We start from the raw sequence: 54958 nt of genomic DNA, 5'->3' as shown, positions 1-54958 counted from the left end.
GAAGCTGATCACTCTCAGACCATAGATCGCCATATCCTGTCTCCTCTCGAGGAGACAGCTAGGGCATCCGGTATGGTTGGAAAGGTGGTTTTGAATCGTGCGGCCAGGCCCGATACCCGCAACCCTGTGAGCGCCTGGTGGGTTGCGGAAGTCATGTCGCGGCTGTGCACCAGCGCGTTGAAGAGGAACAGCTTGCGTTCAAGGACTCGTGAGAGCCGGGTCGCGGAGCCCCAGGATTCTGAAAGGCCAGTGCGCGATGCGTCAGGAATTTTGGGAGCGCAATGTCCGCAAGGTAATCGAATATCGGTGCTCGGCAAGCGGCGGGATGCTGTGCTCCCATTCCGTGCGCGAGGGACCGGTCATGAGATAGGCCGACCGTGGCTCGACGAGGATGGTCTGTCGATCCCACCTGGTTCCGTTCTTTCGCCGGAGGCGGAAACTGCAAGGCGCCAGCAGCGAAACGCCCGCCACATCTTCGAAATGAGGCTTGTCGCGGTGCCAACCGATGCCAGCACCAGGCTGGTACTCGTTGATCAACACCTGCGCGAAAGCTTCGGCTGGCCGGCTAGCCAAGATCGCGACCTTCTTGCGCAGAGACAACAGAAAATCAGGTATCGGGGGCGCCTCCACGACTTCACGCCGGTCGTAATCGTAGCGCAAGCCAAAACCGACGACGCGTCGGTTTGCCAGATGGCCATGAAAATCAAACGCTTGAAAAGGCAGACCTTCTAGGTGCCGGGCGAGTTCGGTTTCTTCTTCCGGCGTGATGAAGTCTGGCCGATAGAAAAAACCCTCCGGCAGATCGTCGATGGCACCGAAGAGATCGGCTTGGCGCGCGGAAGCGGCAGTCTTGGATTTGAGCGACGGCATGGTCCTTAGATGGTGAAGCGAACCCCTCCGACAACCTCCAGACTTGAGCGAATTCTGATCGTCTGAAACCGGGCCACCTTGTGCGGTCGTAAGAACCGCCATGTCGCCTATCGCGACCTGATGAAGTTCGCCGCCCTCTCCGCGTTCCAGTTTTTGGTCGTGAATGGTCGCAGTCGTAGCTTGCGATCTTTTTGACGCCTTGGCCATCGCTGTATCCTTGAAGTTCCGGGATGCAGTCTCGCCGTGACAATGCCCGGCATCCTCGCGATTCCCGGCGGCAATCGAAAAGCTGCGTGTGCTTCAGCGGGAGCGTCGGCGCGCGGCATTCCGAGCGCCGTCACCTGCGTTATCCAACGGAACGGAGCGGCCGCAAGACGGTTGAGGTTTGTCCGCGGGACCAGAGATCAATGAACATCTTTCCACTGCCGCTCGACATCCGTCCAATGGAGGCGAAGATTGCCAACGCGATCCCCGAAGAAAATGGGCCCTGGCAGTACGAACCCAAATGGGATGGATTTCGCTGCCTGGTGTTCAAGAATGGCAATGCCGTGGACTTGCGCGCCAAGTCCGGGAAGCCGCTCGGCCGCTATTTTCCTGAGATCATTGCGGCGGTACGCGACCTCAAGAGTGGGCCTTTCGTCATCGACGGCGAGATCGTCATCGAGGTCGAAGGCACGCTCTCCTTCGAAGCGTTACAGATGCGTCTTCACCCTGCGCAGAGCAGAATCCGCAGGCTGAGCTCGGAAACGCCCGCCAAGCTGATCCTCTTCGACATGCTTGCCAAACCCGGCGGTCGGATCATCACGGACAGACCGCTTGCCGAGAGGAGGCGGGCGATCGAGGATTTCGTGACCTCCTCGGACAATCCGGATCTTCGGCTGTCGAAATGCACGCACGACGAAGCCACCGCAGCACGATGGCTAAGGGGAGCCGGACATGGGTCGACCGACGGCATCGTCGCCAAATTGCTCGAGGGTCATTATCTGCCCGGCCAACGTGCAATGGTAAAGGTAAAGCGGCTGCGCAACGCCGATTGCGTCGTCGGTGGTTTCCGCTACCTCGCTGGCAGTCGTGACGTCGGCTCGCTGCTCCTCGGTCTCTACAATGATGACGGCAAGCTCGACCATGTCGGCTTCACCTCGACCCATCGGCAACAATGACAGGGCAGCGCTCACGAGAAGGCTGGAGGGGCTGCGGGCTGAGCCTGGGTTCACCGGCAAGGCGCCCGGTGGGCCGAGCCGTTGGAGTACCGAGCGCAGCGGAGAGTGGGAACCGCTGAGACCCGAACTGGTGGTTGAGGTTCGCTTCGACCACGTTACCAGCGACCGGTTCCGCCATGGCACCAAGCTGCTGCGCTGGCGGCCGGACAAGGCACCACGGCAATGTACGTTCGAGCAGATCAAATAGCCTCTCCCGCGTTCGCTCTCCAAAAGGCGATTTCTTGTGTCGAAGGAACCAACTTTGGGTTCGCTGGTTCGAAGACCATCTGTCGGAGGATTCCCTGACATGCCAAATGCAGAGCTTCCCATCGATGCGGTGATCGCCAGCGCCCAAGGATTCGCGGTATCATCACCAGCCTCTCAGAGGAATCCAGCAGCGATCAGGCCTCCAAATGCCGCGACTTGAGACCGGCGCCTGCTTCTGCGGAGGGATTGCCGCCGTCATGGACGGTGAGCCTTTCTGGATATGCTACGATCACGATGACGATTGCCGTCGGGCCATTGGAAGTCCGCTTACGGTCTGGGTTGGCTACCGGCCCGAGCAATTCCGGCTGCTCAAGGGAACGCCGAAAACCTATTCCAGGACACGCGGCGTCGTCAGGACATTCTGCCCGGACTGCGGGACCTCGATAGGCTACCGCGATGACGGCCTGCCAAATGAGCTTTATCTGGCAATCGGCTTCTTCGACAATCCCGAACGTCTCCGGCCTCAGGCCCATGCCTATTGGGGCCTGAGGCTGCCTTGGATCGATATTGACGACGACCTGCCACGCGTTGATCGATACTCGAGGAAGCGCGATGCGGAATTCGGCAATCCACGCGACAGGTAGCAGTAAGCATTTCTCGCCGTGGAACCGGACAATCCTCAGCGGGTTCTGTCCGAGTGACACATCGGGTGCCGACATGCCATCGACTGTGATCCGCGACACGAACTACGACCCCGCGACCAGGATCCTTTCCGTCTGGTTCGTGCCGAGCGGTATTCGCTATGACTATGAGGACGTGGCCCCGGCAACCTACGCCGCTTTCAGAAAGGCTTCATCCAAAGGCCGTTTCTTCAATGAATTCATTCGTGATTGTCACAAACATCACCGCTTTGGGGAACGGCAGGCCGTCGGGAAATGAAGTGCTCGATCGCGGGCCGTGCGGGGTCACTGTCCTGACAGCTTCTGCTTGATTTTCTTTATCATGCCGTCGTGAGATTGACCGATGAAACGGTTCTCGATCCCGGCCCATTCAGACATGCGCACGATGTCCTCGAAGCCCGCGAGGTCGACGCTTGCTTCCGGCACCAGCGGCTTGCCTTGCCGCAAATCGTCGAGCGCCTGCTGCAGGGCATGGACAGCGCGGAACAAAAGCGTCGTCGGATAAAGGATCATGTCGTAGCCCATTTCATGCAACTCGGCAGGCGATTGCCAGGGCGTCTTGCCGCCGCGCTCCAGGATGCTCGTGGCCAGTGGAACGTTTCTGAACGCCTCGCCGACCTGGGTCAGCTCCTCCACGCTGGTCGGCCCCTCGATGTAGACACCATCGGCGCCGGCGTCGAGATAGCGCTTGCCGCGCTCGATCGCATCGCGCAGCCCGTGCGGCTGCCGCGCATCGGTGCGGGCAAGCAGGAAGAAATCCGGGTCGGCGCGTGCCGCGACGGCGGCGCGAATCTTTTGCTCCATGAATTCCGGCGCGACGACCTCCTTGCCAGCCATGTGGCCGCAGCGTTTGGGTGGCTTCTGGTCCTCGATGAACAGAGCCGAGGCACCGATCGCCTCGTAGCTCCTGACGGTGCGCGTCACATTCTTGACGTCGCCATAGCCATCGTCGCCGTCGATCAGCACCGGCAGGTCGGAAGCTTCGACGATCTCACGTGCCCTGGCATGCTTTTCGCCAAACTGTTCGAGATCGATGTCGGGAACCGCGTGCATGGCCGCGACCATGGCGAACCCGCCGATCTGATAGGCCGGGAATCCGGCGCGCTCGATCAACCGGGCCGTCAGCGCGTCGCCTGCCGACGGCAACACCAGCGGCGCGTTATGATCGATCATCGATTTCCAGGATAGACGCCGGACCATTTTCGAACCTCCCGTCGGAAACGCGATCGATAGATCGAGGTTCCAGGCGCTTTCGGGAGAGTGTTCGGCCTGACATTGTGGCAACGCTGAAGCTGACACGGTCAAAGCGCCCGATTTCATGGGGCTCGCACGTGCCGTGGGAGGTAAAGGGCGGCACTTCACCTCAGAGATCTTGCGGATTTTCCGGAAGCGCTCGCGGGTACCGATCCGGCCGGCGGTTTGCATCTGTTTGAGATCACGATCAATGGTGAGGTAGAACTGGCGGTGTTCGGCGAAATCGCCAAGCCCCTTCGCTGAGCCTTGCGAGGGTTCCGGGCGACTTCCGTATGACATTGACCCGAGCATCCGCACCATGGGCGTCGAGATGCGGCTGGCACTTGCAACGATATCCCGGTTGCAAGCCGCGCCGGTTCAGCGCAATTCGTCCGAGCCGTCAGCGACTCCCACGCGATGCCGATAGACCATTTCCCATCCCTTCCAGCCTGTAAACAGCAGGATGAGAACCACTATCAATGACAGGATCAGGCCGGTGGGAACCACAGCCGCCTCCCCATATTCGTATCGGGAGTACCAGTTGTAAAGTTCGATCAGGACGACGAGTACATTTCCCCCTGCATGAAGCCATGCCGTTGTGAGATTGCGGATCTGAACGTCACCCAGAATGTCGGTCAGGCCGGCAAGAGCGGCCAGGGCCGCCATTATCAGGCCCGCTCCGAGAAGCCACAATGAACCGGTGACCCATCCCGGATTGCCTGTTCGCCAGAAGATCAGGTCGCAAACGAAGGTAGCAACAAAAAAAGCGATAGGGAACGGAATCAGCATGGGATGAATTGGATGGCCGGCGACGCTGGCTGTGCTGCGCGGGTTATGAGTCATCGTGATGCCTCCAACAAATGTGGCGCGTGTCGCGTCCACGTCGGATTTCGGTGAACTATCTAAAAAAGCACGCAGCGACGAGGCAAATAACCTCAAAACCTTGGTAAAACGCTGGTTCCGATGGAATGTTCCATAACCTTGCTCGGACTATGCCGTGAACGGAGCCGCAGCGCGGATCACCCAAGACCGGGGATCGCCCTCGTCTTGCCGCTCATATGTGCGCCCAGTGTCAGTGCTCGCGGAAAACTCCGGACAGCCGCGCCTATCAATGCCGCGCCTCCGGGACGCGCGGCCATTCCGGCGAGGGCCGCAGCCGCGTAGACACGCGTCGAAAACAGTCCTCTCCAGGCCGCCTGGTAGCGTCTGCCGATACCTTCGCGCCCTGCCCGGCCGCTTGGCGCATCAGCGAGTTCCGTGGCTAGCAGCCAGCTTGACTGAAGTGCCATCGAGATGCCTTCGGCGATGATTGGATGAGACTCCCCGGCGGCATTGCCGACACGGAAGATATCGTTTTCATAACAGGCGCGGATGCCAGGCCGGATCGGGCCGGCCGCAAGCCACGGACCGTCGAGGCTAGCCCCATCAAGGGCATCGCTCACACCTCGACAAGAGGCCATGAGATGGCGAAAGACCGCGTCGGCGGCCGACGGATGGCCATCCTGCCTAGGGTCATCAGGTTCGGAGCCACGGGTCCTGCGCAGCCGCGCGAGCATGTCACGCCTTAGGCAGCAGGAGATCGATAGCCGGCCATGATCGGCCAGGACCATGCCGCCATAGCCGCCGGGAAATATCAGCAGAGGCATCAGATCAGGCGCGAGTGATGCCCCGATGAAGTGCGCCTTGAAGCCGAGCAGGTCCGACGGGTGGCTGGCCTTTTCGAGCTGGCTTGGCAGCTGCCCCGGTTCCCAGGAGCCATGCGCGGCGACGACCACCGGAGCCCGCAAGAATGTCGTTCCGGCCCCGGAATTCTCGTCTTTTGCCTGAATTCGCACCGCTTGCATGCCGCCGTCCTGATCAATGGCGACAGCGCGGCAAGGCTGGAAGATTTCGGCGCCCGCCGATCGCGCCGCCTGCAGCAGTAGAAAATCCAGCATGTCCCGGCCCAGCGCCCGGCCGAAGGCGTCTTTTACAGGAGGCCCGTATCTTGCACCCGGCATCGGCGCCTCGATGCAAGTCGCGCCGGAAAAGAAGCCGACGCGGCGGATTTCGGGGCCGGCATTGGCGCGCCAGGCCGCGCCGATCTCCAGCCGGTCGAGAAGCGCTAGATTGCTTGCCGAGATGAATTCGCCGCACACCTTGCGGCGCGGGAACATTTTCTTTTCCACGATCGCCACGGCCCATCCGCGCCGGGCCAGCAGCAGCGCCAGCGAGGTGCCCGCGGGGCCGGCCCCGATGACAATCGCATCGTGGGTGGATGGTCGCCTCATGGTCATCCCCAGCCGGCATGGGCGCTGGCGCCGACGAAGACGTGCGAAAAGGGACCGGCACGCCGCTCCTCGAGTGGCCTGCCGCCGGCCGCAAGCCAGAGGTCGGAAAGCTCTCTGCCACGAAAGCCGGCGCGCACGCTCTGAGCTGCGTCATGTCGCGTGACGTCGTTGGCGCCGATCGCCGGGAGAAGACGGGTCGCGGCCAGCGCGAACCTTGCCCTCAGCGGCTCCGTCGCCAGGAGCAGCGGGGCTTTCCACGCCAGCAGTGAAAACAGACGCACGAGTTCGACATCGTCGAAATGATGCAGGAACAGATTGACGGTGATCGCGTCGAACCGCTCGCCCCGGGTCCCTTCGGCCCAGTCGAAGACGTCAGCGGTGATGACTTCGGTGCTCCATCCCAGTCTGGTGAATTCGGCGAGGATTCCGGTGCTGGCGAGGCCGACGCGGTCGAGCAAGGTCAGCTCTACCTCGGGCCAGTGCCGTGCCAATCGCCTTCCGAGCTTGAGCACGAAGGTGCCGTCGCCGGCGCCGATCTCCAATATGCGGCGCGGCGGTCTCGGCAGGAATTTCCTGAGCAAAGACGCCATGATCGGCGCCTGAAACATCAACGCATTGATCCAACGGAGGTCGCGCCGCGAGGCCAGCGCCCGTGGGTCCTCGGCCGCAAGTCCGTCGAGGATTTCCGGGACGACGCTGCGGTGACTGAGCGCGTTCATGACACGGTTCGAAAAAGCATGGTTTCGGCCGTCAATCCGGGTCCAAACGACATACCGCAGCCGAGCAGTCCGGATGGGGCCTTCAGCATTTCTTCCATCACGAACATCACCGTCGCCGACGACATGTTACCATATCGGCGCAGCACCTCGCGCGATGGCGTTAGCGCGGCGGGATCGAGTTTCAGCGCCCTCTCGACGGCATCGAGAACCGAACGTCCGCCCGGGTGCACGGCCCAGAGGTCGATCGCGTCCGGTGGCCGGTCGCCGAGAAAGGCATCCTGGTTGCTTCGCAACACGTCTTGGATCGCCGTCGGCACCTGGCCGGAGAGAACCATGTCGAAGCCGTGGTCGCGAATATCCCATCTCATCAGGTCGCGCCGCTCATCCGCGACCATGCAATGAAAGCTGTCGAGTTCAATGCCGGGCGGCTCGGCGGTGACAAGAGTTGCCGCGCAGCCATCCCCCCAGAGGCAGAAGGACAGCAGCTTTTCCAGTTCGGGGCTTTCCCTGAGATGCAAAGTGCAGAGCTCGATATTGACCAGCAGGACCCTGGCCCGCGGATCCGACCTGACGATGTGGCGGGCAAGCTTGAGGCCGTTGATCGCCGCGTAGCAGCCCATGAACCCGATCATCGTGCGTTCGATGCCGTCCGGCAGGCCGCAGCGTTTAACCAGATCCAAGTCGATGCCGGGCGCGGAAAATCCGGTGCAGGTGGTGACGATGAGATGGGTGATACGCGACGCCCCGTCGCCAAGGTGCAGCCCGTCGACGGCTTTTTGCGCCAGCACAGGGGCGGCCTCGCCAAACATCGCCATTCTCGCGGCCGTTCCTGGAAACGCGCCGCGAATGAAGGTTCCGCCAAGGTCGGCGGATGGCCCTTCCGGGTCGAGAGCAGGTGCAAAGCAGGAATAGCGGCTCTCGATGCCGGCGAGGCCGGCCATGCGTTCGAATACCCTGCGGTGATTGGCGGCGAGCATGGAGGCCGCGAACCGCAGATAGAACCGATGAACCTCATGTTCAGGAACCGCTGTCGCAATCCGGTTGATATAGGCGCTAGCGGGCATTTCCGTCTCCCAGGGCTCCGCGCGCTGCATGGCGCGGATGCCCGAGTGGTCTTGCTCAATGGCACCAGTGTTAACGCGACTGGTTTGAGCGTTGCCTATTCCATGAACGCTTCATAGAGCCGATTTCATCCCGGGCGGCCGCACCGCCAACGGACACCATACTGGTCCCGCAATCGGGGACCGTGCGCTTCCATGTCGGTGTCGCGGCTGGCGAACGCTACCGCGGCCGCGTGTCGCCAGCGTCGGCCATCTCGTCCTTGAAGTTAACTTTCGTGCCCTTCCGCACCATGGCAGCGAGGTCTTCGGCATCCCAGTTGGTCAGCCGGATGCAGCCATGCGAGAAGGTCGTGCCGATCCTGCCGGGTTCGGGCGTGCCGTGAATGCCGTAGCTTTCGACCGAGAGGTCGATCCAGACCGATCCCACGGGATTGTTGGGCCCCGCGGCGATGGTGAACGGCCGCTTGGTCCTCACTCCCTTGAAGGCGAAGTCAGGATCGTAGTGATAGGTGGGGTTATGCACCACGCGTTCGACTTCCGCCGTACCGCTCGGCGCCGGCTTTTCGTCGCTGCCTATCGAGGCGGGGTAGACTGCGAGCCATTTGCCGGAAGCATCGAGCACGCGCACCAGGCGGGCGCCCTTGTCGACCTCGATGCCTGCAACGGTGGGGGGACGATCACCCCGGCCGACATCGGGTACCACCAACATCGTGCCGGCCTTCCTGAAGCCGATGCCCGGATTGAGCTCTCTGAGCAATTGTTCGCTGATATGGAAGCGCTCCGCCAGCTTCTCCACCGCGTTGTGATAGCCGAGCCGCCGCAAGTGGGCCATCTTCTCCATGCGAGCTGGAATGCGCCTGGTGAAAGGTCCGTGTATATCCTTGGACGTTACCTCATAGCTTACCAGGACCGGACCGGCGGAATTTGCCACGAGCTTGTCCCAGGTCTCCTGAGTGAGCTTGCCGTCGGCCCGGAATCCGTTCGCGGTCTGAAAGGCGCTAACCGCCTTGGCGAAATTCTCTGACAGACGGCCGTCGATCAGGCCCGGCGAGAAACGGGCGCGATCCAGGAGAATCTGCGCCTTCAGGACTGTCGGATCGATGCCCTTCGGCTCGCCGGCAGCGAATTGGGCCTGATTGACAGTGGTTGGGTCCAGCTTGGCCGCCTTCGTCCCGCCGCATGCGAGGACGAGCGCCGCGGCGGCGACAAGAAGGAGCCTGATCATCGATGTCACTCCCTGGACTGCGACAGAACTCTGCCTCTATGACGCGGCACGCCCTATCTGGTTCCCTTTGCTGACAGACGCACGACGGCGGGCTTGCTTGCCAAGGACCTCGTGCGAAAGCACGGCAAGGCTGGTTCCCAAGGTGAGCAGAAGCCAGCTTGCTCGCCTTAAGTTGCGGACCCGGCCTGCATTACCGCGCGGCTATGGCGCGCGATGACGCTTTCCTCGTCAGTCGCAATCACACGCACTTCCACCTTGCTGTCCGGACGGCTGACGATCTCGGCGTGGGCGTCATTGGCCGGCTCGTCGAGCGCCACGCCGAGCCACGTCAATTTTTCGGATATCTTCTTGCGGATGGATGATGACCTTTCGCCGATACCGGCGGTGAACACGAGGCATTCGAGACCACCCATCGTGTTTGCGAGCGCGGATGCTTCCCGCGCGGCGCGGAAGGCGAAAAGCTCGATCGCCTCGCGGGCGCGACGGTTGCTGCTCGCCTCCAGCGTGCGCATGTCGCCCGAAATGCCGGACACGCCGAGCAGTCCGGATTTCTCGTAGAGCATTGTCTGCAACTCGTCCGCTGCCATGCCCCTCTCCAGCAGGAAATACAACAGCACGCCGGGATCGATGGTGCCGCAACGCGTACCCATGACAAGACCATCCAGTGCCGAAAAGCCCATCGTCGTATCGACGCTTTTGCCCTCGCGCAGAGCGCAAAGGCTTGCCCCATTGCCGAGATGAGCGACGATTGTCCGTTTCGCCGCGAGCACGGGCGATATCTCGCTCAGCCGCCCAGCAATATATTCGTAGGAGAGGCCATGAAATCCGTAGCGCCGCAGTCCTTCCCGTTCATATTTTTGCGGCAGGGCAAAGCGCCGCACGAGCGGATCGATCGTCTGGTGGAACGCGGTATCGAAACATCCGACCTGTGGCAGATCCGGTTGCAATGCAGCTATCGCGCGAACTGGCGCGAGACTGCGAGGCTGATGCAAAGGCGCGAGTGCGGTCAGCCTGTCCAAGGCCCCAATGTTAGCGGGCGTCAGACGGACAGGTTTGCTGAACTCGTTTGCGCCATGCACGATACGGTGGCCGACACAGATCAGTTTTCTTCCACCAAGTTCGCCCTGCACCAAACTCAGTATTTCGCCAATCCCCGCGCCATGCGGATCGTCCGCTGTGAACTGCCTATCGCACTGCACTGTTCCATCGGCCGCTTTCGCGATCAGTCTGAGCGCGTCGCCCAGATCCAGAGTGCCGCGCGAGACGAGTTGCTGGCCATCCGACGAGCCTAGATCGTATAGCGCGAACTTGACGCTGGACGAGCCGGCATTCAGCGCCAGGATCGACTGCCTCATCGACCAGCCTTTGCCCCGTTCGGAGCCGGCCAAGTCCATTTCTGGATCTCGGGCATGTCTTCGCCGTGCTCGCGGACATAGGCCTTGTGCTTGGCCAGTCTGCCGCGCAGTTCGCCGGCGAGGCTTTCCGCTCTTTCGGCCAAGCCCGGCACGCGTGCGATCGCGGCAAGTGCGAGGTGGTAGCGATCGAGTTCGTTGAGCACCACCATGTCGAATGGCGTCGTCGTGGTGCCCTCCTCGCGAAAGCCGTGCACATGCATGTTGTCATGATTGGCACGACGGTAGGTAAGGCGGTGGATGAGATAGGGATAGCCGTGGTAGGCAAAAATCACCGGCCTTGTTTTCGTGAACAGCGCGTCGAAAGCCTGGTCGGTGAGGCCGTGCGGATGCTCGGTATTCGACTGCAACGTCATCAGGTCGACAACGTTGACGACGCGGATTTTCAGGTCGGGGATTGCAGAGCGAAGAATGTCCGTCGCGGCCAGCGTCTCCAGCGCCGGCACATCGCCGGCACAGGCGAGGACCACATCCGGCTCCTCGCCTTGTGAAACCGTGCCGGCCCATTCCCAGATGCCCGCACCGGCCTTGCAGTGCGCTTCAGCGTCTTCGATGGACAGCCACTGCGGCGTCGGCTGCTTGCCGGCGGTGATGACGTTGATGCGGTTGTAGGTCCTCAGGCAATGGTCGGTGATCCACAGCAGCGTGTTGGCATCCGGCGGGAAATAGAGCCTGACCGTGTCGGCCTTCTTGTTGGCGACAAAGTCGGCGAAGCCCGGGTCCTGATGACTGAAGCCATTGTGATCCTGGCGCCAGACATGAGAGGTCAGCAGGTAATTGAGTGAAGCGATCGGCTTGCGCCAGGCGAGCTCGCCAGAGGTCTTCAACCATTTCGCGTGCTGGTTGACCATAGAGTCGACGATGTGAATGAACGCCTCGTAACATGAGAACAGACCGTGGCGGCCGGTCAGCAGATAGCCTTCCAGCCAACCCTGGCAAAGATGCTCGCTGAGCACTTCCATGACACGGCCGTCGCGGGAAAGATGGACGTCGTACGGTTCGATGCGTTCCATCCAGATCCGTTCCGTGACCTCGAACACATCGTCAAGGCGATTGGAAGACGTCTCGTCCGGTCCCATCAGCCGGAAATTCCGCGCTTTGGCGTTAAGGCGAAAGACCTCGCGAAGATAGCCACCACAAATCCGTGTCGCCTCGGCAATGACGCCTCCGGGCCGAGGCACTTCGAGCGCCAGGCTTTTCCAGTCCGGCAGCGCCAGGTCGCGCTTCAACAACCCGCCATTCGCATACGGAGTTGCGCCCATGCGCTTTGTTCCAGTTGGGGCAAGGGCCGCGAGTTCGGGCAGCAGATGTCCATCCTTATCGAACAGTTTTTCCGGTTCGTAGCTTCGCATCCAGGTCTCGAGGATCTTGCGGTGCTCTTCATTGCCGCGGGCATTCGATACCGGCACTTGGTGCGAGCGCCAGAAACCCTCGACTTTTTCGCCATCGACCTCCTTCGGCCCAGTCCAGCCCTTGGGGCTGCGCAGGACGATCATCGGCCACTGCGGACGTTCGCCACGCCATCCCGGACCTCGCGCCTGTTCCTGGATGGAACGGATCCGATCGAGCACACTGTCGAGCGTCTTGGCCATCGCCTGGTGCATGGCGACCGGCTCATGGCCTTCGACAAAGAACGGTTCGTAGCCGTAGCCGGTGAAGAGGTTGCGCAGCTCCTGGTCATCCATGCGGCCGAGGATCGTCGGGTTGGCGATCTTGTAGCCATTGAGATGAAGGATTGGCAGCACCGCGCCGTCCGAGGCTGGGTTCAGGAACTTGTTGGAATGCCAAGCTGCCGCGAGCGGACCGGTTTCGGCCTCGCCGTCGCCAACCACGCAGGCAACCACCAGATCCGGATTGTCGAACGCCGCGCCGAAAGCATGGACCAGGGCATATCCGAGTTCGCCGCCCTCATGAATGGAGCCGGGCGTTTCGGGCGCCACATGACTTGGCACCCCGCCTGGAAAGGAAAATTGGCGGAACAGTTTTCTCAGTCCGTCTTCGCCTTGGCCGATATCGGGGTAGATCTCCCCATAGGTGCCCTCTAGCCATGTATTGGCGACCATTGCCGGACCGCCATGTCCTGGACCGCAGATAAACAGCACATCGAGATCACGCTCACGGATAATTCGATTCAGATGCAAATAGAGGAAATTGAGGCCCGGCGTCGTACCCCAATGGCCGAGCAGCCGAGGCTTGACGTGTTCGGCTTTCAAGGGTTGGCGCAGCAGCGGATTGTCGAGCAGATAAATCTGGCCAACCGAGATGTAATTCGCGGCGCTCCAGTAGCGGTTCATGAGATCGATCCGTTCGAGGCTGATCGCCTGCGTCGTCGCGGCAGCCTTGTCGTTCATCGCCCAGTCTCCAGCATCGGTTTTCCAGCATCGGTTCGCTGGAGATAACTGGAGCGACTTCGCGCCTGAGCAAGCCCAAATTGGCGATGGCGCTCGAAGCAATGCCGAGGCGACGCTTGGGCAAGCAAGAACCAGTCGGCGTCTCCAGCGGGTCAGGTGGACTTGTCCTGCAAATACGGAAGGAACTTTGAGGCCCTCCAGCGGTTAGAGGCATGAGCCGGGAGAGCCGCTGAAGGCAGAGGACGTGGCTCACCGGCTAAAGACGAAGGATATCCTTGAACAATCGCGGACAAGCGGCCGCCAAGGGAGCTGAAAATGCTCGATCTTCCCAGTGCTCGCGACCGGATGGTCAATGTTCATCTCGCCCGGCGTGGCATCCGCAGTCGCGAGATCCTGCAGGCCATGCGGGAAGTTCCGCGCGAGGCTTTCGTCGATCCCGGCTTCGAAGAATTCGCTTATGAGGACGGACCACTGCCCATCGCTGATGGACAGACGATATCGCAACCCTACATCGTCGCGCTCATGATCGAGCTGGCGGACGTCAAGGCTGGTGACCACGTACTGGAGATTGGCACCGGCTCCGGCTATGCGGCGGCCGTGATGAGCCGGATCGTCGAACAGGTCTACACGATCGAGCGTCATCCCGGATTGGCCGAAACCGCGAAGCGTCGGTTTGAGAGACTTGGCTACGAGAACATCGCGGTCAGGACCGGCGACGGCACCAAGGGCTGGCCGGAGGCAGCGCCCTACGACGCCATCGTGGTGACGGCCAGCGGACCCGGCGCGCCGCTCGCCCTGCAGGAACAACTGGATGTCGGCGGCAGGCTCGTCATTCCGGTCGGTGACGATCTGAATTCGCAACGCCTGCTCAAGGTCACCCGAACGGGCGCTGCAGCCTACAGCGAGGAGGATTTCGGCGGCGTGCGGTTCGTCCCTCTCATCGGCGAGCAAGGCTGGCCCGAGAGTGGCGAAATCGTCGAGGTCGGTCGTCCGCTCCGGCATCCGCATCCCGCCAGTCTGCCCGATATGATCGCAATGGCGGCCGAGCCGCTTCCGGATTTCGACGACCCCGCCTTCGGCGAATTGTTCGATCGGTTCGCCGACCGGCGCGTCGTTCTGCTTGGCGAAGCAAGCCATGGCACGTCGGAGTTCTACAAGGCGCGCGCGGCGATCACCCGCCGGCTCGTCGACAAGCACGGTTTCACAATTGTTGCGGTCGAAGCCGATTGGCCCGATGCCGCGGCCATCGACCGCTATGTTCGTCATCGCGAGCCACGAGCCGGTGTCAGCGCGCCATTCCAGCGGTTCCCGACCTGGATGTGGCGCAACACCGACGTTGCGGCCTTCACCGGCTGGATGCGCGACCACAACGAAAAGCTCGAGCCATCCAGGCAAGCAGGATTCTACGGTCTCGACATCTACAATATGAGCGGGTCCATAGCCGCGGTTCTCGAATATCTTGACCGGGTTGATCCGCAGGCAGCGAAGATCGCGCGCGAGCGCTATGGCTGCCTGACCCCGTGGCAAAACGAACCGTCCACCTACGGCCGTGCGGCGCTGACCTCTGGCTACCGGGAATGCGAGCAGGCGGTTCTCGAACAATGTCGAGACCTGCTCGCCAGGCAACTGGACTATGCCCGACGGGACGGCAGCGACTTTCTCGATGCCGCTCAGAACGCCCGGCTGATAGCCTCCGCCGAACGTTATTACCGGATCATGTACTATGGTGGCGCGCAATCCTGGAACCTGCGTGACACGCATATGTTCGAAACGCTGGAACATCTGCTGGACGCCAACGGACCGAATTCCAAGGCGGTTGTTTGGGCGCACAATTCCCATATCGGAGATGCCCGTTATACCGAAATGGGCGTCGTCCGGGACGAACTGAATATCGGCCAGCTTTGCCGGCAACGGTTCGGCGACAGGGCAGCCCTGATCGGTCTGGGGACGCATTCCGGCACCGTGGCCGCCGCCTCCGACTGGGACGGCGAGATGAGGGTGAAGCAGGTGCGGCCTTCACACGCCGACAGCTACGAGCGGCTTTGCCATGACTGCCGCGTTCCGCGTTTTCTGCTCGACCTGAAGCGCGACGAGGCGCTGCGCGAGCGGCTCCTGGAACGCAGGCTGGAACGCTTCATCGGGGTGATCTATCGGCCGGAAACCGAATTGCGCAGCCATTATGCCGACGTTTCCCTACCCCAGCAATTCGACGCCTTCGTGTGGTTCGACAAAACCACCGCGGTAACTCCGCTTGGCCCGGAGCATGCAAGAGCTGGCGTTCCCGACACCTATCCGTTCGGACTTTAGCCGTCGGCGAACAGCGAATGGCTCGGAACATTTCGGCCGGCCTTGGGTTTTGAAACCGGAACCCTCGAAGGAGTTGTCTCATGAGCACAAGCAAACATCCAAAGTGGAAAAAGCCGAGCGATGCCGACCTGGTGAACAATCCGGGCATCGGAACCTCCAAGGGCACGATCAAGGAAGGCGATGAGCTCTACCTTGAAGGCGAAAACACTATCGAGGGCGACGTCGAGAACGACACGACGGCCGCCGGCGGAATCAATCCAAGGCAGAAAATACGGACGAACAAGTAGCGCCCGAACCGCACGAGAAAGGAGGCTATCGATGGCCGGAAACAAAACCCACGAGCAAAGCCTTCGCGTAATCGAAAAGCGCGAGAATACGAAGAATGCCGGCAAGGACTTCGACGCGAAGACGGAGCTGGGAAAGAGCGACGCTGAGCGCGCAGCCTCGCGGCAGGACAACCTCAGGCCCAAGCTGAGGGATATTGCCGACCCCGATGATCGGAACATCATCCGCGGAGAGAACCAGGAAAGCTCTCACAACAAGCATCGGGGAGGTCGTTGAGGTCGGCCCCATGCGCCGATATCCGCGTAGCAATTGTCTTCCGAAGGAGCAACTCATGCCACTCACGCTCAGCAGTTCCGCCTTTGCCGAAGGCGCAAAAATCCCCGAAAGATATACGCGGGATGGCAAAAACGTATCTCCGCCGCTGAAGTGGTCGGGGGTCCCGAATGATACGAGAAGCCTTGTTCTCATCGTCCAGGATCCGGATGCACCGAGCGGAACGTTCGGCCATTGGGCGGTGTTCAACATGTCCCCCGACACCCAGGAACTTCCCGAAGCGGCAAGCGGCAAGCCGGGTCCGCAGGCCCTCAGGCAGGCGACGAACGATTTCGGCAATGCCTATTATGACGGCCCTGAACCGCCGGTCGGACACGGCGTCCATCACTATCATTTCAAGCTGGCCGCGCTCGACACGCCAAACCTTGCTATCCCGGCAAGCGCCGGCATCCAGCGTATCTGGCAGGAAGCGCAAAAACATCTGATCGAGCAAGCAGAACTCGTCGGAACATACGAACGGATTTGATGGGTTGCATGAAGCCAGTGGAAGGAACCCGGATCGCGTGGTCGATGTCGGCGTGAACGGAACAGTTCTTCTCCTTCCCGTTTGTTCGGGAAAGGAGATGTGTCATGTTTGATTGTCGTGGCCGGCGGGCCACTGTTGCTGATCCTGCTGATGGCCTATGTCGTGCTGACACGCCGCCGCCCCGGCCCCGCCGAAAGCAGGGAACGTGACCGCGCAACCGACCGGCTGTATCGCCAGGACAGGCGCTGATCCGGAAATGGGGCGGTCGGGAATCGCGCGGCTGCGGGCACGCGACGATTCCCAACTCTCGCTCAGTGCATGATCCTTTGCTTCAACCACGCGAGAAACCTGTTTCCGCCGATCATTGCGCGGACCCGGGCGGCGGCCCACCCTGCTTTCATGGTAGCGCCTACGTGACAGTCGCAGACGATGTCGTGCAGTTGCCAGTCATTCAGTTCGAAGAAGCGCTTGGCCTCGCCATAGGTGTCATCCCTTAGGCCTGATGCGCGCAGCACCGTGTCTTCGAAGGCAACGGCAACTGCCGACCCCTCGCCATGCACCGTGGCGCGTGCTTCCGGGTGCAGATGTTCGGTGCCGGAAAACGCCGCGAGGAGTCGCTCGGGATTCCGCTCGAGAAGTTCAGCCCAGCGCGCGATGCGCTGGTTGCGTGTCATTGCCGAATATGCAGCCGAGGGTTCGATGACGGCGACGGCATGCAGTTGGTCGAGTGTCTGGTGTTTCATGGTCGGCTCCTGTTTCAAAGGGAGAAGCGCCCACCCCTTCAGGGGAATTATCGCGCGGCGATGCTCCGACAAGAGCGGAAGCCTGACAGAATTCGTCATTGCCAAATTCACTGGCTGGATCGTAAACCCGCCGGCCGCGTTCATGGAAAACAGGGGTTATTACCAGCCACGGATCCAGAATCAGGTTCTGCCCATGTTCGTCCAGCCGATCGACTATTTTCTTGTTGCCTGGTTCACTCTTGCCGCTGCCTCGACGCTCTATGTCGGCATTGATCAGTACCGCAACAATCCCGAACCGGTGGTGATGAAATGGGGATTCATCCTGGTGACCCTCTACATGGGTCCAATCGGCCTGCTGCTGTATGTGCTGGCCGACAAGGAGCCGCGACAGGGCGAGCACGAGGACTTCACCAGGCCGCTGTGGAAGCAAGGCGTCGGCTCGACCATTCACTGCGTTGCCGGAGATGCTACAGGCATCATCCTCGCCGCCGTCGTCACGGCGACGCTCGGACTTCCTATGTGGCTCGACCTCATTGTCGAATATGTTTCCGGCTTCGCCTTCGGTCTGTTCATCTTTCAGTCGCTGTTCATGAAGTCGATGATGGGCGGCACCTATTGGGAGAACGTGCGCAAAAGCTTCCTGCCGGAGTTCATCTCGATGAACTTCATGATGGCGGGTATGGCGCCTGTGATGAGCTTCCTGATGATGGGGCGCGACATGCGGGCGATGGAGCCAACGGAACTTCTATTCTGGGGCGTGATGTCGATCGGCGTCATTGCCGGCTTCACACTCGCCTACCCCGCCAATGTCTGGCTGGTGGCGCGCGGACTGAAGCATGGATTGATGACGCAGCGCCCGCGGACCACCGGAACGAGCAGCCGAGAGCAATCCGCGCACCAACGGCACGGAACAAGCCACAACGACACCTCCCACAGGGGCAAAAGCAGTGGCCACCAGATGAAGACGGACGCCACGACGCCACAGGTCTCGGCACTCGGCATCGTATCCGTGACTGCGCTGGCGATCGGCATGGCCGCACCGGCGAACTGGCTGAACCTGACGCTGTCGGCCCGTGATGTCGGCGGGGTAATCATGCCGCAAGGCATGATCATGGACCGTGATACCCCGGCCGAGGCAATGCGTGACATGGCGGCAGCCGATCCGCGTCGGGTGACGGCGTCCTACGATCTCGCCGCCAGAGGCGACCGGGAATTGCCGTTTCGCCTGGAGAACGGCATCAAGGTGTTCGAACTCAGGCCGTCGGTGATCCGTTGGCGGATACTGCCCAACGTCGCGGTCGATGCCTATGCCTACAACGGACAGATTCCCGGGCCGCGCATCCACATCCGCCAAGGCGACAGGGTCCGCATCAATGTCACCAACGATCTGCCGGACGAAACGACGGTGCATTGGCACGGCATGATCCTGCCGAACCAGATGGACGGACCCGCCGACATTACCCAAGCGCCGATCGAGCCCGGACAATCCTACTCCTATGAGTTCACCGCCACCCAGCACGGGACCTATTTCTATCATCCGCACGCCAAGCCCGACCGCACCCAGGCGCTCGGCCTCTACGGCGCGCTGATCATCGACCCCGCCAATCCCGCCGACGAGGTCCAGGCCGACCACGACTATGTGATCGAGCTCCAGGAATGGCTGGTGCGCGAGGGCCTGACCTATCCGGCGATGCCGATGGACGGCGGCATGCCGAACTTCTTCACCATCAACGGCAAAGCGTATCCTTCAACCGATACGATTCATATGAAGCTCGGCGAGACGCTGAAAGTGCGTTTCATCGGCACCAACAATGGCTTTATCCACCCGATGCATATCCATGGCGGACCCTTCGAGGTCGTCGCCCGCGACGGCGAGATCCTTGCCCCGTCGGCGCGCTTCCTGGCCGATACGATCAATGTTGGGCCTGGGCAGCGTTATGACGTCGTCTGGAAGGCACAGCGGCCCGGCAAGTGGCTGATTCACTGCCACATTCCGCATCACACGACGAACAATAACGTCGAGCAAAAGGGCGGCGGCGGGCTGATGGTCATCATCGATGTCAGCTAGCCGACACCGAGGCCATGGCCGAACAGGTGCGCTCGGCCGACACCGACGCAGCAACCCCGCAGCTGTTCGGAGATTGCATTTATCGCGTCCTACTTCTTGATAATGTTCCCGTCGCGCAGGTCGAATGCTTCGGTGCCGCGAGCCTGGCGGTAGAAATCGTCCTGCAATTCGCCCCATTCGCCGAGGAAGGCACCGCAATTGCTGCAATGGATTGGCGTCGACTCCTTGGCGTCGTCGGGAATGTCCATCTGGATCGTTCCGCAAGCCTTGCAATCGAGTTTGTCGTCCAACCGGCGTCCCATCTTGCGATGATTGCGCATTTTCACACCGTAGCCAATTGTCGATTTCGTACGGAGTGGTGCCGGCCGACAGTGAAAATCCATTGTCGATCGGCTGGAGATCGTCAATTTCCGGATCCGTATCTCGCAAAAAGGCATGGGGCGCTGTCCCTCCGGTCGCGGAAACCTGCTTGAGAGCATCGGGCCTGCCTTCAGCATCTCCTGGACCTCGATAGCTTCGTAGTTATCGATGGTAAGAGCGGCTACGGCGGCAAAGGGAAACGATTGAAATTGCCCGGCGGTCATCGTGCTTACGGAACCATCGCTCGGCACAAGGGTTGTCTTCGACGTTTCGAAAGAAATGCAAGGAACGACCATGCGAATGTTGACGATAGTCGCCGCGCTTGCCGGTGCGGTCATCACACAGCCTCTCTACGGGCAAACCATCGACCCGCAGGGTCCACAGCTGACACCCCTGCCGGACCAGATACCGCCCGAGCAAGGGGCGCCTAACGAGAATTTCACCGATGTTGCCATCGTCGCCGTCGAGGATCTACCCGCGGAAATCAAGGCACAGGCGGAAGCCGTGATCACCCAGACCAGTGCGGAAGATCTGCTGCGTCTGCAGAACTCCATCGATGCATCGCCTCAGGCAACATTGGCGCTGAGGGCGAACGGGCTCAACTCTTCACAGGTCGTGGCCGCCAACATCGATGGTGATGGCACGTTGACGCTGATCATCCAGACGACGACTTGATCGGCCATCCGAACATACGGCCGTGAAGCAACGAAACGCAGATGTCGCGGAGAGCCCATGGCCGAAGCCGCTGTTCGCAACTTCACCATCAATTTCGGACCGCAGCATCCGTCGGCCCACGGGGTCCTGCGTTTGGTGCTGGAGCTGGATGGTGAGATCGTCGACCGAGCCGATCCGCACATCGGCCTGCTCCATCGCGGCACGGAAAAGCTCATAGAGTACAAGAACTATCTGCAGGCCCTGCCCTATTTCGACCGGCTAGACTACGTCGCACCGATGAATCAGGAGCATGCCTTCTGCCTCGCCGCCGAGAAATTGCTCGAAATATCGGTGCCAAGGCGTGGGCAACTTATCCGTGTCCTCTTTTGCGAAATCGGCCGGCTTTTGTCGCATCTCCTCAACGTCACGACCCAGGCCATGGACATCGGCGCACTGACCCCGCCGCTTTGGGGTTTCGCGGAGCGTGAGAAGTTGATGGTCTTCTACGAGCGCGCCTCGGGCGCCCGCATGCATGCGAATTATTTCAGGATCGGCGGCGTGCACCAGGACCTGCCTTCCGAGCTTCTCGATGATATCTGGAATTTCTGCGACCCGTTCCTGAAGGTCTGCGACAATCTCGACGACCTGCTCACCAACAGCCGCATTTTCAAGCAACGCAACGTCGATGTCGGCGCGATTGGGCTTGATGACGCCTGGGCATGGGGCTTCTCCGGCGTGATGGTGCGCGGATCGGGAGCGCCGTGGGACCTGCGCAAGGCACAGCCATACGAATGCTATCCCGAGATGGATTTCGACATACCGGTCGGGAAGAATGGAGACTGTTACGATCGGTACCTGGTTCGCATGGAGGAGATGCGCCAGTCAGTCCGGATCATGAAGCAATGCCTGGAAAAGTTGCGCTCGCCGGAAGGCCAGGGGCCGGTAGCGATCCCCAACCACAAGATCACGCCGCCGCCACGTGCCAAGATGAAACGTTCGATGGAAGCGACAATCCAGCATTTCAAACTCTACACGGAAGGGCATCGTGTGCCCGCCGGCGAGGTTTATGCGGCAGTCGAGGCTCCGAAGGGCGAGTTCGGCGTCTATCTGGTTTCGAACGGAAGCAACGTTCCCTATCGATGCAAGATACGCGCGCCTTCCTTCGCCCATCTGCAGGCGATGGATTTCCTGTCGCGAGGGCACATGATCGCCGATGTCGCCGCAATCATCGGATCCCTTGATATCGTGTTCGGCGAGATCGACCGCTGACCGGTGCGCGGATCACATGCCGCAGATCACATGCCATTGTCGAAATCGGTGGCCTCGTCGGCGTGACGCATCATGCGGCGGAAGCTCATCGAGATATGGGCGCGCCTTATATGGCCGATCGATTCCCAGTCTCCGATCTCCGCGGCGGCAAGGACTTCCTCCATCTCCCGGCGGAAGGCAGTGAATTCTTCGACAAGGCCCAATTGCGGCATCATCTTCAGGACGACCCGCGCGACCTGAAAATACAGGCGCTCGCTGATCTCGCGCAGCGGCTGGTTGCCGGTCATCGCGGTGAGTTCGTAGAAAAAATCCATGTTAAGGCGCAAGAAAGCGCGCTGGTCGGGGTTGAGGATATCGGAGTCACAGCGTGCGATAAGCGCTCTTATCCGATCGAGGTCTTCCGGCTTGCGCGGGATCGGCGACAGCTTGCCGACCAGAAGCGCCAGCTCCAGCCTCAGATGATAGACCTGTTGGAGTTCCTCGATATCGACGTCCGTGACGATCGTGCCGACGCCATGGACAGATTGAACAAGACCTTCGGATTCGAGCCGCGCCAGCACGCGCCGAACCGGCGTCCGGCTGATCTCGAATTCCTGTGCGAGTTCTTCCTCGGAGAGACGGCTTCCCGGAGCATAGTCCAGCAGGCAGATGCGGTCGCGCAAGATCCGGTAGATACGCTCGAACCGCTCCCGGGCCGAGAGCGGGCGCGGGGTCACGGCTGTGGGCGCGGCATCCGTTTCAAGCGTCATCCAGCCTCCAGGACAGCGTGCAGAAACTGCCGTGTCCGCTCATTTTTGGGCGCCCCGAATAGCTCGTTTGGCGGCCCCTGTTCACAGATCTTGCCTTGGTAGAAGAAGCAAACGCGATCGGAAAACTCCTTGGCGAAGCCCATCTGATGGGTAACCATCAGCATGGTCAGATCGTGCTCGCGCCCGATCTGCCTTATCACCTGCAGCACTTCGCCGACAAGCTCCGGGTCGAGCGCCGACGTCACCTCGTCGAACAGCATGATCTTGGGCCGCATGGCCAGCGCCCTGGCGATGGCAACGCGTTGCTGCTGGCCACCGGACAGCTGTGACGGGTAATGGTCCTTCTTCTGAGCCAGTCCCACCAGTTCCAGCAATTCGGCCGCCCGCGCCTCCGCATCCGCGCGTTTCATGCCAAGCACCGTCATCGGCGCCTCGATGCAATTGGCCATCGCCGTCATGTGCGGGAATAGGTTGAAGGATTGGAACACCATGCCGATCTTCGCCCTGATGCGGCGAATATGGGCAAGGTCGGCGGGAACGAGCATGCCGTTCTTCTTCATATGGGTCAGCGGCTCGCCTTCGACCCAGATGACGCCGTCGTTGATTGTTTCCAGCGTCATCAGCATGCGCAGCACCGTCGTCTTGCCGGAGCCGGAAGGGCCAATGATGGAGACCTTTTCACCGCGCGCGATTTCAAGATTGAGCCCGTCGAGGACGGTCAGTGTGCCATAGCGTTTCGACACATTGTCAAAACGGACCATCGGTTGTTCCGTCATCGCGTGGCCCTCTGGTTGAGCAAGCGTTCGAGAGTCCGGATCAGCGCGGCTGAAACCAGGCTCATGGCAAGGAAGAACAGGCCGACCAACGTGATCGGCTCGGTGTAGCGGAAGGTTTCCGAGCCGATGATCTTGGCCGTCTGCATCAGCTCCATCACGGCGATCGCGGAAAGCAAGGGCGTCTCCTTGAACAAGGCGACGAGATAGTTGCCGAGTGCCGGAACGATCGGTGGAACCGCCTGCGGGATGATGATGTCGCGAAACGTCGTCCAGGCCGACAGATTGAGCGCGATCGAGGCTTCCCACTGACCGCGGTGGATGTTGTCGAAACCGGCGCGATAGACCTCGGAACAATAGGCGGCGTAGTGGATGCCGATGGCAAGCACGCCGGCGGTGAAGGCGTCGAGCACGAGGCCGAATTTCGGGAAGACGAAGTAGATAAAAAATATCTGGATGAGCAGTGGAGTCGAGCGGATCAGCTCAACCAGAACCGAGATCGTCCAGCCGGTCCGCGGTACGGCGATGCGCACGACCGCCAGCACCAGGCCAAGGGTGGCGGCAAGCACGAAGCCGATCAGCGTCGCCTCGATCGAGACGACTGCCGCGTGCGCCAGCACCGGCAGGATTTCGAGGGTGAAGTTCCAGTCCCAGATCATGCTGCCTTCCCCCGCGCCAGACCAGCCGACGCCCGCCTTTCGAGCAGCCGCATGCCGATGGTGAGGACCAGCGACATGACGAGATACATCAGCAGGACGAGGGTGAAGATCGGAATGGTCTTGAACGTATTCTGGTTCATCTGCTGCGCCTTGAAGGCGAGATCCGAGAGCGTGATCAGAGAGACCAGCGACGTCGATTTGAGAAGCTCGATGAACAGATTGCCCCAGGGCGGGATCATGGCGACAAAAGCTTGCGGCAGGATCACTCGCCGCAGCATCTGGGCGCGGCTCATATTCAGCGCCGTGCATCCCTCCCACTGGCCGCGAGCGACAGACAGGATCGCGCCGCGTACGACCTCCGATCCATAAGCGCCGACGTTCAGCCCAAGCGCCAGCACGGCGACCGGGAATGGGGCGAGCGTGACGCCGAATTGCGGCAGCACGAAAAACAGCCAGAACAGTTGCACCAACGCCGAGGTGCCGCGGAAGATCTCGACATAGACCGTTGCCAGCCATCGGAGTGGTGCCGGACCGTAGAGCCGGGCGAGCGCGGCAAGCACACCCATGATAATCGCGAGCAGGCTGCCGAGGATGGCGATCTCGATCGTCAAGACCGCGCCCTGCAGCAAGCCGGGTAGAAACAGGCTGTAGGCCTGCTGTGTCGCCAGGACGCCGATGACCGTGAGTGCAATCGCCAGCATCGCTACAAGCGTGCCAATTCCCATCTGCCTCTCCGAAAAAGAGGCGGCGCCTTCGCGCCGCCCAGCAGTTGGGACCCTATTTCCCGGCGCAGAGCTCGGCGGTGGTCTTGTTCGGCAGGTAGTCCTTGCCGAAGCCGAGCGGCTCGACGAGTGCGATATGCTCCGGCGAGCCAAGGAATTTCTTCAGCTCGGCGTTAAATGCCTCTTGCAGATCGGTGTCTTCCTTGCGGAAGCCGAAGCCACCGTGGCCCTTCACCGACTTGCCGGCAACTTCGCCGAATGGTTTCGTCGATTCCACGCCGTCGGCCTTCTTGGCCATGTCGGCGATAGACAGGGCGGTTAGCGCAGCGGCGTCGGCACGGCCCGACTGGACGGCGGCGACGAGGCTGGACTGGTCAGGCAGGGAAACAATCTGCCCTGCCGCGACACCGGCATCCTTGGCAAAGCCGCCCTCGACCGCTCCGGCCATCACGGCGAGCTTGAGATCGGGATTGTCCTTGAAGCTCGAAAAGTCCTTCACGGCCTTCGGATTGCCCTTTGCCACCAGCAAGGCCTCGCCGATGCCGTAAGAAGGCTCGGAGTAGTTGATCTCGGCGCAGCGCTTGGGAGTGATGAACATGCCGGCGGCGATGATGTCGAAGCGCCCGGCCTTGAGACCAGGAATGAGCGAGCCGAACTCGGTCAGCACGCCGTCGACCTGCTTGATGCCCATCTTGGCGAGCACCGCCTTGGCGACTTCGGGCGCCTCGCCAGTCAGCTTGCCATCTGGCGTGGCATAGCCGAACGGCGCCTCATTAGCGAAGCCGACGCGAATATAGCCGTCCTTCTTGGCCCGCTCCAGGGTGGTTTCCGCGTGAGCGGGCAGCGACGTCAGTGACGTGGCGGCGAGAGCAAGACAGGCCGCCGCCTTCACGACGATACGGCGCGAGATCGATGAATTGAACATGCTTTTCTCCCATTGAACAACTGATGATGGTTCCCAGCGTCGCGGCCTTCTTCGAGGTTGAAACGCGCTTGACCAGACGTATACAACTGCCCTAGACATTGTGCAAGCCAAGACACGGACACCTTTGAAAATTCGACATTCATACAACAAGCTCCTATCAAGTTGTGCACAATTTAGGCAATTTTGCCCATCGCAAGGCATATCCAGGAGGCAGGGCATTCAGGTGGCGAGCACGAACCATTTCGGGGCATTCACGCAGGCGGAATATGCGCAGCGCCTGGCTGGCGTGAAGGCACGCATGGAACAGGCCGGCTTCGACCTCATCGTCTGTCAGGATCCCGCCAACATGTGCTGGCTGACCGGCTATGACGGATGGTCGTTTTATGTTCCGCAGTGCGTGCTCATCCATCTGGAGGAGGACCGGCCGATCTGGTTCGGCAGGGCTCAAGATGCCCGCAGCGCGCGCCTGACCACTGGCCTACCGGAGAAAAACATCGTGCCGTTCTCGGAACGGCTGGTGCAGCAGCCCGTCGAACATCCCTATGACGAGCTCGCCCATCTGATCCGCTCGCGCGGCTGGGGAACCGCTCGCATCGGTGTCGAGATGGACGCGCATTACTACACCGCGCGCTGCCACGCCCATCTCACCCAAGGATTGCCCGACGCGCACTTCGCCAACAACCACGATCTCGTCAATTGGGCGCGGCTGGTCAAATCCGAAGCCGAACTGGCGCTGATCCGCGAGGCCGGTGCGATCTGCACCCATGCCATGAACCGCGCCATCGACAAGATGCGGCCCGGCGTCCCCCAGAACCACGTCATCGCCGAGATCTATCACGCGCAGATCATGGGCGTGCCCGGAGCCGGCGGCGACTATGCCGCGATCTGTCCGCTGATGCCCGTTGGCGAGGGCACCAGCACGCCGCATCTGACCTGGTCCGACGCGCCGCTGCCGGACAGTGGACTTGCGATCCTGGAGATTGCCGGCGTGCGCCGCCGCTATCACGCGGCGCTGACGCGCACCGTGCATTTCGGCAAGCCGCCAGCGGCCATGCTCGATATGGCCAGGGCAATCGTCGAGGGCGTCGACGCCGGTCTCGAAAAGGCCCGGCCCGGCAACAGCGCCGAAGAAGTGGAAGCGGCGTGGCAGGCTGTCTTGCGCAAGAACGGGCTGAAGAAAGAAAGCCGCGTCGGCTATCCGGTCGGGCTGGCATACCCGCCCGATTGGGGCGAACGCACCGCAAGCCTTCGTCCTGGCGACACCACCGAAATGCAATCCGGCATGTGCTTCCACTTCATGGCCGGCGTTTGGCTCGACGATTTCGGCATCGCCATCTCGGAATCCTTCGTCGTCACGGATCGCGGCGGGGAACGCCTCTGCGACGTGGCGCGCGAACTCATCGTCATCGACTGACCATGGCGCGCGGGAAGCCGGACCTGTTGAGAGACCCCGCCCGCAACGAAGCCGGCAGCAGCAAGCACGAGGACGCCTGATGGACCGCAATCCCTTTTCCGAAGCCGAAATCGCCGGCCGTCTTGCAAGGATCCGTGCGGCACTGGCCGAGCGCGAACTCGACGCGGCGGTCTTCGCTTCGCCGGAGAACGTCTTCTACCTCACCGGGCTCGATCACTGGGGATATTTTGCCCCTCACCTGCTGATCGTCCCGCTCGAAGGCAAGCCCGTTCTGGTTACCCGTTCGATGGAAAGGGTGACGATCGAGAAGCAGGTGACGGCGGCGGAGTTCCGCGGCCATTCCGACAGTGAGACGGCGGCGGATCTTGCCGCGCGGGTGCTGGCGGAACTCGGCTTGTCCGGTAAGCGGATCGGTCTCGAATACTGGACGGCGGGGCTCAGCCACGGGCTTGCCGTGGCGCTGCAGACGCAGGTGGATGCCAGATGGAGCGACGTCTCCGGTCTGGTCGACAGGATGCGGCGGGTGAAGAGCGCCGAGGAACAGGCCCTGATGCGGCAAGCCGCAAAGGTAACCGACGCCGCCGCCGGGGCCGCGATCGCGGCGATCTCGGACGGTGCCACCGAGCAGGAGGTCGCCGCCCAATGTGTTTCGGCGATGATCCGCGCCGGTGGCCATGCGCCGGGCTTCGGCCCGTTTATCCGCCCGGCCGCGCGGCTTGGCGAGGAGCATACGACCTGGGGCGACGGAATCTATCGCACGGGCGAGCCGGTCTTCGTCGAACTGTCCGGCTGCATCTCGCGCTACCACGCGCCGCTCGGCCGGCTCGTTCGCATCGGCCACATCAGCGACGAAGACGCCGCAATGGCTGAAGTGACCGCCAAGGCGTTCGACGCGGTCGTCAAGGCGCTGCGGCCCGGGGCCAAGGCGCGCGATGTCTACGCCGCCTGGCAGGCCGTCGCCGACGAGGCCGGCCTTGCCCACTATCGCCGCCATCACTGCGGCTATCTTGTCGGCGCCGGCCAGCCGCCATCATGGACCGGCGGCAATTCGGTGACCGGGCTGCGGCACGATTCCGATCTCGAGATCGAGACCGGGATGAGCTTCCACATCCTGTCCTGGCTGATGGGCACCGGCCGTGGCGATGACTTCATCTCCAACACCGTGCTGTTGACCGATGCGGGCGCCGAAGTGCTGACCCGCACGCCGACCGGCCCGATCGTTCGATAGGCCTCCCTACGCATGGCACGCTACTCGGCATTCTCGATTTTCCGCAATGCGCTGTCCGGCCAGAAGAACTGGCAGCGCGCCTGGCGGGCGGCGGAGCCCAAACCGTCCTACGATGTGATCGTCATCGGCGGCGGCGGCCACGGCCTCGCCACCGCTTTCTACCTCGCCGAAAACCATGGCATCCGCAATGTCGCCGTGCTCGAAAAAGGCTACATCGGTGGCGGCAATGTCGGCCGCAACACCACCGTCATCCGCTCCAACTACCTGCTCGACGGCAACACCCAGTTCTACGAATTCTCAATGAAGCTCTGGGAGGGCATGTCGCGCGCGCTGAACTTCAACGTCATGTTTTCGCAGCGCGGCCAGCTCGTCACCGCGCATTCGGCCGATCAGCTCGACGGCTTCGGCCACCGCGCCAACATCATGCGGCTGAACGGTATCGACGCCGACATCCTCGATCGTGACGACGTGCGCCGGCTGGTGCCTTATCTCGATTTTTCCGACACGGCCCGCTTTCCGATCCATGGCGCCATCTTCCAGGGCCGTGCAGGCACGGCGCGGCACGACGCCGTCGCCTGGGGCTATGCGCGCGCCGCCGATCGCCATGGCATCGACATCATCCAGAACTGCGAGGTGACCGGCTTCATTCGCGATGGCGAACGGATCGTCGGCGTCGAGACGACGAAAGGCCGGATCAGCGCCGGCAAGGTCGGCCTCGCCGTTGCCGGCCATACATCCGTGCTCGGTGCCAAGGCCGGCCTTGAACTGCCGATCGAAAGCCATGTCCTGCAGGCCTTCGTCACCGAACCGCTGAAGCCGCTGGTCGACCATGTCGTCGCCTACGGCGCCGATCATTTCTATGTCAGCCAGTCGGACAAGGGCGGACTGGTCTTCGGCGGCAATCTCGACGGCTACAATTCCTACGCCCAGCGCGGCAATCTCGGCGTCGTGCGCGAGGTGGCCGAGGCGGCGATCGCCTTGATGCCGTGCATTTCGCGCATCCGTCTGCTGCGTCATTGGGGCGGCGTGATGGACATGACCCCGGATGCCAGCCCGATCATCTGCCCGACGCCGATCGACGGCCTCTATCTCAACGGTGGCTGGTGCTATGGCGGCTTCAAGGCGACGCCGGCTTCCGGCTGGTGCTTCGCCCACACGATCGCCACCGGCAAGCCGCATCCGTTGATCGCGGGCTACGGGCTCGACCGTTTCCGGACCGGCCATACGCTGGACGAAGCCGGCGTCGGTCCCTCCGCCTGGCTGCAATAGGAGGCGGGAAAAAAATGCTGCGCATCGAATGCCCTTGCTGCGGTCCGCGCGACCATGACGAGTTCCGCTATGGCGGCGATGCTTCCGTCCGGCGTCCGGCCCATGACGATCCCGATCCGGAGGCCTGGTATGCCTATGTCTATGTCCGGGAAAATCCGGCAGGCCTCCACCGCGAATTCTGGCAGCACGTGATCGGCTGCCGCCAGTGGCTGGTGGTCGAGCGCGACACGCGCAACCACGTCGTTTCTTCGGTCACCTTCGCCAGGACATCGCAAGCATGAACGTCCAGAACAAGCGGCTACCAGGCGGCGGTCGCATCGACCGCTCTTATCCCGTCGAATTCAGCTTCGACGGCCAAAAGATGGCCGGCTATCGTGGTGACACGCTCGCATCCGCGCTGCTCGCCAACGGTGCCACCCTGGTCGGACGCAGCTTCAAATATCATCGTCCGCGCGGCATTCTTTCCGCCGGGCCTGAGGAGCCGAACGCACTGGTCACGCTGGGGACAGCGGGCAGGCGCGAGCCGAACCTGCCGGCGACGACACTGGAACTTGACGACGGCATGGTCGCGGAAAGCCAGAACCGCTGGCCGTCGCTCGCCTTCGACGTGCAAAGCGTCAATGGCCTGTTCGCGCCGTTTCTTTCGGCCGGCTTCTACTACAAGACCTTCATGGGCCCGACGCGGCGCGCCTGGAAGGTCTACGAGCACTTCATCCGCAAGGCGGCCGGCCTCGGCAGAGCCGGCACCGAGCCGGATCCCGATCGCTACGTCGTCCGTCATGCCTTTGCCGATATCACAATTGTCGGTGGTGGTCCGGCCGGATTGTCGGCGGCACGGGCAGCCGCCGCGGCCGGCGCGCGGGTCACGCTGATCGAGCAGGATTTCCTGCTCGGCGGCCAGCTTCTGGCGGAACGGTCGGACGGCACGGCGGCCTCATGGCTGAACCAGGTCGAAGCCGAGTTGAAGAGCTTCGAAACCGTCACGTTGATGAAGCGGACCAGCGCTTTCGGCATCTATGACGGCGATGTCATAGGCCTGGTCGAACAACGCGACCAGGTCGGCCCGCCGCGAACCGGCGAAGCTCGGCAAACAGTCACCATGCTTCGCGCCCGCTCGATCGTTTTCGCCACCGGCGCCATCGAGCGTCCGATGGTGTTTGCGAATAACGACCGGCCCGGCGTCATGCTTGCCTCGGCCGCCCGGACCTACCTCAACCGCTTCGCCGTTCTGCCGGGCAGGAAAATCATCGTCACTGCTGCCAATGACGGCGCCTGGCGCACCGCCTTCGACTGCGCCGCAGCCGGCGCGGAGGTGACGGTAGCCGATCCGCGTGCCGCACCGCCCGCAGCACTTGTCGCGGAAGCCGCACGGCTCGGCATCACGGTGCGAGCCGCGACGCGCATTGTCGACCTGCATGGCGGCCGTGCCGTCAGGGGCGCGACACTCGCCGGACCGGACGGCCAATTCGAGGCCGCTTGCGATCTGGTCTGCATGTCCGGCGGATGGTCGCCGACCGTGCACCTGACTTCGCATCTGGGCATCAAGCCTCGATATCGCGAAGACATCGACGGCTTCGTGCCAGGCGCCTTTCCAGCCAACCGGTTCGGCGCCGGCGCGATGATGGGAAACTATGCGGCGGCCGATGCCATTGAGGACGGTCATCGTGTCGGCGTCGAAGCGGCATCCTTCTGTGGCAAATCGGCGCCGGCACCAGCTCCTTCAAAGCTCGATCTGGGCGAAACCGTCACGACCATGCTTCGCGACGTCCCGTCCGCCCAACGCGGAAAAGCCTTTGTCGATTTCCAGATGGACGTGACGACAAAGGACATCGAACTCGCCCATCGCGAAGGCTATGAATCGGTTGAGCACCTGAAACGCTACACAACGCTCGGCATGGGTACCGACCAGGGCAAGACCAGCAATTTCCCGGCGCTTTCGGCGATGGCCGCCCTGCGTCGCTCAACGGTTCCCGAGACCGGCACCACGACCTTCCGCCCGCCCTTCACGCCGGTCGCCATCGGTGCGCTTGCCGGCCGCGCCACCGGCCATCATTTCAAGCCATTCCGCCGCACGCCGATGCACGACTGGCATCTGGCGAACGGCGCCGACATGCTCGAAGTCGGCGTGTGGATGCGGCCCTGGTTTTACAATCAGTCCGGAGCCGATGTGAACGAGGCCTACGTCGCCGAAATGCGCAATGTGCGCCAGGCCGCTGGCCTGATGGACATCTCCACCCTCGGCAAGATCGACCTCCAAGGTCCCGACGCAGCCACGTTCCTCGACCGTGTCTACGCCAATGGCTTCGCCAAGCTGCAAGTCGGCCGTGCCCGCTACGGCGTCATGCTGCGCGACGACGGCATTGTCTTCGACGACGGCACCACGACGCGGCTGGCGGAAAACCGGTTCTTCATGACCACGTCGACCGCCAAGGCCGCCGACGTGCTGTCGCGGCTGGAGTTCCTGCTGGATACCGCATGGCCGGAACTGCGCGTCGCCGTCGCCTCGGTGAGCGATGAATGGGCGGCGATGTCGGTCGCCGGACCGAAGAGCCGCGCGATCCTGGCGGCGGCGTTTTCGTCGCTCGATATTTCCGACGAAGCGCTGCCGCATATGGGCGCGCAAGAGGGCGAATGGAAAGGTCGAGCGCTGCGCATCCTGCGCCTCAGCTATTCCGGTGAACGTGCCTATGAAATCTATGTCGGCGCAACTGCCGGTGAACGGCTCTGGAGCCACTTGCTCGAAGCCGGCAGGCCGTTCGACCTGAAGCCCTACGGCGTCGAGGCACTTGGTGCGCTGCGCGTCGAGAAGGGCCACGTCGCGGGGCCTGAAATCGATGGGCGCACGACGCTCGACGATCTCGGCCTTGGCCGCATGGTGGTCGGCAAGCGCAGCGGCTTCGTTGGCGATGTGCTGCGGCGGCGCCCTGCCCTGCTGGCGCCCGACCGGCAACGCCTGGTCGGGCTGGAATGCATCGAGGACGGAAAGCGCCTGCGCGGTGGCGCCATCCTGTTCCTGCCAGGCTCGAAAGCTCACGGGCACGGACGCGGGCGCATCACCTCCGTCACCTTCAGCCCCGAACGCGGCCGCTATGTTGGGCTGGCGCTGCTTGCCGGCGATGTCGCGACAGAGGGAAGCGAGGTCGTGGCCGTCTATCCCATGAAGGCCGAAACGGTGCGTGCCCGCATCGTCTCGCCGGTATTCCTCGATCCGCAAGGAGAACGGCTGCATGGTTAGCCCGGATTTCAGCCTGTCCGTGGCCGATTGCCCGCTCATCCAGGTCGAGGCATGGGACGGAACGCTGGGCCAATTCGAATCGAGCCTCTCGGCGGCGCTCGGCACCGGACTTCCCGCGTCGGTCGGAGAGACGGTTCGTGACAAGAACCTTCTCATCATCCGCGTTGCACCGCGCCGTCTCTGGCTTGCGCTCGACGATGGGGCGCAAGCGCCGTCCCTTGCCATAGATCCGGATCTCGGCTGTTCGGTTTGCCTTGGCGAAGGTCGCGTGCGGTTCAGCCTGGCCGGGGCCGACATCGCAAGCGTTCTCTCCACCTGCATCGCCGTCGACTGGCATGCGCCGACCAGCGCTCCGGGCCGGGCCGTGCAGACATCCTTCCACCATGTGCCGGTACTCTTGCTTCGCACCGGCGAGACCTCGTGCGATCTCGTCGCGCCGCGAAGCTTCGCCCGCAGCCTCCATGATTGGCTCGCCGACGGCTAGGCTGAATACTGCCCCAGAAATCCCATTATACGAATCCGACGCCGCCGCGCCGGCTTGGTCACGCGACTTCACGCGTCACAACCCGATTCATGTCGGCTGCTTCGCGCGGCCGCTACGGTGCCTCAACAGCCCGGTCAATTAGTCGTCGCTCATGGAACAAGAGGGCTCGGTGAACGTTGAAAAGACGGGTTCGCCGTTTGCCAAGCAGTGAACGGCGGATCTTCCCTTCCAGGAATAGGAGAAGACGATGAGAAGTCATCTGATTCCTGCCGCCGCCGGGCTTATTCTGCTCGCCGGCATCGGCGTGGCCATCGCGGACGAGGTGATTATCACGCCCGAACAGCAGACGGTCATCCGCGAATATGTGCACAAGCATCCGCTGGCATCGATCAATCTTCTCGGGTTGGAACTCAGTGTCGGTTCCGCTTTGCCCGACACGGTCGAACTTCGGTCGATCGATGTTCCCGATGTCAAATACAAATATGTCGTCGTCGGCGATCACACAGTGCTGGTCGACCCGGGCACACGCAAGATTGTGAAGGTTATTGACTGACGGCAAGCCCGCCGTTCCTCGAGACAGCAGGCGTACCGCCCGATAGGAAAGGAGCCAGTTCAATGTTGCCGCATGTTGAGACGTGCGACGTGGCCGCGGCTGTCGACCAACTCCTGAACGAGCGATGCAACGCGTTGCTGTCGATGAAGGCAGCAATCGCCGCGCTGCGGGAACGTACGGGGACGGAGCGCTCGGACGCGGATCTGGAAGGACTGATCACCAAGAAGGCGGCGCTCTTCGGCGTCGCGGTGCTGTCCGACAGGGATTGAAGGCGAAAGCGCCGTTGGCACGGGCGGCGGCGCTTCGTTGCGAACGAACGATCGACCACAACACCCGCTTATCGGCGAGCTTTCGACCTCGCCTGCCTGGCTGCCGCCGGCTTAATACGAATTCGCAACGATCCACCCTCGGGATGGTCAATCTCGAAAGAATTCGTTTTCCGCACGAGATCACTTAGTTTCCGAAACCCGAAGGTCCGCGGATCAAAGTCCGAGGCCAGGTTGGCGAGTTGCGTGCCGACAGCACCGAGTGGGACCCAACCGTCCTCGCTCTCCATCTGCGCGATGACTTTCGAAATGATAGGCGTAGCGGCGCTGGGAGACTGAAGCGGGTTCGCGGCCCGGCTTGTGTCCCCGCTATTGGCATGCGTCGTTGCAAGCAGGTTCTCCGTGTAGACGAATTTGCGGCAGGCCTGGCGAAAACTCTCCGGGGTCTTCTGCTCGCCGAAGCCAAACACGTCGATCCCCTGCTCGCGGATACGTGCCGCGAGACGAGTGAAATCGCTATCCGACGAAACCAGGCAGAAACCGTCGAAGCGGCCGCTGTGAAGCAGGTCCATTGCATCGATCACCAGGGTGATGTCCGATGCATTCTTTCCCGTTGTGTAGGCAAACTGTTGTTGTGGGATGATGGCATGCTTCGAGAGGATATCGGCCCAGCCTTTGGAACGGACACCGGAGAAGTCGCCATATATGCGGCGGACGCTTGCCTCGCCGAGCTTGGCGATCTCTTCGAACAGGCCATCCGCGATCTTGGACGACGCGTTGTCGGCGTCAATGAGAACAGCGAGACGAGGAGAACGGATCTCAGGCATTGAATTTCTCCTGCACATAAGGCCTTCATGTCGATCCTGTGGCGTGGACCGGAGGCTCTTCATTCTCGTCGGGATTGGGCAGCGGAGTTTCGTCCGGCGGCCCTTCCGGTTCGGGCTCCTCGATCGGTTCGGGCTTCCACGTAGGATCCGGCATGGGCACATCGCGATTTGGGTCGGGTTCCTTTGGCAGAGGCATCGAGATTATCTCCGTTTAGCTGGGACAACCCGTCCGCCTGGCCATGGTTCCTGGCAAAACCCTCACTGTTCTGATTCATGACTCAGTCGGGATCGCGCATGGCTGGTAGTCGCGACGAGGCATCGGCGCTCGCGTTTTGCAGATCTTTCGGAACCGGTCCGATTTTCAAGCCGTTGTCTTGGACAGCGATCGAGGAGAACCGCCATGAAGGACAAGGCAGCAGATTCCGACCACACCTTGCCGCAGGTTGCCATCGACGACCAGGTGCGACAGCTGGCCGTCACGGCCGATTTGCCGTCAAACCAGGCCCGCGAACTGGTGCGCCGTCACGGCAACGATCCCAGGAAGCTCGAAGAGCTGGCGAAGTCGATCAACGCAGCGAACTGAACCTGTCGGATTGAAGCTGGCGATCCGCGGCTTTCAGTGAAGTATCGGGTTTCAGGAAGTGCGGGCCAACCCGAAAAGCGCCACGCACTTTTCGGTTCGATGCTTCGCGTTTCAGGGCTTCCGGGCCGGCAGTGGTGGAGAGGGTTGGATTTGAACCAACGTAGGCATAGCCAACGGATTTACAGTCCGTCCCCTTTAACCACTCGGGCACCTCTCCAGTCTGCCGCCGGAGCCATGCAACGAGGCATCAACGCGTTGTGACCGCCTCAGCAGCCTTCCGCGAAGCGCCTTATGGCGGCACCGCCCAAAACTGTCAACCGCAAGATCCCGTCAAAACGCGCTGAATTTCGTCTGCCATCCGGCAAGCCGTTCGATGCGGCAGTATCCATTGCCGCGCGACACGGTTATAGAAGCCGGTTATGAGCAACGACAGCAATTCCAAGACGCCCAAAGACACCCATTACGCCAAGCTGCGCCGCGCCTATCGCGACGAGAAAAGCGGCGGCGCGCCGGCGTTCAGGCCCCGACAGCCGGTTCCGCCGGGCGAAAATGCCGCGGACGGCCTGGTGCGGCTCTATGGCTTGCACACGGTGCGGGCGGCACTCGACAATCCGCGCCGCAAGATCCGGAAGATGCTGGTGACGCGCAATGCGGCCGAACGCCTGGAAATCGCCGATCTCGCCGCCCTGCCCTTCAAGGCGGAGCTGGTCGAGCCCAGGGACATTGACAAGATCACCGGCTCGGACGCCGTGCATCAGGGTGTGCTGATCGAGGCCGAGCCGCTGAGACCGAAGCGGCTTGATGCACTTGGTGATGCCAAGCTGGTGCTGGTGCTCGACCAGGTCACCGACCCGCACAATGTCGGCGCCATCCTGCGCTCGGCGGTCGCCTTCGGCGCCGGCGCGCTGATCACCACGGCGCGCCACAGCCCGCAGGAATCGGGCGTGCTGGCGAAATCCGCCTCCGGCGCGCTGGAGCACATCGACCAGATCGAGGTGAAGAACCTCGCCGACGCGCTCGGCCAGTTGCACGAAGCCGGCTTCCGCACCATCGGCCTTGATTCGGACGGCCCAGCGGAACTCGAAAAGAGCTTTGCCGGAGAAAAGATCGCCCTGGTGCTGGGCGCCGAAGGCAAGGGGCTGCGCCAGAAGACGCGCGAGACGGTGACGACGCTGGCGCGGCTCGACATGCCCGGCGCGATCCATTCACTCAACGTATCGAACGCCGCGGCGATCAGTCTCTATGTGGCGCGGAAGTTCTTAGCGAGTAGCGAGTAGCGAGTAGCGAGTAGCGAGTAGCGAGAGTCGAATCCCGGCTATCCGTGGCTGCAATCCCTATTCGCTATTCCCTACTCGCTATTCGCTTCTAACCTACCTCATGCGCGGCCATCCGCTCCAGCGCCCTGACCAGAGCCGAATGATCTTCCCTGGCGCCGCCATTGGCCGCGCAGGAGTTGAACAGCTGCTGGGTCGTCGAGGTGTTGGGCAGCGACACGCCGAGCGCTTTCGCGCCCTCCAGCGCCAGGTTCAAATCCTTCTGGTGCAGTTCGATGCGGAAGCCCGGCGCGAAGGTGCGCTTGACCATGCGCTCGCCATGCACTTCCAGAATGCGCGAAGCCGCCAGCCCGCCCATCAGCGCCTGCCTGACCTTAGCCGGATCGGCGCCGGCTTTCGATGCAAAAACAAGTGCTTCGGCGACAGCTTCAATGGTCAGCGCGACGACTATCTGGTTGGCCACCTTGGTGGTCTGGCCGACGCCGTTCGGGCCGACCAGCGTGATGTTCTTGCCCATCTTCTCGAAGACAGGTTTTGCACGCTCGAAGGGCTTTTCCTCGCCACCGACCATGATGGTCAGCGACGCCGCCTTGGCGCCGACTTCACCGCCCGAGACCGGCGCGTCGAGATAGTCGCAGCCCAGTTCGTTGATCTTCCTGGCGAATACCTTGGTCTCGATCGGCGAGATCGAGCTCATGTCGATGACCAGCTTGCCCTTCGACAAACCGGCCGCGACGCCGTTCTCGCCGAACAGCACGTCGGCCACCTGCGGTGTGTCCGGCACCATCAGGATGATGATCTCGGCCGCCTTGGCCACGGCGGCATGGCCGGTGGTGGTTTTTAGGCCCTTGGCGACGAGATCGGCAGGCGGCTTGGAGCGATGGTCGCTGGCGATGACCTTATGGCCGGCGTCCAGCAGATGCCCCGCCATCGGCGCGCCCATGATGCCGAGGCCGATGAAACCGATGGTTTCCATTGTGGTTCTCCGTCTCTTGATAGGCCGAGCTCTGTCACGCCCCCCTCTGTCCTGCCGGACATCTCCCCCACAAGGGGGGAGATTGGATGTCATCGCTGCCTTCGCCAATTTTCGAGCGTCAGAAAATCGAAGGCCGGCGCCGAAGCTGCCGATCTCCCCACCCGTGGGGGAGATGGCCGGCAGGCCAGAGGGGGGCGCGAAGGAACGCGACTTCTACTGCGATAGCCGCTACGCCGCCGCGCTGCTCTTCCCGCTCAGTTCCCTGAACCACCCCAGCCCGGCCTCGGTCCCTGCCTTCGGTTTGTATTCCGCCCCGATCCAGCCGGAATAGCCGATGCGGTCGATGTGCTCGTAGAGGAAGGGGTAGTTGATCTCGCCCGTCCCCGGCTCGTGACGGCCGGGATTGTCCGCAAGCTGGATATGCGCGATGCGGCTGAGGTTAGCCTCGATTGTACGGGCGAGATCCCCCTCCATGATCTGCATGTGATAAATGTCGTATTGCAGGAACAGGTTCTTCGAGCCGATACGGTCGATGAGATCAAGCGCCTGGTCGGAGTGTGTGAGGAAGAACCCCGGAATGTCGCGCGTGTTGATCGGCTCGATCAACAGCCTGATGCCGGCCTGCTCCAGCTTCTCCGCCGCGAAGGCGAGGTTTTCGGCAAAGACATCCTCCAGCACCTTGCGGTCGGCCCCCGCGGGCGCGATGCCGGCCAGGCAATTGACCTGCTGGCAGCCGAGAGCCTGCGCATAGGCGATCGCCTTGGCGATGCCCTGGCGGAATTCCGGCACGCGGTCCGGCAAAGCGGCAATGCCGCGCTCGCCCTTGCCCCAGTCGCCCGCCGGCAGGTTGAAAAGCACCTGGGTCAGGCCGTTCTTCTTCAACCGGGCTGCGACGACATCGGGCGCATGGTCATAGGGGCCGATATATTCGATGCCCTTGAAACCGGCGCGGGCGGCGGCATCGAAACGGTCGAGGAAATCATGCTCGCCAAAGAGCATCGAAAGGTTGGCTGAAAAACGCGGCATTCTTTCTCTCCTCTTAGTCGAGCATGACGATCGCGGTCGGCGCGTCTTCCTGATGCTCGGCAAGGTCCTCGAATTCGGTGATCTTGTCGATCTCGGTGCCCATGGAGATGTTGGTGACGCGTTCGAGGATGAATTCGAGCACGACCGGCACCCGATGTTCTTTCATCAGCCGCTGGGCCTCCTTGAACGCGGCGGCGAACTCTTCCGGCTTGCGCACCCTGACCGCCTTGCAGCCCATCGCTTCGGCAACCGCAACGTGGTCGACGCCATAGCCGGCCTCCGGATCGCCTGATCGGTTGATGTTCTCGAAGGCGAGATCGACCTCGAAATCCATCGAAAACCCGCGCTGCGCCTGGCGGATCAACCCGAGATAGGCGTTGTTCACGACGACATGGAGATAGGGCAGCTTGTGCTGCGCGCCAACGGCCAGTTCCTCGATCATGAACTGGAAATCATAGTCGCCAGACAGCGCCACGATGGTGCGGTCGGGATCGGCGGCGCGAACGCCAAGCGCCGCCGGCAAGGTCCAGCCGAGCGGGCCGGCCTGGCCGCAATTGATCCAGTTGCGCGGCTTGTAGACATGCAGGAACTGCGCGCCGGCGATCTGCGACAGGCCGATCGTGGTGACATAGGTGACGTCGCGGCCGAACGCCTTGTTCATCTCCTCGTAGACGCGCTGCGGCTTCAGCGGCACCTGGTCGAAATGCGTCTTGCGCTTCATCGTCTTCTTGCGGGCCTGGCACTCCTTCGCCCAGCCGGACCAGTCGCGCAGCTTTCCGGCCGTCTTCCACTCGGTGGCGACGTCGAGCAGCATCTTCAGTGCCGCACCCGCATCCGACACGACGCCGAGGTCCGGCGCGAAGACGCGGCCGATCTGGGTGGGCTCGATGTCGACATGGACGAATTTTTTGCCCTTGGTGTAGACGTCGACCGAGCCGGTGTGACGGTTGGCCCAGCGGTTGCCAATGCCGAAGACGAAGTCGGCCTCCAGCATCGTCGCATTGCCATAGCGGTGCGAGGTCTGCAGCCCGCACATGCCGGCCATCAGCCGGTGGTCGTCGGGTATCGCGCCCCAGCCCATCAAGGTCGGGATGACCGGCACGCCTGAAATCTCGGCGAATTCGATGAGCAGATCCGACGCATCGGCGTTGATGATGCCGCCGCCGGCGACGATAAGCGGCTTTTCCGCGGCGTTGAGCATAGTCAGCGCCTTTTCGGCCTGCACGCGCGTCATGGCCGGCTTGAACGGCATCAGCGGCTCATAGGCATCGATGTCGAATTCAATCTCGGCCAGCTGAACGTCGACCGGCAGGTCGATCAGCACCGGGCCGGGCCGCGACGAGCGCATCAGATGAAATGCCTTCTGCAGCGCCATCGGCACCAGATAGGGCTCCATGACGGTGACTGCCCATTTGGCGACCGGCGCGGCAATGGCTGATATGTCGACGGCCTGGAAATCCTCCTTGTTCAGCCGCGCACGTGGCGCCTGGCCGGTTATGCACAGGATCGGAATGGAATCCGCGGCCGCCGAATAGAGCCCGGTGATCATGTCGGTGCCGGCCGGACCGGAGGTGCCGATGCACAGGCCGATATTGCCAGCCTTGGCGCGGGTATAGCCTTCCGCCATGTGCGAGGCGCCCTCGACGTGACGGGCAAGAACGTGGCGGATGGTGCCCCTCGCCTTCATCGCCGAATAGAACGGGTTGATCGCCGCGCCCGGCACGCCGAAAGCGCAGGAGATGCCTTCCTTTTCGAGAATGAGAACCGCGGCATCGACAGCGCGCATCCTGGCCATTTTCAGCCCTCCATAGGGTTTGTCGTTGTTGGATTGGCCAAGGATGTCAGCAAGCAGGCTATTTTTCAATTTTTTCAGAATATTTTTTCATTTCTAGAAAACGGCTCCTATCCCTTGATTTTATTGGATCTTCTGTTTTCCAGGAATTCACCCCTTCGATCGGATGAAAAACTTTTTCATTGCCCGTTTGGCGAAATCGGCTGAGAATGGCGCCATGGAAACGACCGAAAAACGCCAGCGCGGCCGGCCGCGCGCTTTCAACGGGCCATCGGAGCCCAGCTCGGTGCAGTCGCTCGATCGGGCGCTGCGCATCCTGGCCATCGTCGCGGAGGGCAGCGGGCTGTCGCTAAGCGAGATATCAGCGCAGAGCGGCTTGGCCGCCTCGACCGCCTACCGCATGCTGACGACGCTGCAAAACCACGGCATGGTCGAATTCGACACCAGCGACCAGCTGTGGTCGATCGGCGTCGAGACCTACCGCATGGGCGCGGCGTTCCTGCGCCGCCGCAAACTGGTCGACCGCGCCCGCGTCGTCATGCAGGAGTTGATGGAGAGAACCGGCGAGACCGCCAATCTCGGCGTCGCCGAGGATGATTGCGTCGTCTTCGTCAGCCAGGTCGAGACGCATCAGGCGATCCGCGCCTTCTTCCGGCCGGGCACGCGCAGCCCGTTCCATGCGTCCGGCATCGGCAAGGCGGTGCTGGCCCATCTCGAGCCGGAGCGCGTCGGAACCATCCTGCGCAAGGCCGGCCTGCAGCGCTTCACCGACAGGACGCTGTCCGACATTTCGGCGCTGGCCCACGATTTGGCACGAATCAAGCTGCGGGGCTGGTCGGTCGATGACGAAGAGCGGCACCCCGGCATGCGCTGCGTGGCGGCGGCTATCTTCAACGAATTCGGCGAGCCGATCGGTGGCGTGTCGGTCTCCGGGCCGACCGTGCGGTTGACGCCGGAACGGCTGGCCGAAATCGGGCCGCTGGTGCGCGACGCCGCGGCCGAGGTGACAAGGATGATCGGCGGGGTGAAGGCGATCTGATGATAGCGACGCCTCTACAACCACGAAGGGCAACTTCACGTAGTCACGCGCCAAGATCACCACGCCGGACGGCGCGGGCCGCTTTGCGAGGCCGGCTGTCGGAGGTAGTCGCTTGAGGTTCGCGCTGCCCCTCATCTGCCTGCCGGCATCTTCTCCCCGTATAGTGACGGGGAGAAGGACGATGTCTAAACGATTTCGCCAATCTCCAACGCTGCGAAAAAGTGCGGAGTGCCGCGGCTAGCGTCCTTCTCCCTGTTTTACGGGGAGAAGATGCCGGCAGGCAGATGAGGGGCGGCGCCAACGTTGGCTGTCGATCAATTCGACAAGGGCCTTGCCCCCAACAGCGAAAAGAGGGGCGGCGGGGGCGCCCCTCTTTTAAGGGATTGAAACGCCTCCTCCTCTCAGAGACGACAGTAGTGGCGATAGCCGTCGTGGCCGATATAGGTGTCGGAGTCGACGTCGTAGCTCGCGTAGCGATCGTAGCAGCGACGGACGTGCCATGAGCCGCCGTCCTCGTCGACATAGACGGTACGGGGCTGCTGGGAGAGCAGGCTGCCCAGCACGAAACCGCCAACGCCGGCGGCAATGCCGATACCGATTTCGCGATTGTGGTGATGGCTGTGAGCAGCCGAAGGCTGGACGGTGCCGAGCAGCGTGCTGGCGGCGACGGCGGTGGCGATGACGCCGGAAACGAGTGTGCGTGTGAACATGACGATCTCCTTGCTTCGTTGACCGAGGCGATCCATCCGCCTCTTGATCATCTGTCGTCGCGGCAAGGAAAAAGGTTCGAATCTTTTTTCGATTTTCTTGGGACCGAGGTCATGCTGACGGCGACCTGCAGGAGTTTGGCGAGGACGTTGATGCGGCTGATCTCCCCCCTTGCGGGGGAGATGCCCGGTAGGGCAGAGGGGGGTGCTGTCCATCCGACCTGTCAATCGATCGTAGCCGCGTCTTCCACTCAGCCTTGTTTCAAGAACAAGCCTGAACTCAAGGGATGGCGATCCTTCACACCCCCCTCTGTCCTGCCGGACATCTCCCCCGCAAGGGGGGAGATCGGCAGCTTTTGCCGTCCCACTTCACAACGCCAACGCAAAAAGGGCGGCCGAAGCCGCCCTCTTGGAAGAATGGGCCCCTCCATCAAAGGAAAATGATCACCCTGCCATGTCTGTGGTGATGATGGTGCTTCCACCAGAACTTCTTGAAGTGCTTGTTGTGATGGTGATGATGATGGCCGTGCATGCCATGGGCGGACGACGTGCCGACGGTGCCGGCGAGCGCGCCGGTGGCGACGAAAATGGCGACGAGGCCTGACGTAAGAGTGCGCTTGAACATGATGATCTCCTGGATCCTTGATCGAGGCGACCCATTCGCCTCTGACCATCAGTCGGCGCGGCGTGGGGAAAGGTTCGAAAGGTTTTGGAGATTGGAGCGAATAGTGAGTAGCGAATAGCGAGTAGGGAAAGGCAGGGACACCAAGGAATCCCTCGCACCCCATTCCCTACTCCCTATTCACTATTCGCTACTCGCTCTTTTCACATCCCCGTGACATGGCGCAGCCAGAAGGCGAGCGCGATGAAGCCGATGATGGTGGTGACGCCGGTCCAGTCGACATTGGCCTTCTTCACATCGTTGATGATCTTCACCAACAGCATCCAGGCCACGAAGATGATCGGGAGAATGATGACAAATCTGATCATGCGGCACCCCTGCTCGAAGCGATTGCACCGTTTCCATATGTAGGAAGCAATCAGGCGCTTTTCAGGATGCCCTCCCCCGACAGCCCATGCGACATGCCGGGTAAAACGGAGTTTTGTCTTTACTGGCGCAACAAATATGCTAACCGGAGCGCCGTGCCCTTGTAGCTCAGCTGGTAGAGCAGCGGTTTTGTAAACCGAAGGTCGGCGGTTCGATTCCGTCCGGGGGCACCAGCTCCGATCGACGACTACCCGAGAGCCAGAGCCTTCCGGGCGCCCCGATATCCTATGACGCGCTCGCAATTTGGGCGGATACCCCAACCCTGGTGAACGTGTTGCGTACCCTGACGGATTTGTAGACGTAAGCGACCCAGAGTCCGGTAAGGACAAACGAGACTATCGGCGCCGCAAGCGCGCCTCCGGTGACCACTTGCCCGACCGCAACCCCGAGAGCAGCGGAAACCCAGGCAGCGTCCAGGATGAAAACCACCGGGATTGCAAGCCACTGGATGAGAAACAACTGCTTGAACCAAGAGCTCCGCCTCAGCATGGCAACCAGCACCACCAGTTGAAGCACCAGAAATGCCAGCAGCAAAGCAATCTCACCATAGACTACCATGGGTCCATTCGGCACCAGCATGAGTTGGTTGTAGCCATCGCTCGAGGAACCCAATACGAGAAGTGTGCGCAGCGGTGACAATGCCTGGCCGATCGCCAGCAGCATCAACCAGCCACCGATGCCTACAAGAGTCTCAGGATTCTGTGATGGCTTCGTGGCTGATCGAACAGCAAAGAAAACAGGCACGCCGATCAACAGCAGCACGATCGCCCAATGCCAGATGGAAAACGACCCCATTTACCTCTCCCCCTTATTTATGCCCTTCTAGGTTGTATCAGATTTCAAACTCAACTCAAGAGGCGAGCCTCGTCTGAAACCAGGTTTTATGCCGAAGCGACGATTTCTCCTGTCTGCTCCTGACTCCCTCACGCCCCGATCGCCGCCACCAGTATCCTATTCTGCCTGCGTATCGCCGCGCGCAGCTCCGGGATCTTCGCCGCGTCGCGCTTCACGAACTCGATGAACATCATGTTCATGTTGTTGAAGATCAGTTCGCCGAGTGCTGCCCCGTCGATGTCCTGCCGCACCAAGCCAAGCGTCTGCAGGCGGGCGATCAGGGCGCGGATCTGTTCGGTCAGCGCACGGTCGAGCCCGGTGTAAGCCTGACCGAACGGGCTGTCGGGCAGTTGCGTCGAGATCGCCATGGCCTGCCGCCACATCTCCTTGCTGAGATAGTGCAGCGAGTGTTCGATGTAGATGCCGATCAGCGTGTCCAGCGCATCGCCGACATTGGCCGGCGGCCTGGCGACGACCCCCTGCCCGGCATTGAGCACCTCGTTGACCTCCAGCGAGACGATGGCGCCGAGGATGTCGCCCTTATTCTGGTAGTAATTGTAGATGGTGCCGACCGAGACCTCGGCCTGGGCGGCTATCGCCTCGATCTTGGCGCCCTCATAGCCGGCCTCGCGAAACAGCTCCGCCGCCGCCTCGATGATGCGCCGGTGCCGATCCGCCTTTTGCCTTGCCCGCAGTCCGCTCATCCCGGCCTCTTGCCATAAAAACAGAATTGACTCAATTTTAGAATTGGTTCAATTTTTTGCAAGAAGCCATAAAGGCAAGGGAGAACACTCGATGTCCGCTAAACCTACATCCAGGAATCCGCTTTCCATTCTGAAGAGCCATCTGCATGCGGCCTGCGCCGCCACCGCGCTGCTGCTCGGAGCCGGCAGCGCGGCCCAGGCCGCCGACCTCAACGCGCTGATCTGGTGCGATCATGCCGATCCGGCGCTGCTGCAGCCGTTCGAGGAGGCCAACAACGTCAAGGTCAACGTCAAGGAATTCGAGGGCACCGGCGCCGGACTGGCCATCGTCGAACAGTCGCAGCCGGGCGACTGGGACGTGATGGTGATCGATAGCATCGACATACCGCGCGGCGTCGAAAAGGGCCTGTTCGAGCCATTGCCGGAAGACAAATTGCCGTTGGCCGACCTGTTTCCGCAGGTGAAGATGGACGGCTCCACTGTCGTCGGCGGCAAGCGTTACGGCGTTACCGAAAAGTTCGGCTACAATACGATCGGCTACAACAAGACCAAGGTTGATCCGGCCGACATGCAGTCGATGGCAGCGCTGACCGGCGACAAGTACAAGGGCAAGGTCGCCATCTACGACTATTATCTGCCGGTCATCGGCATGGCGGCGCTCGCCATCGGCAAGAAGACGGCCGATCTCACCGAAGCCGACCTGCCCGCCCTCAAGGACGAGCTTCTCAAGATGAAGGCCAATGCCAAGCTGGTCGGCGAAGTCACCGCCAGCCAGACGGCGCTGGCGACCGGCGAAGTCGACATTCTGGTCGGCGGCGGCGAATGGGTGACAGCGGGGCTGGCCAAGGAGAACCCGGCGCTGGACTTCTCCATTCCGAAGGAAGGCGCGGTTCTATGGTCGCAGTCGCTGGCCATGTTCAAGGATTCCAAAAACAAGGACATGGCGCTGAAATTCATCCAGTACATCATGAGCCCGGAAGGCCAGGCGCGGCTCGCTACCTCGTCCTGCTACTGGGGCATGCCGGCGAACACCAAGGCGGCGCTGACCGACGAGCAGAAAAAGATCCTGCGCTTCGACGAGCAGCCGGGCTTCCTGGCGCGGGCCCAGGCCTACCCGGCGCCCAACGCCGATCTCGACAAGAAGATGCAAGACATGTGGACCGAAATGCTGCAGGCAAAATGAACGGATATCGCTCATGAGCACGTCGGCAAAGAACGGGCATGCCCTGCCCCGGGCGGGCCGTGCCCTGCCCTGGGCACTGGTCACGCCGGCGCTCGGCTGGACGCTGCTGTTTTTCGTGCTGCCTTTCATCGCCATGGGGTTTTCCAGCCTCACGGCGCATGAAGGCGGTGGCCTCACGCTGTCCAACTACAGCCAGTTCTTCACCAACCCGTCCTACTGGCAGGCGATGGTGAACTCGCTGCAGGTGACAGCGATCGTCACCGTCGTCTCGGTGCTGCTCGCCTATCCCTTTGCCTGGATCCTGGCCGAACAGGTGCCGGAACGCTGGCAGCGGCTGGCGCTGATGCTGGCCGTGCTGCCGTTCTGGACCTCCTACGTCGTGCGCTCCTACTCCTGGCTGCTGGTGCTGGCGCAGAACGGCGTGGTCAACCGCGCGCTCACCGGCTCGGGCCTGTTCAGCGAGCCGCTGCAACTCGCCAACACGCGTTTCGCCACCGTCACCGGCTTCGTGCATTTCTTCGTGATGCTTTTGACGCTGACGATCTTCGCCAATCTGAAGCAGTTGAGCCCAAGCTACCGCAAGGCCGCCGCCGATCTCGGCGCCGGGCCGGTGCGCACCTTCCTGCATGTCGTGCTTCCGCTGACCTTGCCCGGCATCATGGTCGGCGCCTTCCTCACCTTCGTGCTGTGCATCGGCGACTACATCACGCCTCAGATCCTGGGCGGCAACAACGAGCTTCTGATGCCGCAGCTGGTGATGATGCAGATCGGCCGGCGCGGCGATTTTCCGCTGGCCTCGGCGCTGTCGATCATCCTGATGGCGGTGGTCACCATCGCCTACCTCGCCTGCGCCCGCTGGCTGAAGATCGAGCGGGCCTGAGATGCGCAGGATCGTCCGCATAGCCTCCTGGCTCTACGCCGTCCTGATCTACGGCTTCATCTTTCTGCCCGTGGTCGTGCTCGTTCTGTTTTCGCTGCAGGCGACGTCGTTTCCAATCCCGCCCTTCACCGGCCCGTCGCTGCGCTGGTACGACGCGGTTCTCTCTGACGTCAGGCTGACCTCGGCGCTGGTCAATTCGCTGCTGGTCGCGTCCATCTCGTCGCTCGCCGCCGTCACGCTCGGCTTCCTCTCCGCCTGGGGTTTTGCGCGCTTTGTCCTACCCGGCTCCGGCCTGCTGCGCGGGCTGATCACCCTGCCGCTGACGGTCAGCTACCTCATCATCGGCATGGGGCTCCTGGTGCTGTTCAACTGGGCCGGCGTGCCGAAGTCGCTGCTGGCCGCCGGCATCGGCCATGTCGTGATCAACCTGCCGCTGTGCTTTGCCATCATCTACAGCCAGATGGGCGACCACCAGATCAACATCGAGCGCGCCGCGCGCGACCTCGGCGCGCCGGAATGGAAGGTGCTGCTGCTGATCACCATGCCGGTCATGGCGCCTGCCATCTTCGCCGGCTTCTTCCTGTCGATGACCTTCTCGTGGGACGAGTTCGTCATTTCCTTCCTTTTGACCCGTTTCGACACAACGCTGCCTGTCGAAATCTGGAACCTGCTGCGTTCCGGCCTCAATCCCAAGACCAACGCGGTCGGCTCGCTGGTCTTCGCCGTCTCGATCGTGCTGGTGGTGCTGTTCGAACTGACATTGCTGCGAAGGAGAAAGGCATGACCGCGCCTTTGGTCGATATAAGCTCCGTCTCGCACCGCTTCGGCCAGCACACGGTGCTGAAGAAGGTGTCGTTGCAGATCGAGCCCGGCAGCTACACGATCCTGCTCGGACCCTCGGGCTCCGGCAAGACGACGCTGCTGTCCATTCTGGGCGGCTTCGTCACGCCCAGCGAAGGCAAGGTGTTCATCCGTGGCGAGGACTGCACGTCCGTGCCGCCGGCCAAGCGCCCGACGACGACGGTGTTCCAGGACTACGCGCTGTTTCCGCATATGAGCGTCGGCGGCAATGTCGGTTTCGGCCTGCGCATGCAGGGCGTCGACGGCGCCACACGGGCGGCAAAGGCACGCGAGGCGCTGGCGCTGGTTGGACTGGCCGCAGCCTTCGACAAGAAGCCGCATCAGCTTTCCGGCGGCCAGCGGCAGCGCGTGGCGCTGGCGCGTGCGCTGGTGATCGAGCCGGCGGTGCTTCTGCTCGACGAGCCGCTCGGCGCGCTCGACCTCAAATTGCGGCGGCAGATGCAGGATGAATTGAAGGCAATCCAGAAGCGCGTCGGCACCGCCTTCATCCATGTCACCCACGACCAGGAAGAAGCGATGGCGCTGGCCGACCATTGCGTGGTGATGAATGACGGGCGCATCGAGGACGAAGGCCCGCCCGAGCGCGTCTATGCGCGGCCGGCGACGCGCTTTTCCGCCACCTTCATGGGCGAGAGCACGATCCTTGCCGGCACAGTCACGGAGGCCGGGGACCTGACAAGCACTGTTGCGACGCCGGTCGGGCCGGTTTCACTGCCCAGCACGTTGCCGGCGGGCTCCGCCGTTGCGCTGGCCATACGGCCGGAGCATCTTGTCCTCGGCATGGCCGTAGGCACCGTACAGCTCGGCTCCGCCAAGGTGAGCGATGTCGTCTTCCAGGGCAGCTTCAAGCGCGTGCTTGCGGCTTCCATCGAAGATCCCCCGGTGTATTTCATCGCCAAGTTGCCCGCTACAGCGACCGTCCAGCCGGGCGACACGGTCGCGATTTCCTGCGATACCGACCAGATCATCCTGCTGACGGATTGAACATGGGTACGCTTGCGCTCATCGACGCTCCCGACTGGTACGAGACCATCCGCATGAGCGATGGCGTGACGCTGATCCATGAGCCGTGGATCAAGCCGTTCTTCCGCTGCAATATGTGGCATGTGCGCGGCCGCGACCGCGACCTCCTGTTCGACACCGGGCTTGGCCATTTCAGCCTCCGGCGTCACGTGCCGCTGGTGAGCGAGCGCAAGCTCATCTGCGTCGCCAGCCACACGCATTTCGACCATATCGGCTGCCACCATGAATTTCCCGATCGCTGTGTGCACGCGGCCGAGGCTCAAATCCTCGCCGATCCGCGCAACGAATGGACGGCCGCCGGCACCTACGCGACGGACGAGATGTTCGATGGCATGCCGCGAGGCTGGGACACGGCGCGCTACGGCATTGCGCCCGCACCCGCCGGCCGCTTGCTCAACCATGGCGATGTCGTCGATCTCGGCGACCGTGCCTTCGAGGTGATCCACACGCCCGGCCATTCACCCGGCGGCATCGCGCTCTACGAAAACAGGACGGGCATCCTGTTATCCGGCGACATCATCTATGACGGCCCGCTGATCGACGATGTCTACCACTCGGACATATCAGACTACATGGCGACACTCACGCGCCTGCGCGACCTCGATGTCTCGGTCGTGCATGGCGGCCATTTCCCGAGCTTCGGCAAGGTGCGCTACCGCCAGCTTGTCGACGAGTATCTGGAACAGAAGCGGCAAGCCGGCTGTCATCTGCGGCAGGGTTCATAGCTGAGTTGAGCGTGATTTCCTCGATCAGCACGCGCTACTCGGTCCGGCGATCCGTTGGCGCAGCGGTTGGAACGTCCGCAGCCGGTTTCGCTTCCAGCCAGAAACGACACGCCTCGCCAAGTCAGGTCCGAGTTACAGCGCCCTTTGCGGGCATGGCGCCCCGGCGGCATCACCACAGCGCGACGCCGTGGGCTGAGGTCGGAAGCTCGTCTCTTCGGACTGGCGCACCAGTTCGGCAAAGAGAAGCGCGAAGCTTCCCAGCATCAGAAAGACGATGATCAGGCGTGTTACCGGCAATATGTCGGCCTCGACTGGCTAGCCCCCACGCCACCCATCCACTGCCGGCTAACATGACCGGTCCGGCTTTACGAGAGTTTAAAGCCGGTCTTAACCATCACATTCGAGTAGCCTTTGACATGATGCGCGAACGGCAGGCCGCATCCCGCCGTTGCGCGGTCGCCTCGACGCGCGCGGCTCTCTTTGCAGACACGGCCCGCCCATGCTACCCCGGCGCTGGCGCGGCCCGGTAACCGGCCGCCGCCAATGGGTCGTCATCGGGAAGCCATGAGCACAGCCGCCAGCCGCATCGCCTTCGTCTCGTCCGACACCGCTGACGCCAAGGCGGCGCTGGAAAGCCTGTCGGCGCGCTATGGCCAGTCCTCCGTCGAGGATGCCGGGATCGTCGTCGCGCTCGGTGGTGACGGCTTCCTGCTGCAGACCCTGCGCGACACGATGGGGACCGGCAAGAAGGTCTACGGCATGAACCGTGGCACCATCGGTTTCCTGATGAACGAGTACCGGTTCGGCGGGCTCACCGAGCGGATCGCGGCCGCAGTAGCCGAAACGATCCGCCCGCTGGAGATGCTGGCCGAAACCTCGGAAGGCGAAACGCTTTCGGCGCTGGCGATCAACGAAGTGGCGCTGTGGCGGCAATCCTATCAGACGGCCAAGATCCGGATCACCGTCGACGAGCAGATACGGCTCGAGGAACTGAGCTGCGACGGCGTGATGATCGCGACGCCGGCCGGGTCCACCGCCTACAATCTCTCCGCGCACGGGCCGATCCTGCCGCTCGATGCGCCATTGCTGGCGCTGACCCCGGTCAGCCCGTTTCGCCCGCGCCGCTGGCGCGGCGCGCTGCTCTCCAACAAGGCGACCGTGCGCTTCGACATTCTCGAGCCGGAAAAACGGCCCGTGAACGCCGCCGCCGACCATACGGAAGTCAAGGCGGTGACCTCGGTCACGGTCAGGGAATCGCCAACAGCGACGGCGACGTTGCTGTTCGATCCCAACCATTCCTGGAACGAACGCATCCTCGCCGAACAGTTCCGTTACTGAGCCGGCGCGGCGAACTGCACGGGGGTTAAGTATCCCGATTAAGGTTACAACTTCACAATCGCGCCAATCACGGCCGTTTCTGTTGACAAATCGAGGGCTTGCTCCTAATTGCAATACCAATCTTGCAGGCGCGTGGCGCTTGCCGCGACAGACGTCGTTAGACGCCGTTGCGCTTCCCCGAACCAGCCAAAGACAACAACAATTGTCCTCAGACACCACGACCGCTCCAGAAGCGTTGACCTTTTCAGACCTCGGCCTGTCGCCGAAGGTTCTTTCCGCAGTCACCGATGCCGGCTACACGCAGCCGACACCGATCCAGGCTGGTGCCATCCCGCACGCCTTGCTCGGCAAGGATATTTTGGGCATCGCCCAGACTGGCACCGGCAAAACGGCTTCCTTTGTGCTGCCAATGCTGACCCGCCTCGAAAAAGGCCGGGCTCGTGCCCGCATGCCGCGCACGCTGATCCTGGAGCCGACGCGCGAGCTCGCCGCACAGGTCGAAGAGAATTTCATCAGATACGGCAAGAACCACAAGCTCAACATCGCGCTTTTGATCGGCGGCGTTTCGTTCGATGAGCAGGACAAGAAGCTGGAGCGCGGCGCCGACGTGCTGATCGCGACGCCCGGTCGCCTGCTCGACCACCGCGAGCGCGGCAAGCTGTTGCTCAACGGCGTCGAGATCCTCGTCATCGACGAAGCGGACCGCATGCTCGACATGGGCTTCATCCCCGACATCGAGCGCATCTGCGAGATGATCCCGTTCACCAGGCAGACGCTGTTCTTCTCGGCGACGATGCCGCCGGAGATCACCAAGCTCACCGAAAAGTTCCTGCATGCGCCGGTGCGCGTCGAGGTTTCCAAGGCCGCGTCCGCGGCGACCAACATCATCCAGCGCCTGGTCAAGTCCGGCTCCAAACCATGGGACAAGCGCGAGACCTTGCGAAACCTGATCAAGGCCGAAGATGCGGAGCTGAAGAACGCCATCATCTTCTGCAACCGCAAGGTCGAGGTGGCGGAGTTGTTCCGCTCGCTGCTGAAGTATGATTTCGACGCCGGTGCGCTGCATGGCGACATGGACCAGCGCGCGCGCATGCAGATGCTGGCCAATTTCCGCGACGGCAAGCTGCGCTACCTAGTCGCCTCCGACGTCGCCGCGCGCGGTCTCGACATCCCCGATGTCAGCCACGTCTTCAATTACGACGTGCCGATCCATGCCGAGGACTACGTTCACCGCATCGGCCGCACCGGACGCGCCGGGCGCTCTGGAAAATCCTTCACCATCGCGACCAAGTCGGACACCAAGTACATCGACGCCATTGAGCGGCTGATCGGCAACAAGATCGAGTGGCATGACGGCGACCTGTCGACAGTGGTCGCCAGCGAAGGCGAGGACGATGCTCCGCGCCGCGGCAAAGGCGCGCCGCGCCGTGCCGGCCGCAAGGACGACGACCGCAAGGACCATGATCGCAGGGAAAAGGGCGGCGAGCGCAAACCACGCGAACGCCACGCCAGGCACAGCGAAGAAGCGGCACCGGAAACGGTACGCGAGGATCAGCCGCCAGCCGAGGCCGCGGTCGCCGACATCGGCGAACGCCGCTCGCGCAAGGAAGCGATCCGGTCGGAAAACACCGAGCGCAAATCATCCGATCGCAACGAGCAGCGCGCACCGGAACGCGGCGACACCAGGCCGCAGCGCGACAGCAACCGCCCTGCCCGCCAACGCCATCAGGAAGACAACGATTCGACCGTCGGCTTTGGCGATGACATGCCGGCCTTCATGAAGATCGTCGCCAAGGTCTGATACGACGGCGCTGCGCGTCTTTTTGGACGCGCAAAAGTAGCCATTTGCGAAAACGACCAGCCGGCTGGAAGGTGCGCCGAATACGACGTGCCGTAAAGCACCCAGGCATTTCGCCTGCCAGCCGGAATCCGGCAAGTGGCCGATTCGTATCGTCAAATCGAGGCCCTCGGCACCGAGATCGACAAATCCGTCGGAAAGCTGGAGGTCAACCTCGACCCGAGGATGGGTCCGCATGTAATCGGCGATTACCGGCACGAGGAAATCCGGACCGAACAGAATTGGTGCGCTCACGCGCAGGATGCCTGACGGCTCCGATCGCTGGTTGCGGATCACAGTACCCGCCAGACAGGGGCAATCAATTGTCGGGAAGCGGCATTGGTGTGTCACTCAAGGTCCGCAGGTAAGCGATGAGGTCTGCTCGCTGCTTCTCGTCCCGCAGACCCGGGAAAATCATATCTGTTCCGGGCAAAGCGAATGCCGGATTTGAGATAAAAGAATTGAGGTCCTCAAAGGTCCAAGTGCCGCCGGCTTCCTTTATGGCTGACGAATACGGGACATCGCTTTGTGAGGCCTTCGGCCGCCCTACGACGCCCCACAGATTGACCCGTTTGGGAATCTTGAGGCTCGGTGATGCAAGATGACAGGCCCCGCACGTTCCGTCGAAAATTTCCTTGCCCGATTCAGCGCTTGCCGATGCAAGTCGAGCCGAAATCGACGCAATGGCCGGTCGTCCGGCGCCATGACTGCGCAAGTAAGCCACGACGTCGTCGTGACCCCTGAGCTTGGCCAAATGTATGGGCGGATTTCCATTTGATGTCAGTGCGTTGACCTCTGCCCCGGCGTCCACAAGATGGATGACGCACTGAAGGCAGCCATTTTCGGCAGCCACGTGCAGCGGCGTCTGCGCTTTCGCCACCCGATTTGGATCGGCCCCATTGTCGAGCAACAGCTTCACGATCTCGGCGTGCCCAGCCTTGTTGGCGGCGTAGAGTGGCGTTCTTTGCCAGCTGACGGGCAGGTTGACGTCCGCGCCACGATTGATCAGAAGTTTGGCTAACTCGACATTTCCGCCTTCGCAGGCGATGTAGAGCGCCGTAACGCCGTCAATTTCGTTAATCGCGGCGCCTTTGTCCAAGGCGGAAGTCACCGCCGCGACGTCGCCGTTCCTGACAAGATCACCTAAGTGGCTCGCCTGGGCGGGCAGTGTAAAAAGCCAAAGGACGCACGAAGCCGATATCGCCCAGATGCGCGCCCGCTTTATCATTGTATCCTCCCTGATGAGAGTCCTGACGGGCTTGCCCTTGGAATTAGGGCTTGCTGGCGGCCGACATGGCAACGGTAGCCTAGAATGGCCGCTTTCGCCTCGGAGGCAGACTAAATGTCTGATCCAAGCATGCCCGTTTATGAGTTCACGCGCGCTAGCCAGCCTGGCTCGCCCTTTACATCGGTCCAGGCATCATCTTGGTCGGTTTCTCCAGCATCGGAAATTCGGCCTTGCTGCATTTCACGTTCGGGTTCGTCGGACTGAACATCCCGTTCGGGTTGTCCGTCAGCCAGGCGTGAAGATCGTAGTGCACGAACTCCCGCGGGATGAGCGGATAGTGCCCCTCCATCGGTCCCATGAAGGTTTGGCCGAAAAGCTTCGGGGGTTCCTTGATGTCTGGTGTCAGAGGCACCAGCCATTCCACGCCCACCAGGTGCAAGCCCTTCTTGGTCGGTTCGTAAATCAGCACATTGGGGTGCATCGGGTCGAGTTTTTGGCCAATACTCGGGACGTTGACGAAATGGATACCCATGGCGCCTTTCGGGTAATCCATCGCACCCGCTATCTTTTCTCCGCTGTAGTAGACGCAGCCGACTGTCGACAGATAGAGGTCGCGGACGGCTGCGGTGTAGTCCTCATATTTGGCCAGCGACTTTTTCAAGGCATCTATGTCGGCCTTGTTGACGTCCTCGGCCCGAGCCGTGGCTAGGCCCAACCATGCGCTCATCAGGCTTGTTAAAGTAAGGACGCCGCAGCGCCCAAGGCTGGCTGTTCTTGGCATGCATTCCTCCCAGATTTTCTCATCTGGCCGTGCAAGACCCGAGGCGGAAAAAATGCTGATTGCGCGGCCAGTTACACCGCCTCATCCCCTACGGAACGGCGACGATGGTATTCCTTTCCGTGGTTGCGGGGAAGTTTTTATTTAGCAATAACTAATATTCCGGTGCTGATCCGAAGAGCGCCCATAACAGCTCGAACAAAAACGGCCCCAACGCGGGGTAATGCAGTTCACTTAGGCACCTTCAGTGTTCTGACAGGATATTTGGCTGGTAGCCTTTTGACGACACGGGGGCATGATCGCCCC

The 54958-nt window shown here is 61.9% G+C and carries 56 protein-coding genes, 2 tRNA genes and 2 pseudogenes (1 of these 60 cut by a window edge); 30 read left to right on the top strand and 30 right to left on the bottom strand.

Going from position 1 to position 54958, the window contains the following annotated elements; translation table 11 throughout:
- Together NKH02_RS21405 and NKH02_RS21400 are read right to left on the bottom strand one after the other, a co-directional pair.
- A protein-coding gene (locus NKH02_RS21405; RefSeq protein WP_352864580.1) for a hypothetical protein crosses the window boundary here: on the bottom strand, window positions 1–33 show its start. Its footprint begins 420 nt before the window's first position; only the first 33 of its 453 coding nucleotides appear in the window; its start codon is at window positions 31–33; its stop codon lies off the left edge, out of view.
- A gap of 228 nt (window positions 34–261) precedes the next feature.
- Window positions 262–870, bottom strand: a complete 609-nt coding sequence (locus NKH02_RS21400; protein WP_352881245.1) for an alpha-ketoglutarate-dependent dioxygenase AlkB — start codon at window positions 868–870, stop codon at window positions 262–264.
- A 407-nt stretch (window positions 871–1277) separates the two neighbouring features.
- Here NKH02_RS21400 and NKH02_RS21395 point away from each other — a divergent pair.
- The 3 genes and pseudogenes from NKH02_RS21395 (at window position 1278) to NKH02_RS21385 (ending at window position 3215) form a co-directional block, all read left to right on the top strand.
- Window positions 1278–2277: pseudogene (locus tag NKH02_RS21395) on the top strand (ATP-dependent DNA ligase).
- Window positions 2278–2482: 205 nt separating this feature from the next.
- Complete coding sequence (locus NKH02_RS21390; protein WP_352881215.1) at window positions 2483–2920, top strand: GFA family protein; 438 nt, start codon at window positions 2483–2485, stop codon at window positions 2918–2920.
- Window positions 2921–2993: 73 nt separating this feature from the next.
- Complete coding sequence (locus tag NKH02_RS21385) at window positions 2994–3215, top strand: KTSC domain-containing protein (protein WP_352881214.1); 222 nt, start codon at window positions 2994–2996, stop codon at window positions 3213–3215.
- 26 nt (window positions 3216–3241) lie between these two features.
- Here NKH02_RS21385 and NKH02_RS21380 read toward each other — a convergent pair whose 3' ends face one another.
- From NKH02_RS21380 to NKH02_RS21345, 8 genes are all read right to left on the bottom strand, one after another.
- Entirely contained in the window at window positions 3242–4156 is a 915-nt protein-coding gene (locus NKH02_RS21380; RefSeq protein WP_352881212.1) for an isocitrate lyase/PEP mutase family protein, read from the bottom strand.
- 411 nt (window positions 4157–4567) lie between these two features.
- Complete coding sequence (locus NKH02_RS21375) at window positions 4568–5032, bottom strand: DUF2231 domain-containing protein (RefSeq protein ID WP_352881210.1); 465 nt, start codon at window positions 5030–5032, stop codon at window positions 4568–4570.
- Between the two features lie 176 nt (window positions 5033–5208).
- Window positions 5209–6459 carry an NAD(P)/FAD-dependent oxidoreductase gene (locus NKH02_RS21370; RefSeq protein ID WP_352881208.1) on the bottom strand — a complete coding sequence of 417 codons (1251 nt, stop codon included), beginning with the start codon at window positions 6457–6459 and terminating at the stop codon, window positions 5209–5211.
- Window positions 6460–6461: 2 nt separating this feature from the next.
- On the bottom strand, window positions 6462–7178 hold the full coding sequence (locus NKH02_RS21365) for a methyltransferase domain-containing protein (RefSeq protein WP_352864570.1): 717 nt from the start codon (window positions 7176–7178) through the stop codon (window positions 6462–6464).
- Window positions 7175–8242 carry a type III polyketide synthase gene (locus NKH02_RS21360; RefSeq protein WP_352864568.1) on the bottom strand — a complete coding sequence of 356 codons (1068 nt, stop codon included), beginning with the start codon at window positions 8240–8242 and terminating at the stop codon, window positions 7175–7177. Before NKH02_RS21360 ends, NKH02_RS21365 begins: the two co-directional genes overlap by 4 nt.
- Before the next feature lie 217 nt (window positions 8243–8459).
- A complete protein-coding gene (locus NKH02_RS21355; RefSeq protein ID WP_352881206.1) occupies window positions 8460–9464 on the bottom strand; it encodes a L,D-transpeptidase family protein in 1005 nt (334 codons plus the stop codon).
- Between the two features lie 167 nt (window positions 9465–9631).
- Entirely contained in the window at window positions 9632–10819 is a 1188-nt protein-coding gene (locus tag NKH02_RS21350; RefSeq protein WP_352881205.1) for an acetate/propionate family kinase, read from the bottom strand.
- Window positions 10816–13227, bottom strand: a complete 2412-nt coding sequence (locus NKH02_RS21345) for a phosphoketolase family protein (protein ID WP_352864563.1) — start codon at window positions 13225–13227, stop codon at window positions 10816–10818. Before NKH02_RS21345 ends, NKH02_RS21350 begins: the two co-directional genes overlap by 4 nt.
- A gap of 315 nt (window positions 13228–13542) precedes the next feature.
- On the opposite strand from NKH02_RS21345, the gene NKH02_RS21340 reads away from it, so the two are divergent.
- The 5 genes from NKH02_RS21340 (at window position 13543) to NKH02_RS21320 (ending at window position 16867) form a co-directional block, all read left to right on the top strand.
- Complete coding sequence (locus NKH02_RS21340; protein WP_352881203.1) at window positions 13543–15534, top strand: protein-L-isoaspartate(D-aspartate) O-methyltransferase; 1992 nt, start codon at window positions 13543–13545, stop codon at window positions 15532–15534.
- An 80-nt stretch (window positions 15535–15614) separates the two neighbouring features.
- Window positions 15615–15821, top strand: a complete 207-nt coding sequence (locus tag NKH02_RS21335) for a hypothetical protein (RefSeq protein ID WP_352864559.1) — start codon at window positions 15615–15617, stop codon at window positions 15819–15821.
- A gap of 31 nt (window positions 15822–15852) precedes the next feature.
- Window positions 15853–16095 (top strand): hypothetical protein, encoded by a 243-nt coding sequence (locus NKH02_RS21330; protein WP_352864558.1) that lies wholly within the window; start codon window positions 15853–15855, stop codon window positions 16093–16095.
- A gap of 55 nt (window positions 16096–16150) precedes the next feature.
- Window positions 16151–16618: a YbhB/YbcL family Raf kinase inhibitor-like protein gene (locus tag NKH02_RS21325; protein WP_352864557.1), complete on the top strand. Its 468-nt coding sequence runs from the start codon at window positions 16151–16153 to the stop codon at window positions 16616–16618.
- 99 nt (window positions 16619–16717) lie between these two features.
- Window positions 16718–16867 (top strand): hypothetical protein, encoded by a 150-nt coding sequence (locus NKH02_RS21320; protein WP_352864555.1) that lies wholly within the window; start codon window positions 16718–16720, stop codon window positions 16865–16867.
- 62 nt (window positions 16868–16929) lie between these two features.
- Here NKH02_RS21320 and NKH02_RS21315 read toward each other — a convergent pair whose 3' ends face one another.
- A complete protein-coding gene (locus tag NKH02_RS21315; protein WP_352881243.1) occupies window positions 16930–17361 on the bottom strand; it encodes a hypothetical protein in 432 nt (143 codons plus the stop codon).
- A 193-nt stretch (window positions 17362–17554) separates the two neighbouring features.
- On the opposite strand from NKH02_RS21315, the gene NKH02_RS21310 reads away from it, so the two are divergent.
- Window positions 17555–19429 carry a multicopper oxidase domain-containing protein gene (locus NKH02_RS21310; RefSeq protein ID WP_352881242.1) on the top strand — a complete coding sequence of 625 codons (1875 nt, stop codon included), beginning with the start codon at window positions 17555–17557 and terminating at the stop codon, window positions 19427–19429.
- Between the two features lie 89 nt (window positions 19430–19518).
- Here the strand turns inward: NKH02_RS21310 and NKH02_RS21305 are convergent, their stop codons facing one another.
- Window positions 19519–20127 (bottom strand): hypothetical protein, encoded by a 609-nt coding sequence (locus tag NKH02_RS21305; RefSeq protein WP_352881201.1) that lies wholly within the window; start codon window positions 20125–20127, stop codon window positions 19519–19521.
- Here NKH02_RS21305 and NKH02_RS21300 point away from each other — a divergent pair.
- Window positions 20090–20464 carry a hypothetical protein gene (locus NKH02_RS21300; protein WP_352864551.1) on the top strand — a complete coding sequence of 125 codons (375 nt, stop codon included), beginning with the start codon at window positions 20090–20092 and terminating at the stop codon, window positions 20462–20464. The two genes, NKH02_RS21305 and NKH02_RS21300, sit on opposite strands and share 38 nt — an antisense overlap.
- A 57-nt stretch (window positions 20465–20521) precedes the next feature.
- The gene (locus NKH02_RS21295) at window positions 20522–21712 is read left to right on the top strand and encodes an NADH-quinone oxidoreductase subunit D (protein ID WP_352864549.1); all 1191 of its coding nucleotides are present in this window, start codon (window positions 20522–20524) and stop codon (window positions 21710–21712) included.
- Between the two features lie 26 nt (window positions 21713–21738).
- Here the strand turns inward: NKH02_RS21295 and NKH02_RS21290 are convergent, their stop codons facing one another.
- From NKH02_RS21290 to ehuB, 5 genes are read right to left on the bottom strand one after another with little or no spacing between them, the layout of a single operon-like run.
- Entirely contained in the window at window positions 21739–22461 is a 723-nt protein-coding gene (locus NKH02_RS21290; protein WP_352864548.1) for a GntR family transcriptional regulator, read from the bottom strand.
- Entirely contained in the window at window positions 22458–23237 is a 780-nt protein-coding gene (gene ehuA, locus NKH02_RS21285; protein ID WP_352864547.1) for an ectoine/hydroxyectoine ABC transporter ATP-binding protein EhuA, read from the bottom strand. The genes NKH02_RS21290 and ehuA overlap by 4 nt, the downstream gene beginning before the upstream one ends.
- Window positions 23234–23893 (bottom strand): ectoine/hydroxyectoine ABC transporter permease subunit EhuD, encoded by a 660-nt coding sequence (gene ehuD / locus NKH02_RS21280; protein ID WP_352881199.1) that lies wholly within the window; start codon window positions 23891–23893, stop codon window positions 23234–23236. The genes ehuA and ehuD overlap by 4 nt, the downstream gene beginning before the upstream one ends.
- Window positions 23890–24618, bottom strand: coding sequence for an ectoine/hydroxyectoine ABC transporter permease subunit EhuC (gene ehuC / locus NKH02_RS21275; RefSeq protein WP_352656279.1), 729 nt, complete (start codon window positions 24616–24618; stop codon window positions 23890–23892). Before ehuC ends, ehuD begins: the two co-directional genes overlap by 4 nt.
- 52 nt (window positions 24619–24670) lie before the next feature.
- Entirely contained in the window at window positions 24671–25540 is an 870-nt protein-coding gene (gene ehuB, locus NKH02_RS21270) for an ectoine/hydroxyectoine ABC transporter substrate-binding protein EhuB (protein ID WP_352656277.1), read from the bottom strand.
- A 223-nt stretch (window positions 25541–25763) separates the two neighbouring features.
- Here ehuB and NKH02_RS21265 point away from each other — a divergent pair, with 223 nt between their 5' ends.
- From NKH02_RS21265 to NKH02_RS21230, 8 genes are all read left to right on the top strand, one after another.
- A complete protein-coding gene (locus NKH02_RS21265; protein ID WP_352881196.1) occupies window positions 25764–26954 on the top strand; it encodes a M24 family metallopeptidase in 1191 nt (396 codons plus the stop codon).
- A 79-nt stretch (window positions 26955–27033) separates the two neighbouring features.
- Window positions 27034–28182 (top strand): M24 family metallopeptidase, encoded by a 1149-nt coding sequence (locus NKH02_RS21260; RefSeq protein WP_352881195.1) that lies wholly within the window; start codon window positions 27034–27036, stop codon window positions 28180–28182.
- Between the two features lie 12 nt (window positions 28183–28194).
- Window positions 28195–29451: a sarcosine oxidase subunit beta family protein gene (locus tag NKH02_RS21255; RefSeq protein ID WP_352881193.1), complete on the top strand. Its 1257-nt coding sequence runs from the start codon at window positions 28195–28197 to the stop codon at window positions 29449–29451.
- 14 nt (window positions 29452–29465) lie between these two features.
- Entirely contained in the window at window positions 29466–29732 is a 267-nt protein-coding gene (locus NKH02_RS21250) for a sarcosine oxidase subunit delta (RefSeq protein ID WP_352881191.1), read from the top strand.
- The gene (locus NKH02_RS21245) at window positions 29729–32686 is read left to right on the top strand and encodes a sarcosine oxidase subunit alpha family protein (protein ID WP_352881189.1); all 2958 of its coding nucleotides are present in this window, start codon (window positions 29729–29731) and stop codon (window positions 32684–32686) included. The genes NKH02_RS21250 and NKH02_RS21245 overlap by 4 nt, the downstream gene beginning before the upstream one ends.
- Window positions 32679–33170 (top strand): sarcosine oxidase subunit gamma family protein, encoded by a 492-nt coding sequence (locus NKH02_RS21240; RefSeq protein WP_352881188.1) that lies wholly within the window; start codon window positions 32679–32681, stop codon window positions 33168–33170. Before NKH02_RS21245 ends, NKH02_RS21240 begins: the two co-directional genes overlap by 8 nt.
- A gap of 247 nt (window positions 33171–33417) precedes the next feature.
- Entirely contained in the window at window positions 33418–33723 is a 306-nt protein-coding gene (locus NKH02_RS21235; protein WP_352864527.1) for a DUF1236 domain-containing protein, read from the top strand.
- 62 nt (window positions 33724–33785) lie between these two features.
- On the top strand, window positions 33786–33992 hold the full coding sequence (locus NKH02_RS21230; RefSeq protein WP_352627145.1) for a hypothetical protein: 207 nt from the start codon (window positions 33786–33788) through the stop codon (window positions 33990–33992).
- Window positions 33993–34060: 68 nt separating this feature from the next.
- Here NKH02_RS21230 and NKH02_RS21225 read toward each other — a convergent pair whose 3' ends face one another.
- Window positions 34061–34816: an NYN domain-containing protein gene (locus tag NKH02_RS21225; RefSeq protein WP_352881187.1), complete on the bottom strand. Its 756-nt coding sequence runs from the start codon at window positions 34814–34816 to the stop codon at window positions 34061–34063.
- Window positions 34817–35216: 400 nt separating this feature from the next.
- Between NKH02_RS21225 and NKH02_RS21220 the strand changes: the two genes are divergently transcribed.
- The gene (locus tag NKH02_RS21220; RefSeq protein WP_352881186.1) at window positions 35217–35399 is read left to right on the top strand and encodes a hypothetical protein; all 183 of its coding nucleotides are present in this window, start codon (window positions 35217–35219) and stop codon (window positions 35397–35399) included.
- Between the two features lie 132 nt (window positions 35400–35531).
- Here NKH02_RS21220 and NKH02_RS21215 read toward each other — a convergent pair.
- Window positions 35532–35616: transfer RNA gene (locus NKH02_RS21215), tRNA-Tyr, on the bottom strand.
- A 202-nt stretch (window positions 35617–35818) separates the two neighbouring features.
- On the opposite strand from NKH02_RS21215, the gene NKH02_RS21210 reads away from it, so the two are divergent.
- Window positions 35819–36676, top strand: a complete 858-nt coding sequence (locus NKH02_RS21210) for a TrmH family RNA methyltransferase (protein ID WP_352864520.1) — start codon at window positions 35819–35821, stop codon at window positions 36674–36676.
- 88 nt (window positions 36677–36764) lie between these two features.
- Here the strand turns inward: NKH02_RS21210 and NKH02_RS21205 are convergent, their stop codons facing one another.
- From NKH02_RS21205 to gcl, 3 genes are all read right to left on the bottom strand, one after another.
- On the bottom strand, window positions 36765–37649 hold the full coding sequence (locus NKH02_RS21205; protein WP_352881184.1) for a 2-hydroxy-3-oxopropionate reductase: 885 nt from the start codon (window positions 37647–37649) through the stop codon (window positions 36765–36767).
- 228 nt (window positions 37650–37877) lie between these two features.
- Window positions 37878–38675 (bottom strand): 2-oxo-tetronate isomerase, encoded by a 798-nt coding sequence (gene otnI, locus NKH02_RS21200; RefSeq protein ID WP_352881182.1) that lies wholly within the window; start codon window positions 38673–38675, stop codon window positions 37878–37880.
- A 13-nt stretch (window positions 38676–38688) separates the two neighbouring features.
- Entirely contained in the window at window positions 38689–40470 is a 1782-nt protein-coding gene (gcl, locus tag NKH02_RS21195) for a glyoxylate carboligase (RefSeq protein WP_352881181.1), read from the bottom strand.
- A gap of 214 nt (window positions 40471–40684) precedes the next feature.
- Here gcl and bhcR point away from each other — a divergent pair, with 214 nt between their 5' ends.
- The gene (gene bhcR, locus NKH02_RS21190; protein ID WP_352881180.1) at window positions 40685–41506 is read left to right on the top strand and encodes an HTH-type transcriptional regulator BhcR; all 822 of its coding nucleotides are present in this window, start codon (window positions 40685–40687) and stop codon (window positions 41504–41506) included.
- A gap of 401 nt (window positions 41507–41907) precedes the next feature.
- Here the strand turns inward: bhcR and NKH02_RS21185 are convergent, their stop codons facing one another.
- From NKH02_RS21185 to NKH02_RS21175, 3 genes are all read right to left on the bottom strand, one after another.
- Window positions 41908–42216, bottom strand: coding sequence for a BA14K family protein (locus NKH02_RS21185; RefSeq protein WP_352864510.1), 309 nt, complete (start codon window positions 42214–42216; stop codon window positions 41908–41910).
- Window positions 42217–42643: 427 nt separating this feature from the next.
- Window positions 42644–42838, bottom strand: coding sequence for a hypothetical protein (locus tag NKH02_RS21180; RefSeq protein WP_352881178.1), 195 nt, complete (start codon window positions 42836–42838; stop codon window positions 42644–42646).
- 200 nt (window positions 42839–43038) lie between these two features.
- Complete coding sequence (locus NKH02_RS21175; RefSeq protein ID WP_352864508.1) at window positions 43039–43203, bottom strand: hypothetical protein; 165 nt, start codon at window positions 43201–43203, stop codon at window positions 43039–43041.
- A gap of 155 nt (window positions 43204–43358) precedes the next feature.
- Here NKH02_RS21175 and NKH02_RS21170 point away from each other — a divergent pair.
- Window positions 43359–43434, top strand: a tRNA-Thr gene (locus NKH02_RS21170).
- A 52-nt stretch (window positions 43435–43486) separates the two neighbouring features.
- Here NKH02_RS21170 and NKH02_RS21165 read toward each other — a convergent pair.
- Together NKH02_RS21165 and NKH02_RS21160 are read right to left on the bottom strand one after the other, a co-directional pair.
- The gene (locus NKH02_RS21165; protein ID WP_352881176.1) at window positions 43487–44056 is read right to left on the bottom strand and encodes a DUF2569 family protein; all 570 of its coding nucleotides are present in this window, start codon (window positions 44054–44056) and stop codon (window positions 43487–43489) included.
- Window positions 44057–44184: 128 nt separating this feature from the next.
- Window positions 44185–44799, bottom strand: a complete 615-nt coding sequence (locus tag NKH02_RS21160; RefSeq protein ID WP_352864271.1) for a TetR/AcrR family transcriptional regulator — start codon at window positions 44797–44799, stop codon at window positions 44185–44187.
- A 91-nt stretch (window positions 44800–44890) separates the two neighbouring features.
- Between NKH02_RS21160 and NKH02_RS21155 the strand changes: the two genes are divergently transcribed.
- The 7 genes from NKH02_RS21155 (at window position 44891) to NKH02_RS21125 (ending at window position 52610) form a co-directional block, all read left to right on the top strand.
- A complete protein-coding gene (locus NKH02_RS21155) occupies window positions 44891–45982 on the top strand; it encodes a polyamine ABC transporter substrate-binding protein (RefSeq protein ID WP_352881174.1) in 1092 nt (363 codons plus the stop codon).
- Between the two features lie 13 nt (window positions 45983–45995).
- Complete coding sequence (locus NKH02_RS21150; RefSeq protein WP_352881173.1) at window positions 45996–46862, top strand: ABC transporter permease; 867 nt, start codon at window positions 45996–45998, stop codon at window positions 46860–46862.
- Between the two features lies 1 nt (window position 46863).
- Window positions 46864–47646: an ABC transporter permease gene (locus NKH02_RS21145; RefSeq protein ID WP_352881171.1), complete on the top strand. Its 783-nt coding sequence runs from the start codon at window positions 46864–46866 to the stop codon at window positions 47644–47646.
- Entirely contained in the window at window positions 47643–48707 is a 1065-nt protein-coding gene (locus NKH02_RS21140; protein WP_352881169.1) for an ABC transporter ATP-binding protein, read from the top strand. The genes NKH02_RS21145 and NKH02_RS21140 overlap by 4 nt, the downstream gene beginning before the upstream one ends.
- A 2-nt stretch (window positions 48708–48709) precedes the next feature.
- Entirely contained in the window at window positions 48710–49471 is a 762-nt protein-coding gene (locus NKH02_RS21135) for an MBL fold metallo-hydrolase (protein WP_352881167.1), read from the top strand.
- Window positions 49472–50035: 564 nt separating this feature from the next.
- Window positions 50036–50809 (top strand): NAD kinase, encoded by a 774-nt coding sequence (locus tag NKH02_RS21130; RefSeq protein WP_352881165.1) that lies wholly within the window; start codon window positions 50036–50038, stop codon window positions 50807–50809.
- 202 nt (window positions 50810–51011) lie between these two features.
- Entirely contained in the window at window positions 51012–52610 is a 1599-nt protein-coding gene (locus NKH02_RS21125) for a DEAD/DEAH box helicase (RefSeq protein ID WP_352864254.1), read from the top strand.
- A gap of 117 nt (window positions 52611–52727) precedes the next feature.
- On the opposite strand, the pseudogene NKH02_RS21120 reads toward NKH02_RS21125, so the two are convergent.
- From NKH02_RS21120 to NKH02_RS21110, 3 genes and pseudogenes are all read right to left on the bottom strand, one after another.
- Window positions 52728–52865: pseudogene (locus NKH02_RS21120) on the bottom strand (LysR substrate-binding domain-containing protein); the annotation flags it as partial.
- 100 nt (window positions 52866–52965) lie between these two features.
- Window positions 52966–53874, bottom strand: coding sequence for an ankyrin repeat domain-containing protein (locus NKH02_RS21115; RefSeq protein WP_352864251.1), 909 nt, complete (start codon window positions 53872–53874; stop codon window positions 52966–52968).
- A 175-nt stretch (window positions 53875–54049) separates the two neighbouring features.
- A complete protein-coding gene (locus NKH02_RS21110; RefSeq protein ID WP_352864248.1) occupies window positions 54050–54655 on the bottom strand; it encodes a hypothetical protein in 606 nt (201 codons plus the stop codon).
- Window positions 54656–54958: the final 303 nt, after the last annotated feature.

Source organism: Mesorhizobium sp. M1396 (genome assembly GCF_040317725.1).
Lineage (GTDB): Bacteria > Pseudomonadota > Alphaproteobacteria > Rhizobiales > Rhizobiaceae > Mesorhizobium.
The sequence above is the reverse complement of the archived record's forward strand: the minus strand, read 5'-3'. Positions and strand labels throughout refer to the sequence as shown.

Excerpts from the sequence above, each read along its gene's own strand:
- NKH02_RS21400 (WP_352881245.1), bottom strand. The coding sequence starts at position 870 with ATGCCGTCGCTCAAATCCAAGACTGCCGCTTCCGCGCGCCAAGCCGAT.
- NKH02_RS21390 (WP_352881215.1), top strand. The coding sequence starts at position 2,483 with ATGCCGCGACTTGAGACCGGCGCCTGCTTCTGCGGAGGGATTGCCGCC.
- NKH02_RS21385 (WP_352881214.1), top strand. The coding sequence starts at position 2,994 with ATGCCATCGACTGTGATCCGCGACACGAACTACGACCCCGCGACCAGG.
- NKH02_RS21380 (WP_352881212.1), bottom strand. The coding sequence starts at position 4,156 with ATGGTCCGGCGTCTATCCTGGAAATCGATGATCGATCATAACGCGCCG.
- NKH02_RS21375 (WP_352881210.1), bottom strand. The coding sequence starts at position 5,032 with ATGACTCATAACCCGCGCAGCACAGCCAGCGTCGCCGGCCATCCAATT.
- NKH02_RS21370 (WP_352881208.1), bottom strand. The coding sequence starts at position 6,459 with ATGAGGCGACCATCCACCCACGATGCGATTGTCATCGGGGCCGGCCCC.
- NKH02_RS21365 (WP_352864570.1), bottom strand. The coding sequence starts at position 7,178 with ATGAACGCGCTCAGTCACCGCAGCGTCGTCCCGGAAATCCTCGACGGA.
- NKH02_RS21360 (WP_352864568.1), bottom strand. The coding sequence starts at position 8,242 with ATGCCCGCTAGCGCCTATATCAACCGGATTGCGACAGCGGTTCCTGAA.
- NKH02_RS21355 (WP_352881206.1), bottom strand. The coding sequence starts at position 9,464 with ATGATCAGGCTCCTTCTTGTCGCCGCCGCGGCGCTCGTCCTCGCATGC.
- NKH02_RS21350 (WP_352881205.1), bottom strand. The coding sequence starts at position 10,819 with ATGAGGCAGTCGATCCTGGCGCTGAATGCCGGCTCGTCCAGCGTCAAG.
- NKH02_RS21345 (WP_352864563.1), bottom strand. The coding sequence starts at position 13,227 with ATGAACGACAAGGCTGCCGCGACGACGCAGGCGATCAGCCTCGAACGG.
- NKH02_RS21340 (WP_352881203.1), top strand. The coding sequence starts at position 13,543 with ATGCTCGATCTTCCCAGTGCTCGCGACCGGATGGTCAATGTTCATCTC.
- NKH02_RS21335 (WP_352864559.1), top strand. The coding sequence starts at position 15,615 with ATGAGCACAAGCAAACATCCAAAGTGGAAAAAGCCGAGCGATGCCGAC.
- NKH02_RS21330 (WP_352864558.1), top strand. The coding sequence starts at position 15,853 with ATGGCCGGAAACAAAACCCACGAGCAAAGCCTTCGCGTAATCGAAAAG.
- NKH02_RS21325 (WP_352864557.1), top strand. The coding sequence starts at position 16,151 with ATGCCACTCACGCTCAGCAGTTCCGCCTTTGCCGAAGGCGCAAAAATC.
- NKH02_RS21315 (WP_352881243.1), bottom strand. The coding sequence starts at position 17,361 with ATGAAACACCAGACACTCGACCAACTGCATGCCGTCGCCGTCATCGAA.
- NKH02_RS21310 (WP_352881242.1), top strand. The coding sequence starts at position 17,555 with ATGTTCGTCCAGCCGATCGACTATTTTCTTGTTGCCTGGTTCACTCTT.
- NKH02_RS21300 (WP_352864551.1), top strand. The coding sequence starts at position 20,090 with ATGTTGACGATAGTCGCCGCGCTTGCCGGTGCGGTCATCACACAGCCT.
- NKH02_RS21305 (WP_352881201.1), bottom strand. The coding sequence starts at position 20,127 with ATGACCGCACCGGCAAGCGCGGCGACTATCGTCAACATTCGCATGGTC.
- NKH02_RS21295 (WP_352864549.1), top strand. The coding sequence starts at position 20,522 with ATGGCCGAAGCCGCTGTTCGCAACTTCACCATCAATTTCGGACCGCAG.
- NKH02_RS21290 (WP_352864548.1), bottom strand. The coding sequence starts at position 22,461 with ATGACGCTTGAAACGGATGCCGCGCCCACAGCCGTGACCCCGCGCCCG.
- ehuA (WP_352864547.1), bottom strand. The coding sequence starts at position 23,237 with ATGACGGAACAACCGATGGTCCGTTTTGACAATGTGTCGAAACGCTAT.
- ehuD (WP_352881199.1), bottom strand. The coding sequence starts at position 23,893 with ATGATCTGGGACTGGAACTTCACCCTCGAAATCCTGCCGGTGCTGGCG.
- ehuC (WP_352656279.1), bottom strand. The coding sequence starts at position 24,618 with ATGGGAATTGGCACGCTTGTAGCGATGCTGGCGATTGCACTCACGGTC.
- ehuB (WP_352656277.1), bottom strand. The coding sequence starts at position 25,540 with ATGTTCAATTCATCGATCTCGCGCCGTATCGTCGTGAAGGCGGCGGCC.
- NKH02_RS21260 (WP_352881195.1), top strand. The coding sequence starts at position 27,034 with ATGGACCGCAATCCCTTTTCCGAAGCCGAAATCGCCGGCCGTCTTGCA.
- NKH02_RS21255 (WP_352881193.1), top strand. The coding sequence starts at position 28,195 with ATGGCACGCTACTCGGCATTCTCGATTTTCCGCAATGCGCTGTCCGGC.
- NKH02_RS21250 (WP_352881191.1), top strand. The coding sequence starts at position 29,466 with ATGCTGCGCATCGAATGCCCTTGCTGCGGTCCGCGCGACCATGACGAG.
- NKH02_RS21245 (WP_352881189.1), top strand. The coding sequence starts at position 29,729 with ATGAACGTCCAGAACAAGCGGCTACCAGGCGGCGGTCGCATCGACCGC.
- NKH02_RS21240 (WP_352881188.1), top strand. The coding sequence starts at position 32,679 with ATGGTTAGCCCGGATTTCAGCCTGTCCGTGGCCGATTGCCCGCTCATC.
- NKH02_RS21235 (WP_352864527.1), top strand. The coding sequence starts at position 33,418 with ATGAGAAGTCATCTGATTCCTGCCGCCGCCGGGCTTATTCTGCTCGCC.
- NKH02_RS21230 (WP_352627145.1), top strand. The coding sequence starts at position 33,786 with ATGTTGCCGCATGTTGAGACGTGCGACGTGGCCGCGGCTGTCGACCAA.
- NKH02_RS21225 (WP_352881187.1), bottom strand. The coding sequence starts at position 34,816 with ATGCCTGAGATCCGTTCTCCTCGTCTCGCTGTTCTCATTGACGCCGAC.
- NKH02_RS21220 (WP_352881186.1), top strand. The coding sequence starts at position 35,217 with ATGAAGGACAAGGCAGCAGATTCCGACCACACCTTGCCGCAGGTTGCC.
- NKH02_RS21210 (WP_352864520.1), top strand. The coding sequence starts at position 35,819 with ATGAGCAACGACAGCAATTCCAAGACGCCCAAAGACACCCATTACGCC.
- NKH02_RS21205 (WP_352881184.1), bottom strand. The coding sequence starts at position 37,649 with ATGGAAACCATCGGTTTCATCGGCCTCGGCATCATGGGCGCGCCGATG.
- otnI (WP_352881182.1), bottom strand. The coding sequence starts at position 38,675 with ATGCCGCGTTTTTCAGCCAACCTTTCGATGCTCTTTGGCGAGCATGAT.
- gcl (WP_352881181.1), bottom strand. The coding sequence starts at position 40,470 with ATGGCCAGGATGCGCGCTGTCGATGCCGCGGTTCTCATTCTCGAAAAG.
- bhcR (WP_352881180.1), top strand. The coding sequence starts at position 40,685 with ATGGAAACGACCGAAAAACGCCAGCGCGGCCGGCCGCGCGCTTTCAAC.
- NKH02_RS21185 (WP_352864510.1), bottom strand. The coding sequence starts at position 42,216 with ATGTTCACACGCACACTCGTTTCCGGCGTCATCGCCACCGCCGTCGCC.
- NKH02_RS21180 (WP_352881178.1), bottom strand. The coding sequence starts at position 42,838 with ATGTTCAAGCGCACTCTTACGTCAGGCCTCGTCGCCATTTTCGTCGCC.
- NKH02_RS21175 (WP_352864508.1), bottom strand. The coding sequence starts at position 43,203 with ATGATCAGATTTGTCATCATTCTCCCGATCATCTTCGTGGCCTGGATG.
- NKH02_RS21165 (WP_352881176.1), bottom strand. The coding sequence starts at position 44,056 with ATGGGGTCGTTTTCCATCTGGCATTGGGCGATCGTGCTGCTGTTGATC.
- NKH02_RS21160 (WP_352864271.1), bottom strand. The coding sequence starts at position 44,799 with ATGAGCGGACTGCGGGCAAGGCAAAAGGCGGATCGGCACCGGCGCATC.
- NKH02_RS21155 (WP_352881174.1), top strand. The coding sequence starts at position 44,891 with ATGTCCGCTAAACCTACATCCAGGAATCCGCTTTCCATTCTGAAGAGC.
- NKH02_RS21150 (WP_352881173.1), top strand. The coding sequence starts at position 45,996 with ATGAGCACGTCGGCAAAGAACGGGCATGCCCTGCCCCGGGCGGGCCGT.
- NKH02_RS21145 (WP_352881171.1), top strand. The coding sequence starts at position 46,864 with ATGCGCAGGATCGTCCGCATAGCCTCCTGGCTCTACGCCGTCCTGATC.
- NKH02_RS21140 (WP_352881169.1), top strand. The coding sequence starts at position 47,643 with ATGACCGCGCCTTTGGTCGATATAAGCTCCGTCTCGCACCGCTTCGGC.
- NKH02_RS21135 (WP_352881167.1), top strand. The coding sequence starts at position 48,710 with ATGGGTACGCTTGCGCTCATCGACGCTCCCGACTGGTACGAGACCATC.
- NKH02_RS21130 (WP_352881165.1), top strand. The coding sequence starts at position 50,036 with ATGAGCACAGCCGCCAGCCGCATCGCCTTCGTCTCGTCCGACACCGCT.
- NKH02_RS21115 (WP_352864251.1), bottom strand. The coding sequence starts at position 53,874 with ATGATAAAGCGGGCGCGCATCTGGGCGATATCGGCTTCGTGCGTCCTT.
- NKH02_RS21110 (WP_352864248.1), bottom strand. The coding sequence starts at position 54,655 with ATGCCAAGAACAGCCAGCCTTGGGCGCTGCGGCGTCCTTACTTTAACA.